We start from the raw sequence: 57671 nt of genomic DNA, 5'->3' as shown, positions 1-57671 counted from the left end.
ACGTGCGGATGGTCATCGCCCTGAACATGTACGACGCGCTGGAACACAGCGGGAACAAGCTGGACATCAAGGGACTGAGCAGCCTGCTGGGTACTCCGATCGTACCGACCATAAGCCGGACAGGAAAAGGCATCGAAGAACTGTTCCACGTCATCATCGGTCTGTATGAAGGAGCCGACTTCATGGGACAGAAAGAAGAAATCCAGAACGAAGCGTTGCGGCAACTACGGGAATGGCACGATGCCTACGTAGAAGACCACAGCTACGGTAGCCACGGAGAAGAAGCCGGTGATATCGCTTCGCAAGCGTTCATCCGCCACATCCACATCAATCACGGACCGGAACTGGAACGCAGCATCGACCTGGTGAAGAAAGAAATCAGCAAGAACAGCAGCATCCGTCAGACCTACTCTACCCGTTTCCTGGCCATCAAACTGCTGGAGAATGACAAGGACATCGAACAGCGGGTCATCGCTTCCCTGCCCAATGCCCGCGATATTCTGGAGCTGCGCGACAAGGAGGCCCAACGCCTGAAAGAATCCATCAACGAAGACAGCGAGCAGGCCATCACCAACGCCAAATACGGCTTTATCTCCGGTGCGTTACAGGAAACTTATACCGACAATCATCAGGACACGGAAATGTTCACCCGCATCGTAGACAGCATCGTCACCCATCGTTTCTGGGGATTCCCCATCTTCTTCATCTTCCTGTACATCATGTTCGAAGGAACCTTCGTCATAGGTGACTACCCGATGCAGGGAATCGAATGGCTGGTGGAGAAACTGGGCGTATTGGCAGAAGCCGCCCTGCCCGACGGACCGGTGAAGGACCTGGTAGTAGACGGCATCATCGGTGGTGTAGGAGGCGTCATCGTCTTCCTGCCGAACATTCTGCTGCTGTATCTGTTTATATCTATCATGGAGGACTCCGGATACATGGCCCGTGCCGCTTTCATCATGGACAAGATTATGCACAAGATGGGACTCCACGGAAAATCCTTCATTCCGCTGATTATGGGCTTCGGTTGCAACGTACCGGCCATCATGGCCTCACGTATCATCGAAAGCCGGAAATCACGGCTAGTCACCATGCTGGTAAACCCGTTGATGTCATGCAGCGCCCGTCTACCCATCTATCTGGTCATGATTGGAGCCTTTTTCCCGGGCAAAGCCAGTCTGATACTGCTGTCCATCTATGCCATCGGTATCCTGCTGGCAGTACTGATGGCCCGTATCTTCGCCCGGTTCATCGTAAAAGGTGATGATACCCCTTTTGTCATGGAACTTCCCCCCTATCGCATGCCGACAGCCAAATCTGTTCTGCGGCACACCTGGGAGAAAGGAGCCCAATACCTGAAGAAAATGGGAGGAATCATCATGATAGCTTCCATCATCATCTGGTTTCTGGGCTACTATCCGAACCACGGAAACTATGAGACCAAGGCCGAACAACAGGAGAACTCCTACATCGGACAGATAGGAAAAGCCATTGAACCGGCCATCGAACCACTTGGCTTCGACTGGAAGATGGGTATCGGTATCCTTTCAGGCATCGGCGCCAAGGAACTGGTGGTAAGTACATTGGGAGTACTCTATACGAATGAGGAAGAAGTAGAGAGTGTCAATCTGGCCGACCGCATTCCGATTACCCCGCTGGTGGCCTACGGATACATGCTGTTCGTACTGATATATTTCCCCTGCATCGCGACCCTGGCCGCTATCAGACAGGAATCGGGTAGCTGGAAATGGGCAGCCTTTGCGGCCGGCTATACCACATTGCTGGCTTGGATAGTAGCACTGATAGTACATCAGGTAGGAAGTTTGTTTATTCATTAAAACCATCGATAACCATGAACGTAGGAATACAAGATATCATCGTGGCATTGATTACGACGGGTTGCCTGCTGTATGCAGGCAGAAACCTGCTCCAGTTCTTCCGGAAAGGCGATAAGCCCCGTTCCGGTTGCGGATGCGGTTGTTCCGGATGTCCCAAAGCCGCAGGAGCAAAAAAAGTTTGTTCCACTCAAGGTAAATGAGTCCCATGGATAACCTATTCAGAATCAGCAAAAACTGTTAAAACAGGCTTTGCTGATTCTTTTTTATCCTCCACTTTTGTTTAAAAAAGCTGCATTTTTTTCGTCTGAAGACTTGCAGAATCAAAAAAAAGCTGTACCTTTGCATCGCAATTGAGAAAAACAGTTGTTAAAAGGAAAAAGGTTCCTTGGATGAGTGGCTTAGTCAGCGGTCTGCAAAACCGTGTACGGCGGTTCGAATCCGCCAGGAACCTCCACCAAAAACAAATGTAACCGAAACGGTTCCTTGGATGAGTGGCTTAGTCAGCGGTCTGCAAAACCGTGTACGGCGGTTCGAATCCGCCAGGAACCTCGAATGTATGCACTCTTAGCTCAGTTGGTAGAGCAACTGACTCTTAATCAGTGGGTCCAGGGTTCGAATCCCTGAGGGTGTACAAATTCGGGAAGTTTGACAATTTATAGGCGAAACGGTTCCTTGGATGAGTGGCTTAGTCAGCGGTCTGCAAAACCGTGTACGGCGGTTCGAATCCGCCAGGAACCTCGAATGTATGCACTCTTAGCTCAGTTGGTAGAGCAACTGACTCTTAATCAGTGGGTCCAGGGTTCGAATCCCTGAGGGTGTACAACGTTGTAAGGCAAAATGCAGAGAAGTTCTGAGAATCAACAGATTTTCAGAACTTTTTTTATTCCCCTACCCGGCCGTATTCGACGGAATACGGCAATAAAGACAGGACTTATTCGTGGGACTTTTTTCGAAGGCAAAAAAGACCACTAAATTGAAAGAAGCATTTACAAACCTCAAAACAAAATGTGAGATTCAATCAAATCAAAATGTGAGTAATTTACATTTATTAGTACAAATCAAAATGTGAGATTTGCAAAATAAGAGATGCCCTAAAAATGGATATTATAAAAACAGCGTTTGAATAGTATTCAATCACTATTCAAACGCTGTTTCTAATTCAATATGTAAATAATGCGAAGCTACGCTCCCAAAATGTCATGTCGGTTTTCTGCATGGTCTCTCCTCATTTTCATTCATTTTTTGTGGAAGAATTGTTTTCTTTCACATCCAATTCTTTTTCAATCCCATTCATACCTTCCTTAAAACTGCGGACACCTTTACCTATGCCTTTCATCAGTTCCGGAATCTTCTTCCCTCCAAAGAATAGAAGAACAATCAGTATGATAAAAATAATTTCTTGTGTACCAATTCCAAACATCATTATTTATGTATTAAGTATTTAACAAACAAATATCCACCGAAAATCTGTATGAGCATTCCCGGAATGCCGATACGGAAATCTTGTGATGCCATATAAAAATCTCCCTTCAACAGCCATTCTCCCAATGTTCCTAATAGCTGATAACCCAATACCACCACGAGCATCAGAAAGACAGATATCTTTTGAAATCTATGTGCCGTATATCCTGCTATTCCTGCAAGCAAGACAGATTTAAGCAGAATAGCCGGCAATGAAGACAATGCAGGCATTCCGAAAAGTACGGAATTGAGCAATGGCGAGGCTATTGCCGTCAACAGACCAACGCGCCAGCCATATTTATAGGCACCTATCAATGTGAAAAGATAGATAGGCAGCCAGGTCAGACCTCCCATATGAACCGTATGGCAAAGCTGGGGGACAATCATATTCCCCAAGGTGAAAAGCGCAGCCGCCAAGTACGTTTTCGCTTGTTTATACCCTAATGAATAGAGTTTAATTACTGCTTCCATAAAATAATAATTTAATCAAGTTCAACCAATTCATATTTCTGACTTCCCATTCCGAGTGATTCGGCATGATCCAGCGTATGCATCCCGTGGCGTGAATCAATACGCTCAATCAGATGAATTTTCCCGTGATCCTCTGATGAACGTACCAAATCGGTACAGGCCCTGTCAAGCGCAACCGGGTCGAGAGAAGCAAGAATACCAATATCGCCCATCTCGGGATCTGCCGGTGAAGAGTCACAATCACAATCTACCGAGAGGTTGTTAGCTACGCTGATATACAAAATATTCCCTCCGCAATGGTCTGCAACCGCTTTGGCGGCTTCTGCCATTGACTCCAGAAAATCATCCTGAGCTGGACTTCCCCAACTTGTAGTACTGGTTCCTGCGGAGTGGATCAGACGTTTGCCATTGGACGAAGCAATGCCGATGGACATGTTCTTTATAGCTCCGCCGAATCCACCCATCGCATGGCCCTTGAAGTGGGACAGGATAATCGTGAAATCGTAGTTGAGATAATTCTTGCCCACAATATCACGGGTAAGGTGTTTGCCCCCGGTTACTGTAAGCTCCGTTTCGCCTTCCGCATCCATAATGTCAACCGTAGCGATGGCCGTAAACCCATGGTCGGCAGCTGCCTTGAGGTGGCTTTCCGTATTGGCACGACCTCCGCCGTAGGCTGTGTTGCACTCCACAATGGTACCGTTTACTTTTTGCACCAGATCCTTGATCAAAGCCGGTTGCAGGAAATTGTGGCCTCCCGGTTCACCCGTCGAGAGTTTTACGGCTACCCGGCCTTTGGCTTCACGTCCGAGAGCTTCATAGATTTTCACCAGATTCTCCGAGGAAATCTCTTTGTAGAAATATACTTTCGGAAGGTTCTCCTCTGTCGCAGGTGTTTCCGGCCGGGCTGGTTCCTGCTCATTTTGTGCCTGGGCACAACCTGATGTGGCAAACAAGATTGCAAACATCATGGTTAAAAAACTACTTTTCATATTGGTAACGTATTAAATGTTTCAAAAGCTTAAATTAAATCCGGCCATAACCGTTGCTCTCGGCATGGGATAGCCGGCATTGATTTCATATTCCTGAGCCAGCAGGTTCTCACCACGCGCCCAAATATCCAACCATTTACATGCGCGGAAAGAGGCACGGAGATTCCATAACACAAAATCCTCGGTCTCGGGTTGGTCGCCAACGGCAGTAAACAAATCGGCTATGTATTGCACTCCGGTGGAGACGTTCCATCGCCCATGTGAGAAATTGGCTCCGGCGTACAGTTTATGCTCGGGGGCAGCAATGACCGGATTTTCCATGTGCAGGAAGCTGTAGTTCCCGTCCACCGACCAGTGGCGGTCGATACGGTACGCCGCCTGCACCTCCACGCCGGTATTTTTGATTGCTCCCGAGTTCTGGTTCAACATACCGCTGCCGTTGGGATTCGGAAGGGTCTGAATAAGATTCTTCCCGTCTATGTAGAAGAGGTTCACGCCGTAGGTCAGCCGCCCCTCCATCAGACGCTGCGAAAAGGCCAGCTCGTAGTTCCACATCGACTCCGGCAGCAAATCGGGGTTCTGCGGCGGGAACATGTACATCTCGCGCAGGATCGGATAACGGAATCCTTTCGAGGCGGAGGCCTTCAGCTCGATGGCGTGCGGGAGATGGAAGGCCAGTCCGGCCTGCGGCATCCACTCCAATCCGATGCGGGAGTGATGGTCTGCACGAAGCCCGACGTTGAAGGTCAGCCAGGAACCGATGTCTTGGCGGAAGTCAATATATCCGGCCAGCTCGTCTTCGTGCTTGTCCACCAGATCGGAAGTCGTACCGGCCTGCTCCCCGCTCACATATTCGTTCCATGCACGGCCTCCATAACGGAACCAGTCGAAGCCCACGGTGATGCGGTTGCCCTTGAAAAACCGCGCACTCTGGTAGAGCGACACGCCCATCATGTCGTCATGCGACAGGAAGCGGTCATCCTGCGGTGTTTCACCCTCGGAGGGGGTATATCCGTCGTTGATCCAGTGGTCGCCCCAGTTGTAGAAGAAGCTGACGGCTCCCGAGGTCTTTTCATACCGGTTCTCCACGGCAAACGAGGTCATGCCTCGTGTGATGCGCTGGTCGCCGTCGAGCAGCGGTGCATCAACCGGGCCGGGATAGGAGGCGTTGAAATGGGTCACATTCACATCGCCCCGCAGATTCCAGTTATCCGTCACTTCATAGCCCAGTTTTGCATAGCCGCCGTACTGCTCGAAGCCCATGTCTGCACGGTGCCCGTCCGTGCGGTTATATGAACCGGAAACGACGCTGGAAAAACGCCCTTTCCGGATGCGGTTGGTCAGCTCCGTTTCGAGTGTATTCCAGGAACCGTACCCGGCGCGAAGGTTCGTCTTTACGCCGTCCTCCTGCATCTTACGCGTTACGATGTTGATGACGCCGCCCATGGCGTTCGAGCCGTAGAGGACCGAAGCCGGCCCCCGCAGAACTTCCACCCGCTCGGCAAGGAATGACTGATAGGCATCGGCTATCGGATGGCCGAAAATGCCGGCATATTGGGGATGGCCGTCAATCATTACCATCAACCGGGCTGTTCCGCCACTCAATCCACGGAGTGAAATACTTCCTGCCGCGCCACCCGACACACCGTAGCCCATCACTCCGCGTGAGGTTACGAACAGGCCGGGAATCTGTTCTGTCAGCACCGGCAGTAGCGAGGGTTGCAAGGCCTGGTCTATTTTGCTGCGGTTCACTACAGACACGGTTTGGGACAGATGTCGGACATCCGTTTCATTACGGGTGCCGGTAACCACAACTTCTCCGATTTCATATACCTTCCCTGTATCAAGGGAGTCCCGTTTTTGTTCCTGAGCCATTCCCGTCTGGACGGTAAGGGCCATCAAAGCAATTGACAAATAAGACTTTCTTATCTTCATTTATAATGTATCTGTTTGTTAATCATTTATTTGTTTATAGAATGCCTCTATCTGGTGAAAACACTCCTCAGGCGTAGCACAATCAAAGCAGCGGGTTTCCAACGGACACCATCTGGTAGCAGTCCGATTGATAATATGCGGGGCTACAACTCCATAACTTATCTTTATATCGGTTTTTGAAAGCAAGTCAAGGGCAGGCCGACTGATGACATCCGCATACACCTCTTTGACCTTTGCCAAAGCCAACAGTGCCGCAGCGGCCTTACCCACGACTTTATCTGCGATGGATGCTTCATACAAGAAGCCCGGATCATCTTGCAACAAATGATACAGATCGATGACACCACGACCATTGAATGTGCAAACTTCACCATTTGCAACGACCAGAGAATGCTTTCCTTCATGCAGTAATTGTATTAAATCGTCCATACGACCTGCTTTCATTTTCTTTTCTCAAAAGTAGTAAATTCGAAAAGGGAGCAAGCTACCCTAAATACCGATTAAATTCCCCGTATCATGGGATTATAGCCTGTAGCGCAGCCAGATTACATCATTCTCCAATCTTTCCACGCTGGTCAGGTGAAGATGCACCGGCAGGCGGTCATCTCCTCCTATTCCATCAAAGACGGCGGTTCCGTTTTTTCGGCCATCTATTCCAGGTGCTACCAGCAGACTGACCTCATCGATCAGTCCGGCCTGCAAGAATCCTCCGTTGATATGACCTCCTCCCAATAGAGCTAAACGCTTGACATGAAATTGTTCATACAGTATATTCATGGCCGTATCCAAATCAATATTTTCATTTCCTACGGCAATCCATGATATTCCCTGTTTACGTAACATCTCCAGATATTCCTTAGAAACTCTTTCGCTGACAATACAAACCAACGGTACATCATCAATACGGTTCGAGTTCCATCGTAAATGTCCTAACGTATCAACAGATACCATATAGGCATCCGATTCTTCTGCAATATATACGGAGGGTTGACCAACTGGTTCATACTCTGTCGGGACGAACGGTTCTTTGGCGGCGTTATAATGTTCCATGGTTACCCGTCCTTCCAATAAAGAGGGGCAATCCAGTTGTTCCAATGCGGTATAATATTCTTCTCCGCTGATTTTGTCTACCATCGAACAGTCAATCCTGCCGTCAATGGAAGCCACCATGTGGCAAATAACATATGGTTTCATTATAAATTCTTTTATTCAATCAAACCTGTATTTTTCAGCCATTCAGCGGTCATCGCATGACAATTGGACGTCTGGGAAGAACGGATCCAAAGGCTCGGGGTCAGGAAATTGCCCTCCGGGATAAGACGTTTGGCATCCGCTTCGACACCACTGATGCCGCTGCTGGCACTGGACACAATCAGCCCGATATTCTTTCCTGCCATCTCGCTTCCGTGGTTGAACAGGAAGGTCTGCAACGGAGCCGCCATATTGCTCCACCAGAGGGGTGCCGCTACAATCACCGTAGCGTAGTTCTCAAGTTCAACGTCCACTGGATCGATAGCCGGATAGGAAGAGACGTCATTCGGATTTTCACGGATGGCGGCAATCAGGGCACTGCCTATGGCATAATTGTTCGCAGCGTAATCCAATCCTTTCTCTGCCGGTTCCACGCGGACAACATCTGCATCTATTTGTGTCAGCAGATCCGTCACAATCGTGTGCGTGTTGTTCGTGAAGCTGTAATAAACGACAAGGATGTCTCCCTCTACAGGATTGGGATTCTCGGGATCATTATTCCCGTTTTCATCATCTTCTCCTCCATTTTCAGGGGTTTCAGTCTGAGGCTGGTCGGTTACAGGCTCATCATCTTCACAAGATGTAAACCCGAAAAATAGCCCTGCTGCCAGCAGAATATAAAATAACTTCTTCATATGTATTTCTTATTTGAATTGATTTATAAGTTTATTTGTAAAACCTGTCAAAAGCCAAACTTTGCTTCTGTATTCAAGTTTATAATCCGGTCAATTTTTCCTGATCCTCCGAATAACGTCCACCAATGATATGGATAGAATCCAAATGAGAACGAATCTCCGTCAATTCCTCTTCCGAGAATGAGACTTCAACAGCGCCGACATTTTCCACAATCCGTTCAATCCGTTTTGATCCTGGAATCGGGACAATCCACGGCTTTTGAGCCAAAAGCCAGGCAAGAGCGACCCGAGCCGGTGTAGTTTGTTTCATTTTGGCCAACTGCTCTACATACTCAGCCAGCGCAACATTCTGTTGCAGGTTCTCGGGACTAAAACGCGGGATGGTACTCCGGTAGTCGGACTTGTCGAAGGTCGTCTGACGATTGAACCGTCCCGTCAGCATGGCCTTGCCCAGCGGGCTGAAAGGTACGAATCCGATACCCAGTTCTTCCAAAGTTGGCAGCAATTCCGCTTCAGGTTTTCTGTACCACATCGAATATTCGCTCTGTACTGCTGTAAGCGGACAGACAGCATGTGCCCGACGGACTGTGGCAGCTGAAGCTTCGGACAATCCCCAATGGAGAACCTTACCCTCTTTGATCAAAGACGAAAGTGTATCGGCAACTTCTTCAATGGGCGTATGCGGATCCACACGGTGTTGATAATACAAATCGATATGGTCTCTTCGCAAACGTCGCAACGAGCCTTCGACAGCACGGCGGATGACTTCCGGTTTGCTCGACAATTCAACGGGACGTGCCGACCCTTCAAAATGGACATTGGCCATATCATATCCGAATTTGGTGGCGATGACCACCTCATTTCGGAAAGGCTCAAGAGCCTCGCCAACAAGTTCCTCATTTTTAAACATGCTATAAACCTCGGCCGTATCGAAAAAAGTGATACCGGCTTCAACAGCCTGGCGTAAGGTGGCAATGGCCTCGTTTTTTTCCGGATAAGGCGGGTAACTCTGTGTAAAGCCCATACAGCCTAATCCGATAGCAGACACTTCCAGTCCGCTTTTTCCTAATATTCTCTTTTTCATATCACTTTATTTTTAGTCCGGGAATCAACGGTGTGGAGTCCACCAGTTCAAGAGACTTGACCATATCGAGCGTTCCCTGTTTGTATTTCTGAAAATGTGGAGTCTGGATATGTTTGCGATATGCTTCTTCATCGGCATAAATCTCCAAAATGGTAACCTTGTTCGGGTTTTCTTTCTCAGCGGTGGCATAGAGTGTTAACACACCCGGCTCCAGCCGCATCGAAGCCTCGATTTCCTCCTTCAGATAGGCATTGTACTCCATCAGACGTGAAGGATCAACCTCGATTTTTGAAAGACGTACAAGTTGTTTAGTTGGATCCACCGCCTCTCGACCAGCATTTTTGATAGCATTCAAAGCTTTCATCGCAGGCGGGAATCCGATGTATGGAAGACACTGGATAACCGCCGCTACAAGTGTTTCCTTGCTAGTGCCAAGCTTTATGTTTCCCAACGTGTGGGATTGAAGTTGCGAATCGGCCTCCAGCGTCGTCAGAATGCAGTAGATGAGTAATTCTCGCGTCTGGACATCCAGACCGTTGCGAGTATAGATATCACCGAAGCAATATTCGGTCAGGAAACGTGCCACATCGGCCCCCATGCCGCCCGGTACATCAGCCATGCGCGTAGCAATCTCATCACCGTAAAGTGGATTCTGAATAGCAAATCCCTTTTCGTAACGGTTTTCTTCTGTAGTGGTGCCCTGGGCTTCAAGAGGTAGAGCGATACCTTTCTCACGGAATACCTCGTTGATTACGCTGAGGGCGTTCAGCGTACGCGGGAATCCAATAAAAGGGGCGCACTGGTAGATGGCCTCTCGCAATTCGACAGGGGTCACACCGACATTCAGAGCGGCGGCTGCATGAGATTTCAACTGTGGCAGCGTCTGCATTACAGAAAGTACGGTACAGGTTATAAGTTCGCGTTGTTTGTTGTCAAGATTACCGACTGTAAAGACTTCACCAAAAATAAATTTCTGGAGTATGTCCATAAACTCAGGGTCTGTACCTTTTCCAGTCAATGCTTCCCCTCCAAACAATGTGGTGTAATTTTCTTTACAGATATCTATTCGATTATTATTCTGTGCCTGCGCCACAGAGGGAAGAATCAGGCAACCCAATACGAAAGCTGTTATAATTCGTTTCATGCTGATAGTTTTTAATTATTACAAACTTCTTCCGAGCCGGTAGGCTTCTTCTCCATATGTTGTATTTCTTATGGAACCGGCAGTCCATACACCAGGAGCTATGACAGACCCCATATCTCTCCAGCCAAGATAATCTGCCAAAGTAGAGTAATGAACTCGCATGGCTTCAGCATCCTTATACGCACTATTGGCGTATGCCATCAGGAAAGCGGTCTTCTTGGGAGCTCCTTTTATTCTCCCGTTAATGGCGTAGAACCTGTCTATGACACTCTTGATCTGCGCAGAGAATCCGAAATAAAACATCGGGGTTACAAATACTACCATATCTGCCTCCAGCAGATGAGGACGTACAATACTGAAATCATCTTTCAGCACACAATCACCGTCCATACCGCAACGGTTGCAAGCCATACAGCCATTGACTTTATGGGCGGCGCAATCAAAACGGAACACAGAATGTCCCTTCTCTTGTGCCCCTGCAATGAAGCGGTCTGCAAGATAATTCGTGTTGTCGTTCCGGCGGGGGCTTCCTGTCAATACTACGATCTTCATTTTATCTTTATTTTCATTAAACAATTCATCGGCTGTTGCTACTGAGGATAACAATACAGTTGCTGCCGCTGAGGCTGAACATTTCAAGAAAACTCGTCTGTCCATATTTTACCAAGATTTATCAACAAATAGAGTTACTGCATTTCCATATAAAATTCTAGACAGTAGAGATACGAGAGACGGATCTTCTGACATCCATACACGCATCCGTTCCAATCCGGCCTTCAATACCCAATCTGGTTGATACGGATAATCTGACCCGTAAAGCAGATGGTCAGGGGTTGTTATGGCCAGCAATGTGCGCACCACTTCGGGAGTTGCAGCACCTGCCAGGTCGTAATAAAGATTCCGGAGGTTGGCTTCCCAGTCGATTTCCTGCATGAATCCTTTTGATACCATCGCCGGATGGACAGCTTTCATACGCGGGATGGCTAGTGGCAGAAAAGAGCCACAGTGGGGAACTACAAACTTCACGTCCGAATAACGGGACAGGACATTCCTTGAGATCATGTTAATGACTGCGCGTGTCGTCTCTGCCGGATATTCATATACAGCCAGTGGAGAGTTTGCATTCTCCTATGGCCAGAGAACATATCCAGAACAATGCGCTGGCAGAGAGCATCTGCCATGCCGATCCGGCAAAAGCATTAACCTCTTCGGCTCCTGAAGAGCGGTATTTTGCATACAGCGTTCCTAAAGCCCAGGAAATACAACCACCTATCAGAATCAGGATACCGTATTCACTGTGAACGGCCGATCCGGTTTCCAGACTCAACTGTTCCATGTAAAGCATCCCTACGCCGATAAATCCGGCCAGCATGCCAAGGACGGTGGTCGGAGTCCGAAAAAATTTTTTCCAGGAAGGGACATCAAGCAGCATGATCCAGATTGCTGTGGACGAGGCGACAATAGCCACCAGACTGCTGCTTACATAGCGTTGGGCCAACATGATGACGGCCATATCCACAAACAGCAGGACAATACCGCTCACTGCTGAACGCCGGATAAGCTGCAGATACAACACTTTTTCCCCACGACACACACATATTGCCAGTAACAGGATCCCCGCAACGGAAAAACGCAGGGCTCCCAGTAAAAAAGTCGGAATCTCACGCAGAGCCACCCCGATGAAGTAATAGGTTGACCCCCATACAAAGTAAATAAGAAAATAGGCGAGGACAACCAACAGTTTCCGTTTGGTAAGAGAAATACGCCCCATGTCAAGTTCCTCCCGCAATCAGACATTGGATGAAATTCTGGAAACGGGCCAATGCCTCTTCCAATACCGCACGCGGGCAGGCAATATTCCAGCGCAGGAATCCTTCGCCTTCCGGTCCGTACATCGTTCCACTGTTAAGCCACAGTCCGGTCTCTTCAAGCAACCGTGTCTGCAACACTTCGGACGACAGCCCCAGAGCGCGGCAGTCTGTCCATACCAGATAGGTGCCTTCGAGCCTCGTAACGGGTATTTGCGGAAAGTGGGTGTGGAAGAATCCGCACAGGTAATCATAGTTCGCTTTCAGATAGTCCAGCAACTGTATAAGCCATTCCTCTCCTTCGTTGTAGGCGGCGATGGTGGCCTCAATGCCGAAGGGGTTGACATCGCATACCTCGTTGATGTTGACGGCGCGGTCTATTCTCCTTCGTATCCTCTCATCACAAGAAATGATATTTGCAATCTGCAATCCTGCAATATTGAAAGATTTGCTCGGCGACAGACAGGTGACGGAGTTTTGCAGGAATTCTTCGCCAATCGAAGCAAAAGGAGTGTAGGTGTGTCCCGGGAAGACCAACTCGCAATGTATCTCGTCCGCGATGACCGTCACGCCGTTCCTGAAGCAGATTTCCCCGATGCGGTGCAACTCTTCGCGGCTCCATACGCGGCCTACCGGATTATGGGGATTGCATAGCAGCAGTAGCTTTACACCCGGCTCGGCGGTCTTTCGCTCCAAATCTTCAAAATCAATATAATAGGTGTTGCCAACGTATCTCAAGGGATTGGCAACAATGCGGCAACCGTTGTTGCGTATGGATGAAAAGAAACAGTTATACACGGGAGTCTGCACGACCACGCCATCCCCCGGTTCTGTCAAAGCCTTGATGACAGCAGAAATGGCAGGGACAACGCCGGATGTATAAATCATCCATTCTTTCCGGATGGACCAGTTATGACGCCGTTCAAACCATCGGGTAACCGCAGTATAGTATTCATCGGGAACATGGACATATCCGAATATGCCGTGTGCCACCCGTTTGGCCAATGCATCGGTGATGGCTGGTGCCGTACGGAAATCCATGTCCGCTACCCAAAGGGGAAGCACGTCTTTACCAACAGGAAAAGAGTCCCATTTATAGGAATTCGTTCCCCGTCGGGGGATAATCTTATCGAAGTCATATTTCATAGTCCGTCTGTATTAGTCGGTGAAACAGGTGCGCTCATCCCTAAGCCGAATCTCACAGTCGGCAGGAGCCTTGATATTCTCATCTATTGTTATCGAACCGTACTCATCTGCCACGATACGTCCCGACATGGGGTTCTTGATATTCGTGATGGCTCCACGAATATCGGCATTCAATGTGCTGTACTCAAAGGCACGGTCACAGTCCGGTCCGAACGTGCAGTTTTCCAGCACCAGGTCGTGGGCATAACAGAGCGGTTGTTCACCGGTGATATGGCAGTTGACTAGACGGAGGTTTTTCGAATGCCAGCCAAGGTATTCGCCGTCAAGCTCTGAATCATAGATGGTCACATTCTCTACCTCCCAGAAGGCATCCTTGGTGGTAATTTTGGCATTGTGAATTTCCACATTCTTCACATATTGGAAAACATACTTGCTGTCACTCTCCAATCCATCCACATAAATGTTATTGCTGAACATGAAGGGATAGGTTCCTCCATGCAATTTAAGGTTCTTGATACGAATACCGTTACAACGCCAGAACACTTCATCTGCATCATTCATTGCAACATTTTCGATATCAATCTCACTCATCTCACGGAACATTTTTGGGGCATCAATCACAGTATCTTTCATCCGCAGATGATCAGAATACCATAATGCCGAACGTCCTCCTACATCAAAATAGCAACGCTCGATTTTGAAACCATGAACGTGCCAGAATGGATAGTTACCTTCAAACCTACATTCAAAAGCTTCAATATTGCTACACTCCTTGATGGCCGATTCTCCGGCGCGGATAATTACATTCTCCAAACGCAAATCATGCGACTCAAACAAAGGGCGTTCGCCCCCAAATTCAGTATCTCTAATAATATTCATATGATTACATATTTTATGGTTGGTTGATATCAAGTGATAATATTTCTCCGATAACCGGCATGCAAACACATGCCTCTACTTCTTCCTTGAGCCGTCGAGCCGTTTTCAGGGGGCATCCCACAAATGCCGCGAAAGCGCATACTTGGAGTGATGCACCGTAACTACATGGCGGGCATTCAGGTCCGATACCACTTGTCCAAGTTGTTCCGGCATGGTGTGGATAAACCTCCAGTCCTCGTTGCACTGGCCGTTTTCAAGAATCGCCCAGTCAATCTTCGGGAATCGACGTCCGATTCGCTTGAAATGGGGCCCGTACCCGCCATCACCGCCCAAATACAGTGTCAGCGAAGGTGATTCAATCAGAAAAGAGCCCCATAAGGTCTTGTTTGACGTAAGTCCGCGACCCGAGAAATGACGGGCCGGGAGACAGTGGATAATCAAACTGTCGTAAGGGATCTGCTCTTCCCAATCCAACTCTACCAACTGCTCCGTACGGTAACCCCAATACTCAAAATGTGCTCCAACACCGAGCGGACAAACGACCCTACCAACCTTTTCACGTAATTCTGTAACAGTCTGGTAGTCGAGATGGTCCCAATGGTCGTGCGTAATAAGCATCAGGTCTATGTCCGGCATATCCTCCGTATGGAAAATGTCCGTCCCGGCAAACGGGCGGTTGACAAACGAGACAGGAGCTGCGGCATGAAATACGGGATCGACCAGAATCCGTTTCCCGTCCACCTGTAGCAGATACGACGAGTGACCAAACCAGACCATCAGATTCCCCGTATCGGGTAATTGGCGGCAATCAGTCTGTACAACGGGAAGGGCTGTTTCAGGACGGAGACCTTTTCGGTCAGCAAAAACAAACTCCCACAATGCCTGCCAGCGGCTCTTCTTGTTGGTCATCACTGGAGTGGACATCTGGTTGCGGAACATCCCGTCCCGATAGTTCGGAGACCTGCGAATTCGTTCCAGCCGATCTCCTGAAGGGTTCCGACCAAATGACGGCTGCGCAAGGAAACAACAGACGCCCAAACAGCACAGCAGAAGGAGTGACAAAATAATCACAAAAGCCATTCTTCTCTTTCTTCTTTTATCCATGTCTCATGTCAATTAATTCAGGTGTTTGATGCCAGCCCCGGAAATGAAATCTGAGGGAGTTTTTCCCTTCAGTCTCTTGAACAGTGTACAGAACTCCCGGTCAGTGGGGAATCCGAGCCGGGCTGCCACCTCCTCGACGCTTTCCGTTCCCCTTTTCAGCAGATACTCGGCACAGGCAATCTGTTTGAATTTCACATAATCTTCAGTATCTTTCCCAGTCTCATGCTTCAGCATGTCGTTGAAATAATCCGGCGAACAACCGAACAATCTGGCGAAATCTTCCGATGACGGGAATCGTTCGTACTGTGCCTTTCCGGTCTGGAAAAAAATCTCCAATTCGCGGTCTGTCCGTTCCAGCATTTCCTGATTCTCATTATGTCGGAGAATAAATTGGCGCCGGTAGAAACGCGACGCATAGTCCAGCAACAGCCGGATTCTCCCGGCAAGAATCGTATAGCAGTATTCATCTACACCCCAATGCAGCTCTTCACCTATCTCATCCATCTCCCTCTCCAGCACGGCCATCTCACGTTGTGACAGATGAAGGCTTTCCCGTGTAGCATATCTGAAAAAAGAATATTCCCGGGAAGATTTTCCTGTTTTCAGCGGGTTATACACCGAGTCATGAAAGCAGAGCAGCCATCCTTCGGATTGTCCGGTCTCAGGCTTCCATATCTCCGGTGTAGCGGTTCTTCCCGGTTGCAGGAAGGTCAGTGTTCCGTCGCTGAAGTCGCATTTCTTGTGTCCGAAAAGAGGCTGACATGGAGTATTCCACGCTCTCAGCCATACGGTAAAGAACCCGAACTGGAGAACCTGCGAAATTTCGGTCGTATCGGACAGGCGAATCATGCTCACCAATGGATTGGGAGTTTTTGCCGAAAAAAGTCGGTTACACCCTGTAATAGTCTTGACTGTCATGCTTTTTATTTATAATAACTCCAATTCGTTTTATTCAACAAGTCCATGCCTGGCAAGCCATGTGTGTATTTCCTCAGAAAGAGAAGGTCCACCGCTATAGGTCACAGACAGAGCTTCGCGAACATCTGCATACGGACATGTCTTGCAGATATTTGAAACGGTTTCTCCCATCATCCCGTTTCCGTGGCTGCAAAACGGGATGATCCGCTTGCCATCGAAATCGTATGACTCGAGAAATGTATAAACAGGCATCGGCAGGATAGCATACCAGTTCGGATAACCAAGCAGTATCGTGTCATACGCCTCCATGTTCTCAATACGTGTGCGTAAAGCCGGACGAGCGTTAGCCAAAAGATCCTGTTCTGCCTGCTCCAGCAAAACACTATAACTGTCGGAATAGGGTTCTTCCATCTCAATCTCCACCAGGTCTGCTCCGATCTGGGACTGGATTTCTTCCGCTATGCCGCGTGTATTTCCGCCTTCGGAGAAATAGACTATCAATGTCCTACCGCCAGTCTGTGCGTATATGTTCTCCGATTGGAATGCCCACCCAAGCAAAACGGACATAATCAATATAAACTGTTTCATTTTCGTATGATTTATTATTCGACATTTCGGGCAAGACGGAAGCCGCGCTTGTAGTCCGTATAATCAGCCGGCACAGCCGAACGGTAGGCACTGCGGACATGTTTGGCATAATCATACCAGCCACCGCCACGCGCTACTCTATTACGGCCGGTTTCAGGACCTGAAGGATTGGGACCAGCAGCATTGGTATAAGCACCGTAATAATCCCAGCACCATTCGCTGACATTGCCGTGCATGTTATACAAGCCCCATGGATTCGGCTCAAACTCATCAACATCCACTGTCTGTCTTCGGTAAGTACCTCCGCCTTCACCCTCAATATATGGGTAACTGCTATACCAGTTGGACTGCTCTACGGTAATGTTGCGTCCCGTGCTGAATGGGGAATCAGTCCCGGCCCGGCAAGCATATTCCCATTCGGCTTCCGTAGGCAGGCGATATCCATTGGCCTCACGGTTCCATGTTACCTCTGTCCCGTCAATGGAATACGCCGGTTCAAGCCCTTCGGACAGGCTCAACGCATTGCAGAAACGTACGGCGTCGTACCATGAAACCATTTCTACCGGACGATTGTCCCCTTGAAAATAACTGGGATTTACTCCTGTGACAGAACGATAATCGGCCTGCGACACCTCATATTTGGCTATCAGATATGGTCCAACTGTAACCTGGTGTTGTACTTCATCATTTTCCCGCCACCGCTCATCTTCAGGACTACCCACTGTAAAGGAACCTCCGTTGATTTGTACAAAATCACCTTGCTCCACAGGCGGGTCGGAAGGCGTTACAGGCGGTTGTTCAGGTTCTTTATCTATGTGCGCTTCACTGCACGCTGAAAGCATCAGCAAACCTGCAGTCAGGATGTATGTTATCTTTTTCATGTTATTCTTCATTTTGATTCTTATTTAATGAAAGAGTTAGGATTATTTCTCCCGTTCCTCCCAATAAGCCGAGCATCTCCTCTCGGGTGGAGACACCGTCCACATGTCCCAGTCGGGTGAAATTCCAGGAGTTCGTATCATAATAGATAACCAGGGAGCTACCCTGATAAAGAATCAAATCACCGGGGCCGGTTGTCGTCTGCCTGTCGTTCCGGGGCAGGGAGAATCCCAGTGAACCGACTTTCTCCATATCTCCATAATCGTTCATTCGGATGCTGAGATCTCCTTGCGCAAGATGCTCTTTCAGTGCATCCGTTGATGAATTGTTTACTAAGGTCGCTGTAAACGAGCGGCCACCCACTGTCAGTTTGATAATGCTATTTTCCATATCAGTTTCTTGATTTTCATTATTCTCTTCTCCATTTGCTTGTTCGTGCTGTTCAGACAGGACCGGATGGTCATTTTCTCCACATGCTGTAATGGATACCATAGCAAAAACCAATGAAAAAATAAATGCTCGTCTCATACTTGTGTGTTTTATCGGTTATACAATCTATCTCTATCCATCAGAGCCAATATCTCTTCCGTGTTCAACGGATTGCCTGTGCCGGCGTATGCTTTGAATTCTTCCACAGTCATATCTATCTCTTTTCCAACCTGACAGAAATGTCGCCAGGTACATTCAATGCCTCAATGCCGTTTCCATCAATATGTCCGATCCTTACCAAATCATTGCTTGAAGACCAGTTCTTGCAGAAAATAGCTAAGTTTCCCCAAGGCACATAGATGGTAATATCCCCCGGTACAGGCGCACAGCCTCGTGTGACCCCTTCAAGTTCCAACTCAGGATCCGAACCATACCAGATAGGGTAACCGACAAACACGAGATCGTAACTGTCGAAATCCTCCATCGAAGTCTTGACTGCAGGAAAATTTCCCTGCTGAATGGCATTCAATTCATCTCTGGCGCGTTCAAGCATGGCATTGTAGTCTGTCTCAAATGCGGTTTCCGGTTCTACTTCGAGAATGTCGCAATCCAGTTGGTCACGAATTTCATTGGCTACACGTTCGGTATTACCACTGCGTGAAGTGAACAATACAAGATATCGCCCGTTACCTCCGGGTATCGGGTCTGTTGGCTCTTCCGGGTCATTGTCATCGGAATTTCCATTCCCGGGATTTTCGGGTTGTTCCGGTGTTTCAGGAACAATTAAGTCGTCATCCGTAGGGCTACACGCTGTCAAGGACAAGAATGTTAAAAACATCAACGGAATCAGGAAGATCTTTTTCATTATGTTTTCCTTTCTAATCATATCTATTTTTTATTAATTGTCTGATACAAAGATAATGAAGGACAGTATGCAGAATGGTATATAAATCCTCGGACAATATACCCCTGTTACGGATTCAATCATACCCGAAATAAATCAGCCCCCATTTTTAGTGGGGGCTGATGACGGTTGCTGTTTATCAAAGTTGAATATCCAATATCCTTTATCGCCATGACTCTTCATAGATACGGACAATATCGGCATCAGTCATCTGAACGCGGTCACTGGTAAACATCACACCCATGACTTCACGCGCATTGCGCATGAACTTTTCCGCTTCATCAAAGGCAATGCCGTAATCGGACATCTTTAAGTCAGCTACGCCGCACGCTTCCTGCAGGTGGGTAAGTGCCGTAATGAAATCTTCTGGCTTATCTGCGTCAGGCATACCCATAACCTGAGCCATGCGGATAAAACGCTCATCGCAGGCATGATTGCGCACAAAATAGGAGAAATAGGCACGACTAATCATAATCAGACCCGCTCCATGAGGCAGGTTGGGATGGTAAGCTGAAAGAGCATGTTCCATACCGTGTTCACTGGTGATTAGCGTAAGGCACATGACTACGCCCGAAAGTGTATTGCCGAAAGCGACATGTGTACGAGCTTCAAGATTGTTGCCGTCTTGGACGGCACGTGGCAGGTATTTGGCCAGATTTTCGATAGCGGTCAGCGCATACATATCGCTCATCAGGTTAGCGCCGTTGGCGATGTAACCCTCGATACTGTGGAACAAGGCGTCGAATCCCTGGAATGCCGTAAAACTGGCCGGGACACTGAGCATCAGTTCGGGATCGACTACCGCAATGCAGGGATAAAGACTCGGGGCACCGATAAAAGCCTTTTCATAGGTATCCTCCTTCGTTATAACTCCGGCACTGTCAGTTTCTGAACCTGTACCAGCCGTTGTCGTAATAGCGACAATTGGCAGCGGCGTATTGGGAATAGGAAGTCCCTTACCAGATCCCACGGCCACATAGTCCCACAAAACGCCGTCATTAGTCGCCATGACAGCGATGGCCTTGGCGCAATCCATGACGCTGCCGCCACCCAGCGCCACCAGGAAATCGCATCCGGCCGCACGCGCAGCCTCGGCCCCGGCATTCACATTGGCAACCGTCGGATTGGGCGAAACGCCGTCAAACACGACGTTCTCCACACCGGCCTTTTTTAGTTGCTCTTCGGTTCGAGCCAGATACCCGTTCGCGCGGGTGGATTTACCGTTGGAAATGATAATGAGTGCCTTTTTACCCGGCATGGGCTGTTCACCCAGTTTGTTCAGCATACCTGCGCCAAACATGACACGGGTAGGAACATACATGTCATAATTCAGATTCGTTTCCATGATTTGTCTCTTTTGAATATTATTATTTCAGTTTATTGTATTCTTCGTCTGTAACAGGCTCCAGCCATTCGTTCGAAGTCTCATCACCTGGAATCTCGAAGGCTAGGTGAGCAAACCAGCCGTCAGCCGCCGCACCGTGCCAGTGCTTTACGTTTGCAGGAATATGAATGACTGTTCCCGGAAGAATCTCAACGGCAGGTTTCCCCTCTTCCTGATACCAACCGCGGCCAGCTATCCCGATAAGCATCTGACCACCGCCACTCTTAGCCCGATGTATATGCCAGTTGTTGCGGCATCCGGGTTCAAAAGTCACATTAGATATGTTTACCTGCTCACGCGAAATGGGGGCCAGATAGCTGTTGCCGATAAAATACTGGGCGTAGGCCGTATTTGGTTCGCCAATGGGGAAAATCATCTCGCGTTGGAAAGCGGACTTGGCATCTGCCGCAGCCGCATCATCCGCCCACACATCCTTGGCCAGACGGAAAGCCGCCCATGCCTTGGGCCATCCTGCATAAAAGCCAATGTGAGTAAGAATCTCGGCAATTTCAATGCGTGTGATTCCATTGTTTTTTGCCGACTGGAGATGATAGGTCAGCGATGAATCGGTGATTCCCTGACTGATGAGCGAAGTGATGGTCACCAGACTTCGGTCGCGCAGTCCAAGCTTGTCCGTACGGTTCCACACTTCTCCGAAAAGTACATCGTCATTCAGTTCCGCAAATTTCGGGGCAAACTCCCCAAGCTGGTCGCGGCCAGCCGTCTGCTTGATTTTTTCCTGTGCCATAATTGTTGTTCCATTAATTGCCAGCGCAACAAGCGCTATGATTATCTTTACTTTCATATGAATTATAATTCATTGTTTTTAGTTCTTTTCTCTACTGCAAAATTATCTGAATATAGGACTGTAGCCGGTATATAATTTACCGATATTTCTACCCGAACATTGGATATAATAGCATTTATGCTTTATACTATTCTGGTATCATCTGCAATCACTTCTATTTTATCCATTTAATATGCCCTTTATCCGTTCTCTCAGTTACGGATAAATGAACCAGCTCGCTTTCAGAAGTTGATCCGTGCCAATGTTTTACGTTAGCCGGAGTCCTTATAACATCTCCTTTTTTAATTAGAATAATTTCCTGTCCTTCTTCCTGATAGTAACCTTCACCATCCAATATCAACAATACTTGTTCGGCATCCGGATGTATATGCCATGTATTCCTACTATTGGGGGCGAAAACCAGATGGTTTATATCAAACTTTGTCTGATGGGCTACATCTGAAATATAGACTTTCCCGGTATAATATTCTGACATAACTTGCTCTCCACATTTAAAGACCATATTACCCGTATCCTTTTCTGTATAAGACTCTTTATAACTCTTTTTCAGGATAAATGGTTCCCCGGGATTTAGAATATGAATACGTTCAGGATTGATAATTCTACCTTCAAGACTACGTGGATCAGCATTAAATGGTTTCATATCAGGCGAATCTACAGTTCCCCAATGGGAAAGAATCAAATTCGCATCAGGATAAGTATTAGCAATCTTTATGGCTCCTTCCAATCTTATATGCCAGGAATCATCAGAAAAATCAAAGAAAATGACGTCAGGAGACGGCAACTCAAGGAACTCTGGTAAAAACCGGGAATCACCCGGAGCCCATATTAACCCATCGGGGGTATTAATAAGGAAACCACAATAATCTTCCATCTTATATTCCCTTAACCTTCGAAATTCTTCCATCTCATTTTGCCATAGATGATAAGCCGGAGTCAGCTTTACACTTACAGGACCTATACGGAATTCATCACCGATACCATGTCCAAAAGATGGCAAACCTTGTTGTCGCATCAAAGTATCTACATAATGTGTACTATGATATTGAAAACAAGCACTTGATAGTCCTGTACATGAAGGTATGCTGTAATGGTCGTTATCACAATGAGTAATGAGTACCGCATCCAGATGTGGAACTTGCTCCGGAGTAATTGGTGCTTGAAATAAAACAGGCATATCAAACCCTTTCAACATGGGATCAATCATAATACAAGTTCCGCGACTATTAATAAAAAATCCCGCATTACCCAACCAGCGGATGACTGTTTCATTTTGAACATTGAATGCCTCTTCCCCAAATGGTTGTACAGCAGAGGGAGTAGCCTGACCTTTCTTATCATAACGAATTCTCGCCTGTGCCCATGCTATCTGAATCTGAACGGATAAAATAATAGCTAAAACAAGTTTACTCTTCATATATATCACTTCTTATAAATATTCATTGGAATCTTTTTTAACTGCAACAAAGTTAAATGTATGAGAAAAATTGAATGGTAGACAATTCTTTGACATATATACCTGAATTACAGATAACGGACAATTCATAAAATAAAACGAAGACCCTCATCAATATGATAAAGAGTCTTCGTTTCAATATCAATAAATAACCATGTGAATTATCATCAGTCATCAGCACGGAACTTGTATGTTTTAGAAGCATTGTTTGTAACCAACTGCACAATGTAAATTCCAGCAGGAATGTTATTAATAACTTTTTCGTCGGTTTGCATTACTTTACTACCATTTACGTTGAATATAGAAACATAATCTATGTTCCCTGAAACAAAGAGTTGACCGGAACGATATTGCAAGCTGGGACTATTGCCCATATTCATACTGACAATTCCAGTTGAGGTATTCTCATAATCAATTTCCTTAAGCCATTCTGAAAGCATAGAATGACAATTTTCAGTCTGTGAAGAACGTATCCACAGGCTTGGAGTCATGAAATTCCCGTCAGGAATAAGGCGTTTTGCATCAGCTTCTACACCGCTGATGCCGCTACTGGCGCTGGATACAATAAGACCAATACGTTTGCCTGCCATCTGAGAACCGTAAGTAAACAAAAATGTCTGCAAAGGTGCAGCCATATTGCTCCACCATAAAGGAGCACCTATAATTATGGTATCATATTCATCAAGATTGTTGATTGAGGTCTTAATTGCCGGATATGAATCCGGATTGGCAGGATCATTTCTAATGGCAGCAATCAACGCACTGCCAAGAGCATAATTGTTTGCAGCATAATCCAACCCTTCTTCTGCAGGTTCTATACGCAAAACATCAGCCTGTATTTGTGTCTGTAAGTCACTGACTATCCAATGAACATTGTTTGTGTAACTGTAATAAACAATCAGTGTTTTTGCCTGTAAAGTACAAACACAGGACATTATAACTAAAAATGATATTAGCTTTTTCATTGAAATGTAGTTTTAATGTGAATTATTTGTAATTATTTTCCCATAGTTTCTTTAACACGAGCCAGCAGGTTGGGAATATCCAACCCTTGCGGACATTTCTCCAGACAGACCCCACAGTTGACACAGGCCGAAGCCGGTGCTCCTCTTTGAATGGGAGACATGGCAATCGTATAGTCCGACATAGCTCGTTTCATATCCTTATGTACCAGATAATTATTGTACACATACGCGAAAATGTATCCGATGGCTACATTATGTGGACAAGGAATACACTGATAACATCCTGTACAGTCAATATGTCCCGGGGTCTCTCGAAATGCACGGATGGTCGCACCCAAAGCCTCCCGTTCATCGGGTGTCAACATGTTGGGCCGTGCTTTGGAAGCATATTTCAAGTTGGCCTCCACATCGGCCATGGAATTCATCCCGCTGACCGCTACACTCACTTCTGGAATATCCCACAGGTAGTCGAGAGCCCATTCCACATCCGGCTTTTCTACTCCGGTAGAACGAAGTGCATCACGCATTGACTGGGGAAGATTGGCCAAAAATCCGGTACGTACAGGCTTCATTACGGCAACACCCATACCGTTCGCTGCCGCGTACTTCGGACCTAATACGCCAGCTTCGTATTCATAATCGAGATAGTTATGTTGAATCAGGCAGAAATCCCAAGCTGATGATGCCTCGACCACCTTTTTAAAAAGCTGGAGGCGGTCATGGAACGAGAATCCCATGAAACGGATTTTTCCGTCAGCCTTTAGTTTCTCCATTTTCTCAATCAGTTTATAAGGAACCACCTTCTCGTTCCAGCCTCGATGCATGATCATGTGGATGTGGTAGAAGTCAATGACATCCGTTCCGATGGCACGGCGCGACTCATCAAAGAACTTCTCAAAATCCTCCGGCCGTTCCATGGCCCACCACGGAGATTTGGAGGTGACATAGACACGGTCACGCCATCCTCCCGCGAGTGCCTTTCCGACAGCCTGTTCACTCTGTCCGTTCAGGTAGACACGCCCAGTATCAATATAGTTTACACCACCTTCAATTGCCCGACGTACCATGGCCACACTTTGGTCAAAATCCACACTTCCGTTTGCTTGCATCGGCAATCGGAGCATACCAAACCCCAATGCGGAAACATCAACTCCGGTACGTCCCATTGGACGATACTGCATCCTTGGATTATAATTCAAAATTTTGCCTGACAATTCTTCTTGAACAACCCTCTTTTCTGCCTCATCAGCCAATACTCTTGGCCCTAACAGAGCACCGGCCGCTAATGTCAGACCTGTCCGCTTGAAAAAATCTCTTCTATCCATAATATATTCATTTTAATCATTCAAACCGATTAACATAGCGGGATTATCCCGTACCAACCTATTGATTTCCCTTGTTGTAAAACCGGCTTTATCCAAATCTTTAATACATTGTTTCATTCCTGCTATTGGGTGAGGCATAACTGACTGGCCTAAATCTGTAGAAATAAAACCTCTATCAGAAGATACACGAACAAGATCTGCGAATGTCCCGGTAGACTGACGTTCATATTGAGGCATTCCGCTATTTTCTCCCCATAGGCATGGCAGATAGCAATATTCGATGTATGCTCCCAAATCAACACACTGACGTATCTGATTGGAAGTCATCATCCAGAAATGGGAATTGGCATGTGTTACTACGAATCGTTTCACACCAATCTCTGACGCTTTTCGTGCCAGAATGATACTTTCCTGCGGCGAACAGTGACCGGTGGCAAAAATAATATCTGCCTCGGCACATATTTCCATGACCCGTATAACTTCAGGTAGGACTTGTCCTGAACGGTCCAGAACAGGAATGCCTTTTTCTTTTCTTCCTTCACATCGATAATGATACTCCGCATCCAGTGTTGGCATCCAAATGCAACGACACAGGCCTCCAGAAGTAGCAACAGCTTTTTCGGCAGCATACGCATTTACACGATCGCCGTGAACACGGTTCATGCATAAACTTCCAAACACTTCAATGTCCGAAATTCCCTGACGTATCAGATAAGCTCGGTCATGGCAACTGAAATCGTTGGATTTATACATAATTGCCCGGTATCCGGCTTTTTGGGCTTCTTGGGCGAAATGCCATTCGTCAACCGACCGCATTCGACTGTCCGGAGCAGCATGAATATGAATATCACATATTCCTTTCAGTATACTGTCGGATTCATTTAGTTCGTAATCCGTCTTGCGTTCCTGCATTATATAATTACCGGCCTTTAAGGGGAGAATTCCAGATAACATTAATGACCCTCCAGCCAGTATCGAATCCTTCAAAAAGGCCCTACGAGACATATCCTTTTCTGTATCCATAAAACTGCATTTTAATGACTTATGCAAAAGTAGCCTGATTCACATAGGAGGGTTGTATACAATTTCCCGATATTTATACCCTAATCATGGATACTGTAATAGAGAAAGTATATATTCAAAATAGAAACATTATATTTGCAACAACGATAATACCTTGCGATATGGAAGAATTAATTAAACTGGATAGCGTCGATAAGTATAACAAGTTGTTCGGGTTGGAAACATTGCATCCTATGGTTGCAGTCGTCGATTTGTCAAAAGCAACCGTATGGCCGGAACATTTTAAAATCAATTATGGAGTATATGCCCTGTTCCTGAAAGATACAAAATGCGGAGATATTACCTATGGCCGTCAGCCTTACGATTATAAGGAAGGAACCATTGTCTGTTTCGCTCCGGGACAGGTTGCTGCGACAGAAATGTTAAAAGGTATCAGACCAACGGCTCATGGTGTGTTATTTCATCCTGATTTTATTTGCGGAACAATGTTGGGACAAGAAATCAAGAAATATTCTTTCTTCTCATACGAGACACGTGAAGCCCTCCATTTGTCTGAAACAGAACGCGAGACTATTATGGATTGTTTCCATAAGATTGAAGCCGAACTGGAGCATAATATCGACAAACACAGCCGTAGATTGATAACGGCCAATATCGGATTATTGCTCGATTATTGTATGCGCTTCTATGAACGTCAATTTACTACTCGTGAGGCATCCAATAAGGATGTGGTTGTTCGGTTTGAACGTCTGCTTGATGAATATTTTGATGGTAAGGCTCCTCAAGAGAATGGTCTGCCAAGCGTAAAATACTTTGCAGACAAGGTCTTTCTTTCACCCAATTATTTTGGAGATATGATCAGCAAGCAGACGGGAAAGACTGTCACAGAATATATTCAGGACAAGCTAATAGGTCGAGCAAAGGAGTTGCTGCTCTCTACATCTAAACCTATGAGCGAGATAGCTTACAGTCTCGGATTCCAATATCCACAACACATGAGCCGTATGTTCAAACGTATAGTAGGAATCACTCCGAATGAATTCAGGATTCAAGGGGCATGATTTATATCCACATGTAATGGAAATATTTATGATATTTTAGATTCAAATTATACTCCAAATTCCAATAATAATCAGTTATCCCTTCCATCAAAGATAAATCCCAATCCTGATTTGCCAGCCGCATTTATTCCTTTTTTCTGGAGAATTTTCTTTATGGCTGACGCCATGAAAATTCACCTGAAAAAGAATGCGGCGGCAAACGGATTGGCATTAAAGGAAAGATTACAGGGATTAACTGCGACCGACGTGACGCATAGCCGTAAATCAAAGGCGCTATCCTTATATTCCATATATGACCTCACGGATACCGTGAAAATCCACCTTCCTCAATAATAAGACATAGCCTGCTTATCAAATCCCGAAACAAGACAGGGATTTCAGCTCCCTCCGATCTGCATAGTCCCGGTGGCTTCGCCATATGGTACATTTCAAGTATTATTTCATTTTCTTGAGCTTGCATCCTATTCTGTTTGTGATATTTAATGATATTTGATGACATCTGAAGACAATGGTTTGCATCAGTCCCTTTCTGCCGTATATCTTTGCTTCGAACTCAAAAAAGTACGATATGGAAATCATCAGTATTGAAGACCGAACTTTTGACAGGATGTTGAAAAGGCTGGAAACCGCAGCACGGATGGCAGAAGATGTCCACAGAAGATTCCGCGAAAAGAAAATGGGAGAATGGCTGGATAATCAGGAAGCCTGCATACTGCTTAACATCACACCACGCACTCTACAGAGTTTACGTGAAAACGGTATGCTGGCTTACAGCCAGATTTGCCATAAAATCTATTACATACCGGAAGACATACAGAAAACATTATCACTGTTATTAAAAAGGAAGGAGGAACAGCCATGAACGAACTGCTGACAGAGGAAAACGCACACGTAGTGTCTTTCTTTCAAAGGCTTGACGATATAGAGGAAAATGTCAGGTCATTATCGTTGAATCGCAAGCCGGTATTGAACGGGGAGTGTTATCTGACGATCAGGAACTGTCGGAAAGGTTGAAAGTAAGCCGCAGAACCTTGCAGACATACCGGAATGAAGGCAGGATTCCTTATGTACAGTTGGGAGGAAAGGTCCTTCCTATACAGGGAAAGTGACGTTGAGCGAATGTTGCAGGAAGGGTATAGGAAAGCCTGGCGACTGCCATAGAAATGTATGATGAATCGGGATGAATACGGTCACTTGCTCCATCAACTATTTCTTGTTATTTGTATTCTTGCCTCGCTGGAGCAGGAAACTCTGTATCTCCGAGGCTAAATAGAATGGTTTTTCATTTTCTTCCATCGAATAATATTTAATCCTGCCTTCCTGCCGGTAACGTGCCAAAGTCCTTTGTGACCCCAAGGAGTTCTGCAAGGCCCACATTATCAAGCAGTTTATCCCCATTCATACATTCTTTCAGACGGTTCATCTAGTCCAGTTTCTTTTCAATGCGGGCAAATCCCTCTACCATTGTTCCTATCAGTTTTTCGAGTATCTCATTATCTATATATGACATAATTCCAATGTTATTAAGTGAATAAATCGATACTCCCGTTGTGCACACTCTAAGAGTATATACTTATAATAGTGAAAAGAGTATGCCTAAATCCAAGATAAAGTCCAACAATTCTATTAATAGCTGATAATCAATAATATAGAATTTACCTGTTTCATATTAGTGTAAACCAAAAGTGTAAACCATATAATACGGATCTGGTAACCGGTTAACACTGCCGACATCTATGACATCTGATGATACCTGACGACATCTGATGACAACATTTTGTATCATATACATATTCAAAATACATTTGTACAAACTCAAAATTCTTTTGGATATGGAAATCATTGGAATTGAAAAGACAACATATGAAAATAGCCTTATGGAAATAGAGAGATTTTTAGATAGAATAAATAATTTTGCAAATGATTATTCTTCTAGAAAATTGAATGAATGGATTGATAACCAGGAAGTTTGTCTTTGGCTGAAAATTTCTCCCAGAACCTTACAACACCTAAGAAATACTAGACAAATTCCTTTCGCTCAAATGGGAAGAAAAATCTATTATAAAAAACAGGATATACTAACATACCTCGAAAAGAATAATCAAAATTATGAATAACGTAATTACTGAAAAAGATGAACGAATAACTGCATTATACCGCAAGTTACAAAATGCCACTCAGAATATCGAATTAATAATAAATGACAAACTCTCAATATTAAATGGTCATAGATATTTAACTGATGCAGAATTAGCAAAGTGTCTCAAAATTTCCCGCAGAACTTTACAAGAATATCGAAACAATGGAATCATTCCATATTATCACATCGGCGGAAAAATATTATACAGAGAATATGACATTGAAGTATTTCTTGAAAACAACAGACAGAAGGCATTTCAGTAAAGTATTCTTGAAATACTTGTTGACGCTCAAAAGAGAATTAATACCTCAGCAGCAATAAAGCTGATAAAAGAAGGTAGTGTTTAATTCAGTGGATTTGAACTTCAAAACAACTTGATAAAAAAGAATACAAATATCTACTTGAAAAGGACTGATTCTTCATACAATATGAATAAGACATAATCTTCAGAAAACAGAACTACATGTAATCCAATGCTTTATGTCTGAATTTGGTACCGGAAGAACTCAGCAACCATAAATCATCCAACAAACTTTAAGATTAACAGATTCAATTTTGTACATCCAAAGGATTATGTTAACTTTGTATTCCATAAAATGATGAGATGCAATTTATTGCATAACCGTGAAATAGGTAACGGACTTATCCGTGTGACTTGAAAAGTATTCTTCTGATTTTCAGATCATAAAGAGTTTGATTGGACTCCCTGAGGGTGTACAACGCTGTAAGGCAAAATGCAGAAAAGTTCTGAGAATCAACAGATTTTCAGAACTTTTTTTATTCCCCCACCCGGCCGTATTCGGCGGAATATATGTTTATCTATTCTATACGGGTAAACCGCATGAAATATCTGTGTCTTTTATAGTTAAATAAGCATGATACTTTGCATCGCACGTAGTAACGAAGCGAAGGCTCTGGGCATCCCGATGGGCGCACCTGCCTATCAGATACGGGAGCAGGTGGAAAAGTATGGAATAGTAGTCTTCTCATCGAACTACACCCTTTACGGAGATATGTCATCACGGGTCATGTCTATCCTTTCCTCGCTGGCACCGGATATCGAGGTTTACTCCATAGACGAAGCATTCGTCAACTTGGATGGAATCGCGGACTATCAGAGTCTGGGAACTAATATCGTCAACAAGGTGTACAAAGGTACCGGTATTCCCGTCAGCCTAGGCATCGCTCCTACCCGTACACTGGCCAAGATGGCCAACAAATTCGCCAAGAAATACCCGGCTTACAAACGTGTCTGCTGCATCGACTCGGACGAAAAGCGGGAGAAAGCCCTGCGTCTGTTCGCTATCGGAGACGTGTGGGGCATCGGCCGCCGGCAGGCCGCAAAGCTGGAGAAAGAAGGTGTAAAGACCGCTTACGACTTCACCCAACTACCCGGCTCATGGGTACGCAAATACATGACGGTGGTCGGCGAACACACCTGGAAGGAACTTCATGGAATCCCCTGCATCACCGAGAACATTACCCCCCGGAAACAAATATGTACCTCACGCAGCTTCGGTCAGATGATTGAGAACATCGAACAGATGGATGAAGCGGTGTCTACCTTCGCATCTACATGCGCTAAGAAACTACGGGAACAGAAAGGATATGCCGTATCGCTCCTGGTCTTCATTCAGACCAACCGTTTTCGGGAAGACCTCCCCCAATACTGGAAAAGCGTATCTGTAAATCTGCCGGTACCGACGGACGATACGCTGGAGATTGTCCATTATGCCCTGTCCGGTTTGCGGAACATCTTTAGAGCGGGATACCAATACAAGAAGGCTGGCGTTATCATCACGGAAATCACCAGTAACGTGCAAGGGAACCTGTTCGACACCGTTGACCGTGACAAAAGAGACCGGCTGATGAGCGCCATTGACTCCATCAACGATAAGCATGGTCACTCCGTCAAGTTGGCCATCCAAGGTCACGGAGCTGGCTGGAAATTGAAGCAGGAGCAGCTATCCAAGCACTATACGACTGACCTTGGGGAGATTATCGAGATAAATTGCAGGTAAAAATATCTGGACCACGATTTATATTGATTCGGACGACTCTTTTAGGTCCATACTGATGTCTTTTTATTTGTGTACTTCCTGTTGTTCATTGCTTCCGGTTATCCGGCTCAAAGCGGCTTGGGTAAATATGACGCTGTAACAGTTGTAAAGGTAGCCGCATCTATCTTGAACTTCAAGGTGAACTCTCCCTTGAGGGCCTCGCAAGGGTTCGGGTTGTCCTCCAGATACAAGTCTATGGCCTCCTTCATGTTCTCCTCAATTTCTCTTATGTCATTACCGACCGTAATAACTGGAGCCCCTTCAATGTAAGCACTGAGATTATCCCCAGCATCTTCAACTATTACTTCAATAACTTTCATATCAAACACCTAGCACTATATTAGCGTCAATATTCAGTTTTTTACTAATTTCACGAGCAACCTTCAATGTTGGCTCACATTTACCAGAAATATAATCACTCAAACGTGAAGGGCTAACACCAATCAATTTGGCCAGTGCCTTTTGGTTAAGCCCCATTTCATACATACGGAGTTTGAGAACATCAACAAGTGTTGGTTCTCCTAACGCAAAATGCTCTTCCGAATAGTCAGCAACAAGGTTAGAAAGCAATTCCAACTCTATGCTATTAGAATCATCGAGAGGTGTTTCATCTGTAACCAGTGGAAGTAACTCTTCAACCCTTTTTACAGCCCAGTCGTATTGAGCTTTTGTTTCTATCTTTGTCATAGCTATGTGGTAATCGGTAACCGCCGATTCGGTTTAATTATAAAACTGAACAATCAGCTATTCTGTCATATTCGGCATGAGTGCCAATGAAACGAATATAAACAAACTTTATGGTGAATTTTATCACTACAATCAGCCTGTAATTATTTCCTTTAATATTGAATACATAATGTTGGTTACCCACATTATCAACACTATTGAAAGTCTTTTTTACGTCTGCAAAGCAAGTCCATTCACTTTTCTTGACTATGGCAGCCCATTCTTGTAAAGTGACCTTTGCATCAGGATACATTTCTGCATATTCCCTTATAGCTTGTTCTGTAAATATTCTCATTAGGTTCACTCAATTATCATATTGCAAAAGTAAGAAGAAAATTCTATTTTCCAAAATTGTATTCTATTATTTATAATCGCATAAAGAAATAGCGATACCCGAAAGCTACCGCCATAGACTAGTCTGGATGGATGTACAACTTTGTGTCGTACATCAGATTCGTGATTCCATCAAATAGGCAGGCTCCAAAAATCAAAAGGAATTCCTGAAGGATTTGAAATGCGTTTATCAGGCTGTAAATAAAGAATCGGCAGATAATGAACGTCTTAAGTCGGAAGAAAAATGAGGCGAACAGTATCCTATCGTCATCAGGTTCTGGCAGGACAATTGGGATAAGCTATCCGAATACTTCCAGTACACTCCGGCTATCCGGTTGGGGTAAATGGAGCAGATATAGCACCCGTCCAGCGGCATTTGTCCGATACCATAAAGCGGTAGAAACGAGATAATACTTCTCCCGAAGCCGGGGATATTCAAGCCAGAAACACTATCTTTGCAAAAAACTAATACTATTACTATACGATATGGAAAAAGTGATTAAACCGGGGAACGTAGACAATGTTTATTTGGCATCCAAACCCAGGTATGAGATTCTTGACGGACTTCGTGGGGTTGCCGCCATGCTGGTGGTTGCCTTCCACCTGTTTGAAACCTATTCAAAAGGCCCTGCCTTTCAGATCATCAACCACGGCTATCTGGCAGTCGATTTCTTCTTCGTGCTTTCAGGCTTCGTCATCGGTTATGCCTACGACGACCGTTGGGACAAGATGTCCACCTGGATGTTCTTCAAGCGCCGGCTCGTACGTTTACATCCGATGGTAATCATGGGAGGATTCATCGGAATGCTCCTGTTCTATTTCGGAGCATCTCCGAGTTTCGCACTCATCGACCAGACCCCCTGGTGGGTGGTCATCCTCATGTTCCTGCTGGGATGTACCATGATACCCGCGGCGGCCAGGCTCGATATCCGCGGATGGGCCGAGACCTACCCCCTCAACGGTCCATGCTGGTCGTTAATGCTCGAATACATCGCGAACATCTTCTACGCGCTCTTCATCCGTAAGCTGGGGAAAATCGCTTTGGGAGCTCTGGTAGGCTGCTTTGCCGTACTCACCGTCACGCTCACCATGAACATGGACCCGTTCGGGCTGTTCCCAGAAGGAAACTATGCGGCCTATACGGTCATCGGAGGATGGGGCATTACCCCCGACCAGCTGTACATCGGTTTCACACGCCTGCTCTACCCCTTCTTTTGCGGCCTGCTCATTTCCAGAATCGGGAAATACATACAGGTTAAACGCGGCTTCTGGTGGTGCTCCTTCCTGATAGCCTGCGTACTGGTCATGCCCCGCGTAGGAGGTACGGACCCGGACAACTTCTGGATGAACGGAATCTACGAAGCCGTATGCATCCTGATAGTCTTTCCGCTGGTCGTTTCCATGGGAGCCGGAAGCCGAATCAGCGGAAAGAAATCCGTCGCCATCTGTAAGTTCCTGGGAGAAATCTCCTACCCCATCTACATCACCCATTATCCGCTGGTATACATGCAGATGTCTTGGGCGGCTCGTCATCCGGACGCTCCACAAGGACAACACGTGATGGTTGCGGTATCGATGTTCATACTCGCCGTACTGATGGCATACGCTACCCTCAAGCTCTACGACGAGCCGGTACGCGAATGGCTGAAGAAACGGCTACTGATGCCTCACAAGAAATAAGTCAGCGTTTGGTCACGGTTATCATGAACGTGACGGCAACGATTGCGATGACAATCCCGATCACGATATTGGCCGTAAGCGGCTCGCCGAACATGAGCGTGCCGACCAGGATAGCCGTGATAGGCTCGAATACCCCCAGGACCGACGCTTTCGTGGCACCGATGTTCCGGGAGGCGACGGCCAATGTAGCGGTCGAAACAACCGTAGGCAACAGGGCCAGCCCCAACAGGTTAAACCAGTCCGTACCCGTCGTGATGCACGAGGTAAGCTCCGTACCGGAATACAGGATTTTACCCAGGAAGACGAAGGTTCCCACCACAAGGGTACAACAGGTCAGCAACGAATTCGATATGGAGGCAATGGCCTTGCTCCGGTTGATGATGACGATGAAAAGGGCATAGACCAAGGCCGAGCCTAACGAAAGGAGGACACCGAGAGGATTGAGGGCCTGGGCCCCATCCCCTTGCGTCATGATAAGTACCCCGCCGAAAGTGGCCGCAATGGCGAGCCACACCGGCCACGAGGGCACCACCTTCAGGAACACCATGATGATGGCCACCAGAACCGGATACAGGAAGACGAGGGTCGTGGCAAGCCCGGAAGCGATGTAATGGTACGCTTCGAAAAGGAACAGGCTGCTTGCGGTGTAAAGCAATCCCAGAACAAGCAGGATGCCCGCCTGCTTCCCTGAAATCCTGAAACGCTGCTTCCGGATTACCAGAAACGCGGCCAGCATCAGGACCGCAAAGAAATAGCGGAAAAACAATATCGACTCGATTGCACCTCCGTTCTTCATCAACGGAACGGCAAACAACGGATTCAACCCATAAGTTATGCCGGTGATAATTCCCGCCGGATAACCGATCAGGGCATTCTTGCTAAGCTTTTTCATTTTGTCGTATAAAAATAAAATTTCTGGAGGCGGTCCGGATGGTACAGAGAGGCTTCCTTTCCCCATGCCGGACAGGCCCTATCGGGGCGCAAAATTAATCATTATCTACCAAACCTGGACTTCTCTCCCGCACATTATCCGCACATGCAATCAACTATCAGGAAATCCCTGCGACGAAGATTCCCTTCCGGCATGCCTCCTTCCCTTTCCTCCGCTCCCCAAGGCCGGCATCAACCCCATCAAAAGACAAGAAGCTGCTTGAATTTCCTTGAACAAAATCCAAACAACTTCTAAAACCGGAATATTTTCCTCGGGCTATGGCTTTACCCCCGTTGATGACACAACAGGGATGCATTCAGACAAACATCCCGGCCGATGCTTTCGCGGGAGAGCGTACGGAAAAATGTCAACCTATCACCACTTCTCCGTCGGCCGTCACCTGGTTGTCCCAGGCATTGATGGAACCACCCTCTACCGTGATACCCTGCTGGCTGACTTTCAGAGTAAGCTTGCTGAATTTACCGCTTGACAAATCCGATTGAGAAGCGCTCAGCTGGTCCAACAATTCACTTAAGGTCAGCGATTTCGTATTTTCTCCGACGGTAATGTTCATCACAATGCCCGTAGTAGCCTGCGGCACCAGATAAAAGGAAGCAGCGGTCTCCTTGGACACATATTCACCCGTATCCTCCTTTACACCGACGATTTTCCCTTGCATCATATCCACCACACAGGTAGTCTTTGCCTGGAGACGGATAGAAAACGATTTCATGTCTTCGTCCGTATAGCTGTTTCCAGGAGTAAAATTCAAGTCCAGGCGATGCAAGGCGTGGTTAAACACCAGATTCACCGCTTCCGAAGTACCGGCGGTAACGGTCTGGGCAGATGCCAATAACAGGTCCGCTTCCGAAGCGGTCAACGGATTGAATTCGAAAGTTCCGCTCCGTGTCACTGCCTGTGACGGATAGCAGGCAGCCAAGGCTACTTTGGCAGAGCTGCCTTCCAGCCCCAGGCTTCCCCACGTCAGGATTCCCGAGCCATATTCATAGTTCACCGATGTCCGGTTCTCGTCCTCGTCTGCGATAAAAAGCGACATCCGGTCTCCTTGAGAGAAGTTTCCGCTCCCATCATCCGTATATTGAGGAGCACGTGTCCGTGAAGCGATACTTGCCACAATCTTGATGGCATCATCCGGAGCAGCCGGAGCTTCCGGAACCGAATTCCGGCAAGAGGTTGTCATCAGCGATACAGCCAAGAGCATGTAAAAATAATTCTTCTTCATTGTCTATGTAATTGATTATTCATTATTCATTGTTTCTTCAGGAAAAGCTTTTTGCCAGATATCGCGCCGCAAGTCCACCAGTGTAAGCGAAGTGAACTCAGCTCTGGCCGTAGGCTTGGTACCGTCCGTATAATCCTGCTGGACCAGGTAAGCGAACTCCTTACCCTGGTGTTCCGGGACGTCCGACAGGAGGTATTCCACTTTATAGCGTCTGAGCGATCCATGGTTCGGCTCATCCTCACCGTAATTGTTGTCGCAGAAGTAGACATTCGAAACGATTCCTTCCGCATCGAACTCGGCTCCCCAGATCACCATGGAGTGTCTTTTGGTATTCGGTCCGGCAAAGTTAAAGGCCGTAAAACAAATGGCCCGGTTCTTCCGGAAAGCGTCCTTTATCCAACGGTTGAAATTGTCCTTGGAAGTGTCTCTCGTTTCGGTTGCGATGGTGTCATCTTCCGAGAACACCCTGCTGAAGAAACCGTGGAATTCCGGCAGGCGGCAATAAATCAGATTCTTGTCGTTTCCGTTGATGAACCAGTTCACACCCCCCGTATCCCAACTTCCCTGATTGCCGAAAGAGGACTTGAAGAAATTGAATACCTCGCTATGCTGCTGGTTTTCGGGCGTCATCCGCGTATATTTCTCCGGCCGTTTCAGGTCGCCGTATTCAGGACCGTATTTCTTGTCGTAGGCCGCAATGTACTCCCGGTTCTGGTCCATCCACCAGTGTATCAGGTTCGAAGCGGCCGCGGCCCAGCACATGTTCCCGTCTCCCTGATACTTGAACGTCTTGTTGCAATCAAACCATCCGCACCCTTCCTTCCACGTAAGGTATTGGTTCTCGTACGGCAACGGGATAGACATGTTCTCGTACGAGTAACGGAACCAGATTCCATCCTCCACCTCTTTCTGCCACGACGGTATGGAAGGAACATTCTCCTTTCCGGGGAAAGCCGGCGATTTGATACCGTACACCCAGCGTGTCTGGTTGCTGAACTCCAGATCGGCCTCACTCCCTTCCTCCTTCTTCAGCGTCAGGTTGAGTGTAGTCTGCATCCCTTCGTTGAATCGTTCGGCACTGTTGTCGAACTTATAGGGCACCGATTTTCCTCCGCTGGTCAGCCGCAACAGCCCTTCCTCTCCGCGGAAAGCCTCGGTAGCCTGCGGAAGAATGATGATGCTGTACGAAGCGCTTCCCTGCCTGTAAGGCTTCAACCAGACGAAGCCGGAATCGCCCAAACCACCCCCGTACAAACCTCCGTCTGCAGGCAGATGAAAGATTGGGAATCAGAATTTTCCCGTTTCCTAAGGACCGTGATTTTTTCATTCCGGAGCATTTCCATACACCTCTTATTATTAAATCACCTGCCGGTATACCCAGACATCCCCTCGCGCAAGGTCATCTTCCCCCCGGAAAACGGGCCTCCGCAACCGAATAAAACGGGGTTGTTTGCAAATCCTGGTAAAATCCATATATTTGCATCAGACAAGACAGGCTGCTTACGACCTGGCACCCCCGGAAGCCCGATAGCTTCGCCACCCATTGTATCGCCACGTCCGGCCTTGTCGAATTTTGGAAACATCATTTACCGTTTATGACACCTCCTGCCATCGAACAATCCACCCCTGAAGAACGACGGGCTTTCGTAGTCGAAGCCTGGAAATGTCTGCACGATTGCGAGTCCTGCGGCAAGTGCCGTATCCTGAAAGGGAAAGACCCCGAAACGCTTTATGCCGACTACATCGAGGGCCTGCGCTCCTACATGGACATCACGCTAGACCTCAGGAACAAGAGCTATTAAGCATCAACCGGATTTCTGTTCCGTGAACCGCCGACACGCTTTTCAATAATAACTACAAGTCATCCGTGTCACCCGGAACTGAGTGACACGGAAGCTAAAGCCACAACTACAACCTCTCATTCCAATTTGATGACAAGTTTTCTTCCAAAAATTAGTTTTATTCTCATAAATTGCATAGATTTGCATCTATAACATTCATTATAATGAAGATTAATACCCGAATACACATATAATCATCACTATAATGATATATAAGTATGAGGAATATGGCAGATTTTTATGAATACTCTACTCCCGAGATTGTAAGGCTATTAGGTGCCCGGTTCAAAGAATACAGAATACGTTGCAATCTTACTCAGAAAGATGTCTCCGAGCAATCGGGCATTGGGCTTACCACCATCCACAAATTCGAGAATGGTACAGCAGGCAATATTTCATTGTCCACATTTATCGTGTTGCTGAAAGTGGTCGGACAGATCAACATGATAGACCATCTTCTTCCAGAGTTGCCTGAATCTCCATACCTGATGCGTAAAGACGATAAAAAGGCACAGCGCGTAAGACACTCTAAATGATACGAACATGGTACAGTCGTTGAAAGCAATGCTTTGGGGCGAAGAAATAGGCCGTTTGGCCTGGGACGCCAAACGCAGGTTGTCCTACTTCATGTATAACCCCGCCTTTTTGAAGAAAGGTCTGAATATTTCTCCATTGACGGCTCCTGCAGATGGGGTAAGAGGACTTATGCCTGTTTGGGGAGAAGATGCCAAAATCTATCAGAAATTACCGGCCTTTGTAGCCGATTCATTACCTGATGCCTGGGGTAATCAGTTGTTTGATTTGTGGCGCCAGCAGAGCCACCTGTCCAATGCGGACATTACTCCCCTCGACAAGCTTTCATTCATAGGGAAGCGTGGCATGGGAGCCCTGGAATTTTTACCGGAGGTTTCACGGGGACGTAAGGCCGAGAAAATAGACATCAAGTCTTTGGCCAGTCTGGCAGAACGCATATTCACAGAAAGGGAAAATGCACGGATTCTGCCCGAAGAATCCATTACCATGCAATCTTTGCTTACGGTCGGTACTTCTGCCGGTGGCCGTCAGCCCAAAGCCATTGTAGCTATCAACCGAAAGAGTGGAGAGATACATAGCGGGCAGATTTCCGGCTTGGACGATTTCGATTACTGTCTGATTAAATTCGGCAATTCACAATACAGTTCGGCAGAGTTGGAGATGGCCTATTACGAACTGGCCACTAGGGCTGGAATTAATATGATGCCTTCTGAACTCTATGAGGTAGATGGGAACAATCATTTCATGCCCCAACGTTTCGACCGCAAGGATGGAAAGAAGATTCATACCCAGACGCTGGCTGCCATCAGTCCCGAAGCCGACAGTTACGAACAACTGATGACCGTGTGCCGGAAACTCCATCTGCCCGAAGCCGATTGCTCTGAGGTGTTCCGCCGGATGGTATTCAATATCTTGGCCAACAATACGGACGACCACAATAAGAATTTTTCATTTATCATGAGTGAAGATGGCTCCTGGCGCCTGTCCCCCGCATACGATATCACTTATATCTTCGACAACGGCGGTTTTTTACCCGATGAAGATCATTGCATGTATATTAGGGCCAAACTCCGGAACATCACACGGGATGATGTAATCCAGTTCGCTAAAGACCATGGCATACGCCGGCCTGATGCAATGATACGTGAAGTAGCGAACAGCCTGAAACAATTCCGCATAGTCGCTACAAAATACGGTGTTGCCGAGCAATGGACAGGACGGATTGAAACCACCATAGCCAATCATTTGAGGTCCTGGGGCGAGTTGGAAGAAGTCACAAATACATCTGAAATAACCATCAACGGACATATCGTAAAGAACATCCGTATGGAGCAAGCCTTTAAAGGAAATTTCCATTTACTGGCCGAAATAGACGGTCATGAACGAAAGTTCGTTATAGGTAAAAACAAGGAAGAGTTTTCACTCATAGAATCGATGGGAATCGCAAATCTGCCACCAGAACAACTCAAGGATATGGTTGAGAAATATTTTGGTCTATAATTTGGGGTAGTGAATGACAAGTTATAAAAATTCAACGGTGTAACCCACATGAATGAAACGATCATTACCAACTGGAACCAGACGGTCGGCCCCGATGCCATCGCATTCCATCCAGGAAACTTCTGCATATTCAGCCATACATTCCAGCAAGCCCCATACGCTTCCGAAGTTATTCCATGACCTTTTCGAATATAAAATACTCATCATGGAAATCACTCCCTCCGGAAGGTCTGGATGGGTCCCTGTGCGCCTCATTGAAGAATTCCACAATCTTGAAACCGCATTTGTTTACATAGAAATGTATGTTGCGTTTCTCAAAATAAGGCGTAATCAGACGCCAGACCTTGGTATCAGGATATCTCTTCTCCAGACTCTGCCAGATCCGAAGTCCAAGTCCACGTCCGTGTTTGTCAGGATACACATAAAACAGCTCCAGCCAACTGATACCTGTTTGAGAATCAATCTTGACAACGACTCCTCCCACCTTCTCTCCGTCAGCATATACCGCCAGCGTTTCACATTGAGGGTCGTATAAGGAATGGCCTATATCATCATCCGGAATAATCTCTTCTTGCCCTACCTGATTTCCAAATGTTTCAATGACGGCAATAGAGAAAATCCCTTTCACGTCTGCCCGGAACCGGGCGTATTCCTGCTCATCCAGCTTGTTGAATGTAATGTTCGCCATATCTCTCTTACATTTATGATTTAATGTTGACAATTTCTACTCCTTAAAATCCCGCGGCATCTTTCCCTGTTGAGCTCGGACCAATTGCTTCTCGGCTTTCGTAGACAAAGTTTCTGGGCGCATATATTGTTGCTGCCATCAATGAATTTGCCAAAAGTCATCGTCATTCCGTCCGCGAAGCGAATAATTATCTGATACGCTTTTGCTACAATCTCCTCCATGTTACATGCAATTTAATTCACTGATACTCAATGCGCTATCTAAAGACACATTACTCTACTGATTATTCTCCCACACAAAGGCACTCAGCAGTTTATCCATTTGCGACATGGCATAGAGTGGACAGATTTGTACGTGACGTACTGCATTATTATCCTTGACATCTTGATACTCAAAGCTTCCATAGTTCTCCATTGAGCATCTAAGGGCATTGTCCAAATGCTTTTCGATGCAGTATGTGTACATCTTTGATTATCAATAGTATAGCGCTCTAAAAGGTACAACCAGTAGGTTGGCAAGTATCTGAGAATGTGTAAGTTAGTGATTTTTAGCACCATTCTCGGCTTGTACCTCCATTTTGGAAAGTAAAAGTAAGTGTAATTTCTTGAATATCAAAATGTGCGGTACAAAAACTTGTGAAAAATGCCGTTTTTTGATAAGAAAAGGTACAAAAATGGCTCTGAAACCGAGAGCCACATTATGATTATTTTGCAAAGTACTCAGTCTTCAACCAATAGGCATAAATCGGGTCCTGAAACGAGATTTCATCGGCTTTATTATCCAATATATCATTCTTGATAAGGGCTGCCTTTGAGCGTGATATTGAAGTCGTTGAAGATATTTGATAGCGATGCATCACTTCAGTTGAACTGAGGGCCTTTTCTCCGGCTATAAGGTTAATATTGTTTAGTTGCTGTGTGGTCAGTGTTTCGGTGATTGTTACAAACAACAGCCTTATGTGGCAGCGGTCGCTATTTCTTAAGATTGTCCGAGTAGTAATATTTTGAACAGAAAAAGAAGTATTATTTCTTTTATTGTTCAAAATATTACTATATTTGCAGTATGGACAGGCAATTAAATGAAATAGGAACCATTCCAGTAACGACTTCAATCATTGAATCGTTATATCCAGAACTTAAGTCTGCTGACAAGAAAGTAACCTGGCTCGAAAAGCAAGGGATTATCATCAGATTGAAGCGAGGACTTTATGTGATCAACCCCGAATATTCAGGAAAGACCCTATCGAGTGAGTTGATAGCCAATCATCTCTATACACCTTCGTATATTTCAATGTCTACTGCACTACGATATTATGGACTTATCCCCGAGGCTGTATATGTTCATCAATCAATGACGGTAAAGCATTCGCGTAGCTTTCAAACTCCGGTCGGCTGTTATGACTACAAACATATCTCAAAAATAGCATTTCCAATAGGAGTAAGGAGTATGTATAAGGATAATTATGCTTTTCTTATTGCATCACCGGAAAAGGCTTTGTGTGATTTGATTGCCAATTCCTCGCAGGTCAATCTTCGCTATATGAAAGATGTGGAAACATATCTTGAACAGGATATTCGTATGGATATGGATGAGTTCAATAAGATGGATAAAACCATATTCGAAGACTACATAAAAGTTGGCAAAAAGGCCGATTCAATTTCGACACTTTTAAAATTCTTAAGACGATGAAAAATGAAATATTCGACAATATGCTCTCCCGTTATGATTTAACAACAGAGCAACAGAAGAGAAACGCTATGTTTGAAGTGAACCAACAAGTGATACTTGCTGGCTTGTATGCCGGAGGCTTTTTTGAGTCGGCGGCTTTCTATGGTGGAACTTGCTTGAGAATCTTTCATGGCTTACAGCGTTTCAGTGAGGATATGGATTTTTCATTGCTTACGCAAGATGATAAGTTCGATTTTACGAAATACTTTCCTGCTATCGTTAATGCTTTTACAATGGTAGGCCGTGAGGTTGAAATAAAGAAAAAAGACAAGAGGAATTTCGGAAAGGTCGAATCGGCATTTCTTAAAGATAATACCGATGTGTATGATGTGACTTTCCAAACAGAGAAATCTATAAAGATAAAGATAGAAGTAGATACTTGCCCACCGTTGAACTTCAAGACGGAACAGAAGCTATTGCTTCAGCCATATTCATTTATGACCCGTTGTTTTACACTTCCCGACTTGTTTGCAGGCAAGATGCACGCCTTAGTATATCGTGCGTGGAAGAACAGAGTAAAAGGTCGTGATTGGTACGACTTTGAATGGTATGTACGCCATAATATTCCACTTGATTTTGCTCATCTGGCAGAACGATGCAAGCAGTTCAACAATGAGAATATCACTCCAGAGTTATTCAAGGAGAAACTCATTGAGCGTCTCTCTTCAGCTGATATAAAACAAGTGAAAGAAGATGTATTGCCTTTCGTGCGCAATCCAAAAGAACTTGATATTTGGTCAAATGATTATTTCGTGCAGTTGGCCGGGATGGTAAGAATAGAATAATACAACATTAAGCTTTCTCCAAGAAATAACTACTAAAGTATTTATAGCTTTAGTAAGCCTGCACCTTTTCTTATTGGCGAAGTCAATCCAAGTAAGGTTATACTTATTCATAGTCTTATTATTTTGCAAAGAACTCAGTCTTCGACCAATAGGCATAAATCGGGTCTTGGAACGAGATTTCACCGGCTTTATTATCCAATATATCATTCTTGATAAGGACTGCCTTTGAACGGAATATTGAGGTTGTTGAAGAGATTTGATAGCGATGCATCACTTCGGTCGAGCTGATGGCCTTTTCGCCGGCAATAAGAGCTTTGAAATAGTTCAATTGCTGTGTGTGGTCAGTGTTTCGGTGATTGTTACAAACAACAGACCTATGTGACAGCGGTCGCTATTTTTCAAGATTACCTAAGTAGTAATATTCTGTACAGAAAAGGAAGTATTATTTCTTTTTCTGTTCAAATTATTGCTTTCTTTCTATAAATAATATATTGTTTGTTATCTGTAAAATATCAGCCTTATGAATAATATAATAGCATTTAATATCTCCAACGCCCAATAATATGACCAAAGCAGATTTCAACAGGAATAAATTCAAAAATTTATCTCCGTAACACATCATAAAATAAAGTAAAACTACTATATTTGCATATTATATGATATATTGAGCTATGACAAAAAGTACAATGGGTACCAAGTTGCCAAGAAAGCTGGAGCAGAAGATGCAGATAGTAGGAGAACAGATCAGGCTGGCCAGATTACGCAGAAATCTCAGTATTGCCCAAGTTGCCGAACGTGCCACCTGTTCACCTCTTACGGTTTCACGTATAGAGAAAGGTGTACCGACAGTGGCAATAGGTATTTATCTCAGGGTGCTTTATGCGCTTCAACTAGATGATGATATCCTTCTGCTTGCAAAAGAAGATACAATGGGGAAGGCCTTGCAGGATTTGAGTCTTAAGAAACGAGAAAGAGCATCCAAAAAAGAATAAGGTATGAAAAGAGTTTATGTATTTGCAGATTTTGATTGGCTGAAAGCACCAAGGTTGATTGGAGAGATGAGTTACGAATCCCTTCGTGGCTTTGCTAGCTGGTGCTGCAAAAGTTGAATTAGGTAAAAATGAAATAAAATATTTTTAAGAGTATTCAAAATTTTATTTAGGGTATTAATAATATCGAGAGTATGAATTATACAGCTTGGAGTGAACTTATATACAAATATTATTTTGAAAGACACTCAGATGCTAGAGTTGTACTTCATATTACTTTGCAAGATCTTGTTGATTTTGCAAAAGAAGAAAATGTGGAGATTGCAAAAGGTCGATATGCCTCTGAATTTAAGGACGATTTTATCAAAAGGGATTTTGTTTGTAAATTTTGGATTAATATAAAAGATAGGTGCCCTAGTATAGAGGATTTTAAAGAAAAACTATTAGCTCTTAAACATATGGCAAAGGAAGAACATAATTATAAATATCTTCTTCCTATTATTGCTATTTTAATTATGCCAATTTGTGAAAACGATGCGCTTGAATTGCATGGGAATGATTATTATGGCCATCTTTTACCATTTCTATTTAGTAATGGGTTCATAAATAAAAAAGCAAATAATGATGGGAATCTTTTGCAAGATATTGCTTTAGATGAAATTTGGAATTGCATTAATAAGTGGGCTGAGTCAGAATCTCTAGCTTTTAAATCAAGCCAAGTTGTTTCGGGTAATGGAAGGAGACATTATGTACGGTCCCTGATGAAAGAGAGTCTGCTATCACCGTCTCACCTTCAAAAATTTTGTATCATATTTGAAAAAGGAGGTCTTGCCCCTAAAGTTAACATTGAAAATGATAGATTGTTATCAGCCTTTCGTACGAATTATCAATACATTGGATTATCAATTGGAAGATATAATCAGCTAGTAGGTAAAGAGTTCAAAGAGTATCTTATATCTGTTCTACGTAAAGAATACGATCATTGGGATGGTACAACGAAAATAAAAGAGAGGGATCCCAATACGGGAAGAATAAAGATTAAATCAGATAACACGTATTATCCTCTATTATTAATGATGGATTTTGATGTAAATTCTCGAGTAGTAAAATTTGGATTTCATCTATATTGTCCTGATATTGATGATATGGATGATATGCATTTTATTGCGGATAATTCAGAAGTAGATTTACCTTTAATTTATATCAAAAGTGATGGATATGCTAATCGTCCATTTTATATTGAAAATAATATAGTCAATAGAATTTTTAAGGATAGAAATGGTGTATATGAGATACATGAAGAGAATTTAGAAACAATTAAAGGTCGATTCGTTGTTTCTGATTACTATCTTCTCAGAGTCTATCAAAATAAATATATTGCAACGAATGAATTTATCAAGGGTAAGTTTTACTTTATTGTTGTAAGAAAAGATGTAATAGAATTATTTACGGAATGGCTCAAAGGAAATTCCGCTGAATTTGTTTCTGATTGTATATTAGGCGGTAACTATTGTCTGTATAGGATAAATTGCGCTATTATGGAAATGCCACAGCGTAATAATTTGCGTTTTAATTCAGATTTGAAATGCAAATCCGTGAATAATATCGAAGTAAAGACGGCAGAAAATCAGGAGGTTATATTATTATCTAATTTATTCCCTGCACATTTTGAAATTTCAGGTGTTGATGTAGCAAAAGATAAAATATATGCAGTTTCTGTGAATAGTGAAAATAGGTACTCACAAGAGTTGATTTATGATCAGAAGAAAAGTGTCTGGATATTATCTGTAAGTATAAATACAGAGTTTGTACTATATTGTAATGAAAGTCGTATACCTTATGGACATACATATAAATTTTCAGATTTTATTCTTCCGAAAAGTTTTAAAGAAGTAAAATTGGATAAATGGGGCAAAACAAATGGAAAACTATTTTCATTGGGACTAACACTCCCTGATGAAGTTGCTAATAAGAATTTGATTAACTGGTCTTTGTTAAAGGAGCAAATGGAAGATGCTCCGATAAAGACTATTGTAAATAATACATATAAAGAAACAGATTATCTTCTCTATGCAATTACATCGGCTTCTTATCAAACAGATAGTTGGCTGATGAATATGAAATGGATTAAATCCATTCGGGACCGTATTGTTTCAGAATTGGAAGATAAAGGGAAAGAATCTCAACCTGATAGATTTGCACTAAAAAATTTGCTTGCAGATTATTTCCGAATGGGATATATAAATTATGCATATACAGAAAATGGATTGTGTATAACGGCAAATCACCCTACTTTAATATTACTTGTCCCAGAATATAAGAGAGAGATTTTGCCAGGCGCAGATGGAAGGAATATTGTACGTCGCAAATGTATTGAAAGGAAATATAAATGCCTGTTGTCTGGTGGTAGAACCATATCCCTTATTAAAGAGATAGAAAGGTATCAATTACAATATCAATATGAATTAGAAATAAAATGTGAGGACAATAGTTTGATGCCTCAAACCATTTATCTTTATGCGGAGGAAAGAGATTCGTTTAAAAAGTTAGCAGAGAAGTTAAATCTTAAGTATCAAGATAATATCTATTCTAATGCATTGCTTGAAACATTGCCCTCAGTTGAAGAGTATATTGAAGAAATAACTTCTAATGGTGTAGAAAGAGATTTGTTTATGGTTAAAAGCTTTCGTGCAATAGATTATAAAAGAATGGCTGAATTGTATCCTGAAAAATTGAAATTGGGTAGGTATCTGTCTAATGCGGAGATAGATAAAAGAAACTTTGACAAAAATAAGGATTTTGTAATTTTCTTTCCGGGTACTAAAGATGAAGTTTCTGTATTGATTCATGATGGGCAAATGAAAGAAGTTGATAAATACTGGGGACATTTTATCGGAATGAGGTATGCAGATGCGAAAGTTCTTATTTATGATAAAGAACGGGCACAAATTAGTATGCCTCAACAGTTAAGATTACCTTTACTTTATGCTAGAGCATTGACAATGTTGACAGGACAAACTCCTGAGTCAACTTTGGGTAGTCGGGCTTATAATATTGGCGTAAATCCTTGTACAGATGCAAGTGCAAGTAGTCCGGATACAATCTTAAAAAAATTAGGACAAATTTAAATTATGATGTATTATGGCAAAATATCTTATTGATCCAATATATGCGTATAAGGAGATAAAGGATAATTTTATCCTTTATGTAAAGACCGCATTTGGAACACGATATAAAAGTATTGAAGAAGAACGTGAAGAGTTATTACGAACAGATCAAGTTGCGGCTCGTGAGCCTTGGATAGAACCATTACCTGCTTATAAGAATGTTGAATTGGATAATGGTGAAAAGCTGCGTATTTCATCGTTAAGAAAGCAGGATCTCCCAACGATGAATCAAGAGTCATCTTCTATATTTAAGGAATTTATTCTTAAAGGATTAATAAAAGGGGATTACCCGATATATCAGCATCAAGCAGAAATGTTGCGTAAAGCATTGGAAGGAAAAAATTGTGTTATCACCTCTGGTACCGGTTCCGGTAAAACAGAATCGTTCTTACTACCTATGCTTGCGAGCATTATTCAAGAAGCGGAGAATGAATGGAAACAGCCTGTTGCATATACTCCAAACCGATGGTGGAATGCGAATGATGGCAATCCGTTGCTTATGCAGGATATATTTGAATTCCCGCAAGGAGCAGAACAAGGAACTCCCGGATATTTAGCATCTTCTGCTATGCAGCGTCCTAATGAAAAACGAGATGCGGCTGTCAGAGCCCTTATAATATATCCTATGAATGCATTGGTAGAAGATCAAATGACTCGTCTGCGTGATGCTTTGGATAATGATGAAGTACAAAAGTGGATGACAGAGCGTTTGCACGGAAATCGCATCTTTTTTGGACGTTATAATGGTGCTACGCCAACGCCTGGTTATCCAAAGTTTGGAGAAACAGATAGGAATCGTCGAATCTATCAAAGTTTGTTGTCTTCTATGAATGCATTAGACAAAATGACAGACGATACATTAAAACTTCTTGATTCTAATTTATCTGAAGAACAACAAAGAAAAAATAAAAAGAAATATGAGGTAAGACGCACCATTTCACAAATGATATGTGGCAAGGATGGCATTGCTTCATCAGAAATGCGTTCACGATTCGACATGCAACAGACACCTCCCGATATTCTGATTACCAATTATTCTATGTTGGCAATGATGTTGATGCGAGAGGTGGACAATCCAATTATAGAAAAGACTCGACAGTGGTTGGCAAAAAGTTCATCACATATTTTTCATCTTGTTATTGATGAGTTGCATTTAAATCGTGGTACTTCAGGTACAGAAACCGCCTATCTTATTCGCTTGTTGCTTAATCGACTCGGTCTATCACCAGATAGCCCTCAGTTAAGAATTCTTGCGTCTTCAGCATCTCTTGAAGTCACTGGCACAAAGAGAAATGAAAGTTTGAAATTTTTAAAGGACTTCTTTGGAACCGAGTTTACTGCAGATAATGTTGTTGAAGGGCATTATATGCAAACTGTACAAAGTTATAACAGTGTTCTTCCAACAGAGCCATTTGTTAGAATTTATGATTTGTTTTACGAGAACCCCTCGTGTTTTGAAGAGTATCAGACTAAGGCTGAAATTAAAAATCGTGTAGATGAGGTTTGTTCTAACGTAGCTTTATCATTAGCAACCTATGCACATTGTGAATTACCTGATACTGATGGATTGGCACAGTTGCTCCATGTCTTTGCATCCGATGAATTGTCCATAGCTAAACGTTTGTCAGACACCTTTGATTTAAAAGAACTGGGGCATAACAGGGCCATTCCATTTTCTAAAGGGAAAGGTGAACCAGAATCTGCAAATGCGTTAGGACGGTATTTTGTAGACTATCTTTTTGGTAATATGAAGGATGAATCTGTGAAGGCCGCCGAAGGTTTAGTAATAATTCGGGGGTTATATGATATATTTGATAAGGTAGATTGTGGACCTATGCAGCGTTTTCGTTTCCATTTATTCTATCGAAACATAGATGGATTATGGGCTACGCTTGAGAAGTATGATGAGGAGAAAGGGAGGCCGGTAGGTAAGCTTCATGCCCATTCTTATGAGATAGATGGAGACAAGCGTGTGTTGGAGTTGCTTTACTGCGAACAATGTGGTACATTGTTTTATGGAGGCAAACGACATGCTTATAGAGAACAAGGTATGTGGAAGACAGATATATTGCCGACTAGTTCTAATCTAGAAGATTTACCTGAGCGACAGAGCCAGGTTATGGTAGAGAAACGAAATTATCACGAATTTGCAATTTTCTATCCAGTACCGTCAAGTATTCGTGATGTTGATAGAATGTTACAAGAAGTCGGTGTCGGTTTACAACATAAAATAAGTTTTAATGAAAATCGAGAAAACTTAAGTTGTCACTGGCAACTTGCTTTCTTGGATGAAAAAACGGGACACGTTACTATCGCTCAAGATGGAGAACAACATTCCGGCATCAGAGGCTTTTTATATACTGTGGAAGCTTTGGATGGAGAACAAAATATTGATGCAGCTATCAAAGCTCCTGCATTACCTTGCCATTGTCCACATTGCGCTACAGACAGATTTGGAAGGTCATTCCGCTCACCTCTTAGAGGATTCCGAACTGGTTTCAATAAAGTCACTCAGTTATATGCTCGCGAATTGTTCTACCAGTTGCCTACTGCACATAATCGTAAGCTTGTGACATTTGCTGATAGTCGTCAAGATGCTGCTGTTGTAGCTAATAGCATTGAGCGTAATCAATATACAGATTTAATGCGCGATATCATTGTAGAAGAATGTACACTTGATCCAAGTATAGATTATGAAGCAAAACGAAATTATCTTGATGAACTTTTGACTGATAAGAATGAGGCTAAAACAACACTTGATAATCCTAATGCAACATCACGCGAGATACGTAGTGCTCAACGTACACTTAATACCATAGACGACGAGATTGCCGAGGTAAAAAACATTTTGGAAAAAACTATTCCTGTAGAACAATTAATAAATACGAATAATTGCATTGATTCGCCTATTTATAAAGCTTTTAGAGAATTATATACAAATCCTGCTGGTTGCAACTCTGCGAATCAGCATTTTGAGGAAACACCGACCGCTAGTCCGGTAATGTGGTATGAGATAGATAACAATGCATCTCCATTGTTGAAACAAGATGTTAATAGAAAAGTTGGAAGTGCCATTATTCAAAATGTTATGCATGTGCTATTCGGACGTTTGCATTATAATGCTGAAAGTGCTGGTATTGGATGGGTTACTGTACCAAGGGATGAAAATAGGATTCATGGTATACTTACTAATTCAGGTTTAGCTGATATTTCATCGGATGTATTTATGGAAATAGTCAATTCTGTTATTCGATTAATTGGTAATTCATACCGATATACAAATAACCCTTATGATATATTTCCTACAGACAGTGATGCGAATTTTCAAAATTTGAAAGCGAAATCTCCTATTAGAAGGTATATTTATTCGTGTTGTGATAAGTATCGAATACCATATGTAAGACAGAATGGAAGGCAAACAAAGGTTCCCAACATACTGGGGCAAGCTGTTCTGGATTATCTTGCCTTAACAGGCAATCAACAAATGTTTTTGCAACCTCATGCATTATTGATTCGTGGAGTTTTGCCAAATGAAATTGGTTATATTTGCCCTAAGTGTGGTCGTGTACATCTAAATAGATCGGCAAGAATTTGTACCGGTTGTTTTCAACATTTGGATGAAATACATACCATTACTATTGATGAACTGCGCAGGCAAACGGACTTAATGATTAATATTGTTAAACATCGTCCTGCTTGTAGATTACATAGTGAGGAACTTTCAGGGCAGACCGATAATCAAAGTGAACGTCAGATGGAATTTCGCGATATTGTAAGAATCGATCAAAATTCTGCTCATGCAGAATACATAGAAAAAGTTCGTTCTATTGATGTCTTGAGTGTAACCACTACCATGGAGGTTGGGGTTGATATCGGTCCATTACAGGGTGTTATGTTAACAAATATGCCTCCTCAGCGATTTAATTATCAACAAAGAGTAGGACGAGGAGGTCGTCGAGGACAGGCTTACTCTATGATTTTGACCCTATGTCGAGGTCGCAGTCATGATGAACATTATTTTCTAAACCCTCATCAGATAACTGGTGATCAACCTCCTACTCCTTTTTTGTCGATGAATCAGTTAGAGATTCTGCAAAGGTTATATGCAAAGGAAGTGTTGTATTATGCGTTCAAGTCTTATTCCGATGAGTCTAATGTCCGCTTAGATGGCAACACTCATGGCGAATTTGGTACACGGCAAGGATGGATAGATAATGTAGGGGCCATAAAAGATTATGTGCAAAGTTGGTTATGTAATACAACAAATTTAGATAAGCTGTACCATATAGCCACTTTGTTAACCAATGACAAGAATCTTGTTTCAAAGTTAGTTCAATATGTATCTGATATTACTAATAAAAATTGCTTGATAATGCAAATGGATCGAACTGTAACAGACCAATCTATTGTTGCTGATATGCTTGCGGAATGTTTGGCTGAAGGTGGTGTATTGCCAATGTATGGAATGCCGACACGAGATCGACTCTTATATCATAGTTTGCAATATACTGAAGGAAATGTGGTAAAAGAAGAAATTGCTTCAGTTTCACGTCCAATAGATCAAGCTATTACAGCCTTTGCCCCTGGCGCTTCTATCACAAAGGATAAACATATTCTTACATCTATTGGTTTTTCTCAATCATCAATAGTGTATGGAATAGGAATCAATGGTCAAGGGTGTATCAAGACAAAAGGTAATGCAAATGCTCCTATATTTCCTTTAAGGATGACATTATGGGAATGTAGCAATCCTAGCTGCAAGTGTATTGTAACAGACAATCGTAATCCAAATACTCAAGGTGTAGTCTGCGATTACTGCATGTCACCAATGACTTCCAAAACGATTTGTACACCTGCATCATTTATTACAAGTCTTTCGAAAGGTTTTGATCAAAAAGATGATTCTGAAATTATAGTAAAGCGTAATGGTATTTGCATGGAGAATTCAGAACGTCCTATAGTTAAAGTCTTTGATGATATGAATGTCTCTCTTTCGTTATTTAGAAACGGTAAAACGTGGCGAATAAGTGATAAGGAAATTGAAGGTCGTGAATGTAGTGTAAGCTATAATTTGAACGGAACTAGGATTCGGTCTTTGGCAAAACAATGGATTGCAAATCCCATTTATAATGGTACGGATAGTCCCAATATATTAAATGACAATGTAACGCTATTACCTCCTGATGACAAAGATGTTAAAACATATATTACACCATTGGGTAATAGGTTGGAAACGATTCATTTGGCAGCACAAAAAATAACGAATGTGATAACATTGTCTCCTGCAAATAGGGTGGAAGGATTGATTCTTGAACCTTTCCATTGTGTTAATAATAGATTGGATTTTAGAACACAAGGGGTAAGAGCTGCATATTATACTTTATCATTCCTCATCCAGAGAGCAATAGCATCAAAACTTGATATAGACCCAACCGAAATAGACGTTGTTGAGGTTCTTTCAAAGACAGGAAATTTGGGTGAAGTGTGTCTTGCTGATGAAAAGATAAACGGTTCAGGTTTTGTCGCTGATTTCTGTTTGAATTTCCTTGATTATAGAGACAGAATACTGAATGGAATGGATTTGTATTTTAAGCAGATGTTAAGCGATGAACATATTAAAGAATGTGATTCTTCATGTTATAAATGTTTGAAATCTTATAAAAACATGCCTTATCATGGTTTACTTGATTGGCGTTTGGGTATTGCTCTGTTTCGTGTAATGTGTGATAATAATTATAAGGCAGGTGCAGATGGTAAATTCAATACACCAGAATTAAAGGGCTGGTCTGAGTTGGCAGAGACATTATTGAAGTCGCTAAATGAAGGATTTTATAGTACTAATCCATATCAAATAGCTAAAACAAATAATGGGATACCATATATGTATGATACAGAAGGGAAAAGGAAGCCAGTTTTTGCTTCGCATCCGCTATGGGAGGGTGTTGCAGAGACCCAAATACTTGCTGATGCAGTTTTTGAAGCATCTCTTATTTGTAATGCAAAATGGGATAGTTCAAATGTTATAACAATTGACACATTTAATTTGCTTCGGAGAATAAGTAATTGTTACGAATATATTCAAATACAACAAAATATCTGATATGAGATTTATCAAGATACCACATATTGATGATACTTGGGACAAAGTTCATATTAAGACTTTGTCTCCAAGCTCTTTCTCATGGATTTGTAATGGATGTGCATATCAGGTTCTTCTTCAAAAGGTATTATATACATTAGGTGATAATACTTATTTTTTGCCTCCTCACAAAAATACGATTCTTGGAACAATCATACATAAAATTTATGAATTAGCCTCAAAAGGCACATTATCTACTCCAAGAGAAATGATGGAAATATGGGAGCAACTTGTTAATGAGCAGAAAAAAAACTAATTGAAAGTTATCCTACTTTATTAAATCCTAAAATTAATGATTACGATAAAAGAAATAAAGCTATAAGATATGCAATTACTATACACGAGAAAAAAACAGATTTTTTATTAGAATCTACAAATATCAAGATAGTTTCGGAAAAGCCAATTGTTTGTGAGGATATAGGACTCTCAGGAGTTGTAGACAAGATGATAATTGATTCTGGAAATATCGATATTATCGATTACAAGTCTGGTCGGGTGGTAGATGAAGATGGTAATCTGAAGTTGGAATATATTGTTCAATTGCATCTTTATGCTGCTATGTGTGTACATCTGTCCTTAGGAAATATACGGTCATTGAAACTAATAGATATTGAAGGACAGCTTTTTGATATAGTTTATGATGAGGAATTAAGCAAAGCTCTTGTAAAAGACGTTGCAGAAAGAATTGTTAAATTAAACAATGCAATAAATGCACGTCAATTTGAAGATTTAATAAAACCGGATAAAGATAGGTGTGGCTATTGCTCTTGCAGGCATATTTGTAATTATATGATTCAATCGGACGAATTGATATACAGAACAATATGTGGTTATGTTAAGAGGATCTCTAGTTCAAATATGTATATTTTACAAAATGGGGATATCACATATTATATTTCTGGAATTGGTGTGTATCCAATTGATGATTATTATGGTTATATTGGGAAAAAATTGGTATTTATTAATGTGATCCGTACTTCTTCATTAGCAAATAATTACACCTATAAAGTAACTGAAAATACATTAGTTTATGAATTATAACACAATAAATATAAAAAAAGAAAGAATACCTATTATTTCTTTTTTTTCAGGTGGGGGATTTATGGATATGGGTTTTATAAGTGCTGGGTTTGATGTCGTATTTGCAAATGAATATGATAAAGTGTTTGCACAACTGCATGATGAAGGCTTATTTTCATGGGCAAAAGCTCATAAGGAAAGATTCTGTCCAATTAGTACAACTGAATCTTTAACAGATTTATCTCCTAAAGCTATAATTGATATGGCTTTTCCCAATGGTGTTCCAAATTTATGGGGTATAATTGGAGGACCTCCTTGTCAAGATTTTACAATGAATGGAAATGGAAAAGGCTTTAATGGTGAACGTGGGAAAATGACGCAAGTTTTCTATAATAGAATACGTAAGATGAAACCTTCGTTCTTTGTTATGGAAAATGTGGTAGGATTACTTATGCGCAAAGAGCAGAAAAGAATACTAGATACTTTATTGTTAAATAGTATTTGTGATGATTATTATATTGATAGACAAATATTGAATGCGCTTTATTACGGAGTACCTCAATATAGAAAAAGGGTGTTCATAATTGGAATTCGTAAAGACTGCTTCACTCCATTGGTTACACGTACACCATCTATTGATAATGTAACATCAATAGATTTTCCTTGGCCAAAAGCTAAATTTCCAAATGCAGAAAAAGAATATGACTGGCCTTCAATGATTCCTTATGGCACAATAAATGTGATAAAGCCAGAAAGCATACCATACGAACTCTGTGTCCAAAGCTGTTTAGATAATGCGGTAAATATGCCTAATGGAATAGAATATTTTGAACTTATTAAAAATTCAGAAAAGAGAAAGGAAATTTACGAAGGGGATACAAAACGCAGATCATTTAAAAGATTACATCGTTATCGTTATAGTCCAACAACATGTTTTGGTAATAATGAAATCTTTCTTCATCCATATAATAATAGGAGATTATCTGTTCGTGAAGCATTAAGAATACAAGGTGTAGATGATAAATATTGTTTTGGTCCTGGACGACTTTCAGCAAAGTTCAAAATTATTAGCAATGGCGTTCCTACTCCTTTAGCGAAGGTCGTAGCAAACTCGCTATATGATTTTTTATATGATTTACAGAGAAATAAATAGTCTAGCTTAGATACTATTTGTTGCATAAAAAATATTATTAGGAGATTCAAAAACTCTCCTAATAATATTTTTTAATAGTTATATTTTTAGCTCCTTTAACGGCAACCCATAATTATATTGTCTGAAAAATCCTTTATGGATAAGTTTCAGACCAAGGGTCTGATAATACTTGTAGTCATCATCCTCGGTGCAGAGATATTTGTAACCATAGCGCGGGGCGTACTCCTTGAAAAAGCGGGCAAGGTCTTTCAGGTTTTCCTGCTGGTTTCGTTTGAAGTTGCTGCGTACAATGATAATGCTCCAGTCGGGGATGCTGCCAACACCACAACTGTATTCCCAGAAACGGATGTATAAATCCATTTCGCCTACATGGACAGAAATACAAATACCGTTGGCGTTGTGCATAACGGAACAACAGTTTCTGTAACCGAATCTCTCGCACAAATAGAGATTGAAATCGTAAATAAAATCGGAATAGTTCATAATTTGAATTTTGGTGGTTAATAAAAATTTGATTATAGACTGAAACCTCGCTTGCGTTTCGGTTTCTTTTTCTTCTTTTTAAGCCGGTTGGCCTGTATCGCTTCCTCTGTATCATAATCCGTAGGAGAGGGTGTGAACAATCCCAGACTGATGCCGGAATGATTCTCCTGCTGGTATTCATGACGAGGTTCCTCGCGTATGGTTTCTGCCTGTACCTGACGCAGGTTCATTGTAGCAGAAAGAGCGTTATACCTCAGCTCCTGGTCGATGTTCAGGAAACTGAACTGGCGATCAATCTTGGAACCACTAAAGGTCAGTTGGTTGCATGTGAACTTTACACCTTGCATCTCTCCGGTCGTGCGACTTAGCTTCCATTGCGTATCAATTCCGTATCTCCACAAGGCCAGTCGCAGTTCGCTCCAGCTTCGGGCGTTCGGAACCTCTCGTTTCAAGGCATGATAGATAAAATACTTTACCTTGTCGTGATGACGCAACCGCATGAAATTGACATGCTCTTTCCCTTCGGCAAAATGCAAACGGTAACGGGCTGTCAGCATCTTGCAGACCTTTTCGTTCCGGTAGCGGTCGTTCTTGTCACTGATGGTGCGCCCGTCATTATCCACCCGGTTGTAAACGATGTGACAATGCGGATGATCACGGTCGGTATGCCGGGCGATGATGAACTGCGTGTTCTCAATTCCCATCAGCTTCATATAGTCGTGAGCGATTTTTAGCATTAGTCCATCATCGTCACGGATGCGGTGGAAAAATCGGAGTATGCTGTTACATCAAACGAGCTGAAGAATCAGTTCGATATACCCATTCAGTTGTTTTTATACTGCATTGGATATCAATAAATTACGGAATGCCCTATATCGGCTTTCGCTTCAAAATCGGAGCATGCTGTTACACTTGTGTAAAGTAAGCATTCAGTAAACCCCGTCAAATTCCAGCCTTGATTCTTCGTATTTTTGTGTCCATAACCAATATTGTGCAAATATGAAGAATATGACATTAGACCAATTCAAGCGGACATACGAAGA

The 57671-nt window shown here is 43.5% G+C and carries 55 protein-coding genes, 5 tRNA genes and 6 pseudogenes (1 of these 66 running past the window's edge); 27 read left to right on the top strand and 39 right to left on the bottom strand.

The features are described 5' to 3' along the window. From feoB to C510_RS0113815, 7 genes are all read left to right on the top strand, one after another. Positions 1-1838, top strand: partial view of a ferrous iron transport protein B gene (gene feoB / locus C510_RS0113845; RefSeq protein ID WP_018711876.1) — the 3' portion only. The gene continues 646 nt to the left of window position 1, outside the view; the window shows 1838 of its 2484 coding nt (coding positions 647-2484); its start codon lies off the left edge, out of view; it ends in the stop codon at positions 1836-1838. 14 nt (positions 1839-1852) lie between these two features. Beyond that, positions 1853-2038: a FeoB-associated Cys-rich membrane protein gene (locus C510_RS17245; RefSeq protein ID WP_022339695.1), complete on the top strand. Its 186-nt coding sequence runs from the start codon at positions 1853-1855 to the stop codon at positions 2036-2038. Between the two features lie 179 nt (positions 2039-2217). Then, positions 2218-2292 (top strand) — tRNA-Cys (locus C510_RS0113835). 23 nt (positions 2293-2315) lie between these two features. Then, positions 2316-2387, top strand: a tRNA-Cys gene (locus tag C510_RS0113830). A gap of 9 nt (positions 2388-2396) precedes the next feature. Continuing rightward, a tRNA-Lys gene (locus tag C510_RS0113825) sits at positions 2397-2469 on the top strand. Positions 2470-2504: 35 nt separating this feature from the next. Further along, positions 2505-2576, top strand: a tRNA-Cys gene (locus C510_RS0113820). Positions 2577-2585: 9 nt separating this feature from the next. Beyond that, a tRNA-Lys gene (locus tag C510_RS0113815) sits at positions 2586-2658 on the top strand. A 411-nt stretch (positions 2659-3069) separates the two neighbouring features. Here the strand turns inward: C510_RS0113815 and C510_RS0113810 are convergent. From C510_RS0113810 to C510_RS16610, 26 genes and pseudogenes are all read right to left on the bottom strand, one after another. Further along, entirely contained in the window at positions 3070-3261 is a 192-nt protein-coding gene (locus C510_RS0113810) for a Sec-independent protein translocase subunit TatA/TatB (protein ID WP_018711874.1), read from the bottom strand. Then, entirely contained in the window at positions 3261-3770 is a 510-nt protein-coding gene (locus C510_RS0113805; protein WP_018711873.1) for a hypothetical protein, read from the bottom strand. The genes C510_RS0113810 and C510_RS0113805 overlap by 1 nt, the downstream gene beginning before the upstream one ends. 11 nt (positions 3771-3781) lie before the next feature. Beyond that, positions 3782-4762, bottom strand: coding sequence for a DUF362 domain-containing protein (locus tag C510_RS0113800; protein ID WP_025892875.1), 981 nt, complete (start codon positions 4760-4762; stop codon positions 3782-3784). 21 nt (positions 4763-4783) lie between these two features. Continuing rightward, positions 4784-6637, bottom strand: a complete 1854-nt coding sequence (locus tag C510_RS0113795) for a TonB-dependent receptor (protein ID WP_244870482.1) — start codon at positions 6635-6637, stop codon at positions 4784-4786. Positions 6638-6715: 78 nt separating this feature from the next. Then, on the bottom strand, positions 6716-7126 hold the full coding sequence (locus tag C510_RS0113790; RefSeq protein WP_025892873.1) for a DUF1893 domain-containing protein: 411 nt from the start codon (positions 7124-7126) through the stop codon (positions 6716-6718). A gap of 93 nt (positions 7127-7219) precedes the next feature. Then, on the bottom strand, positions 7220-7891 hold the full coding sequence (locus tag C510_RS0113785) for a dihydrofolate reductase family protein (RefSeq protein ID WP_025892872.1): 672 nt from the start codon (positions 7889-7891) through the stop codon (positions 7220-7222). A gap of 11 nt (positions 7892-7902) precedes the next feature. Continuing rightward, positions 7903-8583 carry a flavodoxin gene (locus C510_RS0113780; RefSeq protein ID WP_018711868.1) on the bottom strand — a complete coding sequence of 227 codons (681 nt, stop codon included), beginning with the start codon at positions 8581-8583 and terminating at the stop codon, positions 7903-7905. Positions 8584-8662: 79 nt separating this feature from the next. Further along, positions 8663-9667, bottom strand: a complete 1005-nt coding sequence (locus tag C510_RS0113775; protein ID WP_018711867.1) for an aldo/keto reductase — start codon at positions 9665-9667, stop codon at positions 8663-8665. Between the two features lies 1 nt (position 9668). Next, positions 9669-10811, bottom strand: a complete 1143-nt coding sequence (locus tag C510_RS0113770; RefSeq protein ID WP_018711866.1) for a carboxymuconolactone decarboxylase family protein — start codon at positions 10809-10811, stop codon at positions 9669-9671. Positions 10812-10829: 18 nt separating this feature from the next. After that, positions 10830-11363 (bottom strand): flavodoxin family protein, encoded by a 534-nt coding sequence (locus tag C510_RS0113765; protein WP_018711865.1) that lies wholly within the window; start codon positions 11361-11363, stop codon positions 10830-10832. A 108-nt stretch (positions 11364-11471) separates the two neighbouring features. Further along, the gene (locus C510_RS16640) at positions 11472-11873 is read right to left on the bottom strand and encodes an amidohydrolase family protein (protein WP_018711864.1); all 402 of its coding nucleotides are present in this window, start codon (positions 11871-11873) and stop codon (positions 11472-11474) included. A gap of 61 nt (positions 11874-11934) precedes the next feature. After that, positions 11935-12582, bottom strand: a pseudogene (locus C510_RS16635) (EamA family transporter); the annotation flags it as partial. Position 12583: 1 nt separating this feature from the next. Then, positions 12584-13765, bottom strand: coding sequence for a MalY/PatB family protein (locus tag C510_RS0113750; RefSeq protein ID WP_018711862.1), 1182 nt, complete (start codon positions 13763-13765; stop codon positions 12584-12586). A 12-nt stretch (positions 13766-13777) separates the two neighbouring features. Next, positions 13778-14644: a DUF3737 family protein gene (locus C510_RS0113745; protein ID WP_018711861.1), complete on the bottom strand. Its 867-nt coding sequence runs from the start codon at positions 14642-14644 to the stop codon at positions 13778-13780. Between the two features lie 105 nt (positions 14645-14749). Then, entirely contained in the window at positions 14750-15748 is a 999-nt protein-coding gene (locus C510_RS16630; protein WP_244870480.1) for an MBL fold metallo-hydrolase, read from the bottom strand. A 12-nt stretch (positions 15749-15760) separates the two neighbouring features. Then, positions 15761-16666 carry a helix-turn-helix domain-containing protein gene (locus tag C510_RS0113735; RefSeq protein ID WP_081621849.1) on the bottom strand — a complete coding sequence of 302 codons (906 nt, stop codon included), beginning with the start codon at positions 16664-16666 and terminating at the stop codon, positions 15761-15763. A gap of 30 nt (positions 16667-16696) precedes the next feature. Next, positions 16697-17254 (bottom strand): flavodoxin, encoded by a 558-nt coding sequence (locus C510_RS16625; RefSeq protein ID WP_051086651.1) that lies wholly within the window; start codon positions 17252-17254, stop codon positions 16697-16699. Between the two features lie 14 nt (positions 17255-17268). Further along, on the bottom strand, positions 17269-18135 hold the full coding sequence (locus C510_RS0113725; RefSeq protein WP_026320234.1) for a formylglycine-generating enzyme family protein: 867 nt from the start codon (positions 18133-18135) through the stop codon (positions 17269-17271). Between the two features lies 1 nt (position 18136). After that, positions 18137-18661: a cyclophilin-like fold protein gene (locus tag C510_RS0113720; protein WP_018711858.1), complete on the bottom strand. Its 525-nt coding sequence runs from the start codon at positions 18659-18661 to the stop codon at positions 18137-18139. 115 nt (positions 18662-18776) lie between these two features. Next, entirely contained in the window at positions 18777-19427 is a 651-nt protein-coding gene (locus C510_RS0113710; protein WP_018711856.1) for a flavodoxin, read from the bottom strand. 202 nt (positions 19428-19629) lie between these two features. Next, a complete protein-coding gene (locus tag C510_RS0113705) occupies positions 19630-20811 on the bottom strand; it encodes an iron-containing alcohol dehydrogenase (protein WP_018711855.1) in 1182 nt (393 codons plus the stop codon). A 22-nt stretch (positions 20812-20833) separates the two neighbouring features. After that, positions 20834-21655 carry a carboxymuconolactone decarboxylase family protein gene (locus C510_RS0113700; RefSeq protein ID WP_162160992.1) on the bottom strand — a complete coding sequence of 274 codons (822 nt, stop codon included), beginning with the start codon at positions 21653-21655 and terminating at the stop codon, positions 20834-20836. Positions 21656-21812: 157 nt separating this feature from the next. Beyond that, positions 21813-23075, bottom strand: coding sequence for an MBL fold metallo-hydrolase (locus tag C510_RS16940; RefSeq protein ID WP_018711853.1), 1263 nt, complete (start codon positions 23073-23075; stop codon positions 21813-21815). 206 nt (positions 23076-23281) lie between these two features. Then, positions 23282-24079, bottom strand: coding sequence for a flavodoxin (locus C510_RS16615; protein WP_025892864.1), 798 nt, complete (start codon positions 24077-24079; stop codon positions 23282-23284). A gap of 32 nt (positions 24080-24111) precedes the next feature. After that, the gene (locus C510_RS0113685) at positions 24112-25404 is read right to left on the bottom strand and encodes an aldo/keto reductase (protein WP_051086649.1); all 1293 of its coding nucleotides are present in this window, start codon (positions 25402-25404) and stop codon (positions 24112-24114) included. A 12-nt stretch (positions 25405-25416) separates the two neighbouring features. Beyond that, positions 25417-26427 (bottom strand): DUF6282 family protein, encoded by a 1011-nt coding sequence (locus tag C510_RS16610; protein WP_018711850.1) that lies wholly within the window; start codon positions 26425-26427, stop codon positions 25417-25419. A gap of 161 nt (positions 26428-26588) precedes the next feature. On the opposite strand from C510_RS16610, the gene C510_RS0113675 reads away from it, so the two are divergent. From C510_RS0113675 to C510_RS16605, 3 genes and pseudogenes are all read left to right on the top strand, one after another. Further along, a complete protein-coding gene (locus C510_RS0113675) occupies positions 26589-27488 on the top strand; it encodes a helix-turn-helix domain-containing protein (protein ID WP_018711849.1) in 900 nt (299 codons plus the stop codon). A gap of 568 nt (positions 27489-28056) precedes the next feature. Further along, positions 28057-28350, top strand: a complete 294-nt coding sequence (locus C510_RS0113660) for a MerR family transcriptional regulator (protein WP_025892861.1) — start codon at positions 28057-28059, stop codon at positions 28348-28350. Beyond that, positions 28347-28649, top strand: a pseudogene (locus tag C510_RS16605) (helix-turn-helix domain-containing protein). Before C510_RS0113660 ends, C510_RS16605 begins: the two are co-directional and overlap by 4 nt. Positions 28650-28694: 45 nt before the next feature. On the opposite strand, the pseudogene C510_RS17795 reads toward C510_RS16605, so the two are convergent. Further along, positions 28695-28911 (bottom strand): annotated as a pseudogene (locus C510_RS17795) (MerR family transcriptional regulator). A 409-nt stretch (positions 28912-29320) separates the two neighbouring features. Here C510_RS17795 and C510_RS0113645 point away from each other — a divergent pair. The 3 genes from C510_RS0113645 (at position 29321) to C510_RS16595 (ending at position 31649) form a co-directional block, all read left to right on the top strand. Continuing rightward, on the top strand, positions 29321-29605 hold the full coding sequence (locus C510_RS0113645) for a helix-turn-helix domain-containing protein (RefSeq protein WP_025892858.1): 285 nt from the start codon (positions 29321-29323) through the stop codon (positions 29603-29605). After that, entirely contained in the window at positions 29598-29891 is a 294-nt protein-coding gene (locus C510_RS0113640; protein ID WP_018711844.1) for a helix-turn-helix domain-containing protein, read from the top strand. Before C510_RS0113645 ends, C510_RS0113640 begins: the two co-directional genes overlap by 8 nt. Before the next feature lie 612 nt (positions 29892-30503). Beyond that, the gene (locus C510_RS16595; protein ID WP_018711843.1) at positions 30504-31649 is read left to right on the top strand and encodes a Y-family DNA polymerase; all 1146 of its coding nucleotides are present in this window, start codon (positions 30504-30506) and stop codon (positions 31647-31649) included. Positions 31650-31718: 69 nt separating this feature from the next. Here the strand turns inward: C510_RS16595 and C510_RS16590 are convergent. From C510_RS16590 to C510_RS0113620, 3 genes and pseudogenes are all read right to left on the bottom strand, one after another. Continuing rightward, positions 31719-32008: pseudogene (locus tag C510_RS16590) on the bottom strand (antitoxin HicB); the annotation flags it as partial. Between the two features lies 1 nt (position 32009). After that, positions 32010-32375, bottom strand: a complete 366-nt coding sequence (locus C510_RS0113625) for a helix-turn-helix domain-containing protein (protein WP_018711842.1) — start codon at positions 32373-32375, stop codon at positions 32010-32012. Between the two features lie 37 nt (positions 32376-32412). Beyond that, a complete protein-coding gene (locus C510_RS0113620) occupies positions 32413-32709 on the bottom strand; it encodes a type II toxin-antitoxin system HigB family toxin (protein ID WP_018711841.1) in 297 nt (98 codons plus the stop codon). 133 nt (positions 32710-32842) lie between these two features. On the opposite strand from C510_RS0113620, the pseudogene C510_RS17790 reads away from it, so the two are divergent. Further along, positions 32843-33082 (top strand): annotated as a pseudogene (locus tag C510_RS17790) (transposase); the annotation flags it as partial. 151 nt (positions 33083-33233) lie between these two features. After that, positions 33234-34427, top strand: a complete 1194-nt coding sequence (locus C510_RS0113615) for an acyltransferase family protein (protein WP_018711840.1) — start codon at positions 33234-33236, stop codon at positions 34425-34427. A gap of 1 nt (position 34428) precedes the next feature. Here C510_RS0113615 and C510_RS0113610 read toward each other — a convergent pair whose 3' ends face one another. The 4 genes from C510_RS0113610 to C510_RS0113595 form a co-directional block, all read right to left on the bottom strand. After that, positions 34429-35319, bottom strand: coding sequence for an EamA family transporter (locus C510_RS0113610; protein WP_018711839.1), 891 nt, complete (start codon positions 35317-35319; stop codon positions 34429-34431). A gap of 406 nt (positions 35320-35725) precedes the next feature. Continuing rightward, a complete protein-coding gene (locus C510_RS0113605; RefSeq protein WP_018711838.1) occupies positions 35726-36601 on the bottom strand; it encodes a fimbrillin family protein in 876 nt (291 codons plus the stop codon). 15 nt (positions 36602-36616) lie between these two features. Further along, positions 36617-37840, bottom strand: coding sequence for an IdeS/Mac family cysteine endopeptidase (locus C510_RS0113600; RefSeq protein WP_025892854.1), 1224 nt, complete (start codon positions 37838-37840; stop codon positions 36617-36619). 122 nt (positions 37841-37962) lie between these two features. Further along, complete coding sequence (locus C510_RS0113595) at positions 37963-38184, bottom strand: hypothetical protein (RefSeq protein ID WP_154651989.1); 222 nt, start codon at positions 38182-38184, stop codon at positions 37963-37965. A 12-nt stretch (positions 38185-38196) separates the two neighbouring features. On the opposite strand from C510_RS0113595, the gene C510_RS0113590 reads away from it, so the two are divergent. The 4 genes from C510_RS0113590 (at position 38197) to C510_RS17835 (ending at position 40656) form a co-directional block, all read left to right on the top strand. Next, on the top strand, positions 38197-38403 hold the full coding sequence (locus C510_RS0113590) for a hypothetical protein (RefSeq protein WP_018711835.1): 207 nt from the start codon (positions 38197-38199) through the stop codon (positions 38401-38403). A gap of 266 nt (positions 38404-38669) precedes the next feature. Continuing rightward, positions 38670-38978, top strand: a complete 309-nt coding sequence (locus C510_RS0113585; RefSeq protein ID WP_022339291.1) for a helix-turn-helix domain-containing protein — start codon at positions 38670-38672, stop codon at positions 38976-38978. Positions 38979-38985: 7 nt separating this feature from the next. After that, the gene (locus C510_RS0113580) at positions 38986-40476 is read left to right on the top strand and encodes a type II toxin-antitoxin system HipA family toxin (protein WP_018711833.1); all 1491 of its coding nucleotides are present in this window, start codon (positions 38986-38988) and stop codon (positions 40474-40476) included. A gap of 48 nt (positions 40477-40524) precedes the next feature. Next, entirely contained in the window at positions 40525-40656 is a 132-nt protein-coding gene (locus C510_RS17835; RefSeq protein WP_261976303.1) for a hypothetical protein, read from the top strand. Here C510_RS17835 and C510_RS0113570 read toward each other — a convergent pair. Both C510_RS0113570 and C510_RS16580 read right to left on the bottom strand, forming a co-directional pair. Further along, the gene (locus C510_RS0113570) at positions 40646-41164 is read right to left on the bottom strand and encodes a GNAT family N-acetyltransferase (RefSeq protein ID WP_018711831.1); all 519 of its coding nucleotides are present in this window, start codon (positions 41162-41164) and stop codon (positions 40646-40648) included. The two genes, C510_RS17835 and C510_RS0113570, sit on opposite strands and share 11 nt — an antisense overlap. A gap of 703 nt (positions 41165-41867) precedes the next feature. Further along, on the bottom strand, positions 41868-42206 hold the full coding sequence (locus C510_RS16580; protein ID WP_040366301.1) for a hypothetical protein: 339 nt from the start codon (positions 42204-42206) through the stop codon (positions 41868-41870). A gap of 20 nt (positions 42207-42226) precedes the next feature. Here C510_RS16580 and C510_RS0113550 point away from each other — a divergent pair, with 20 nt between their 5' ends. Further along, on the top strand, positions 42227-42853 hold the full coding sequence (locus C510_RS0113550; RefSeq protein ID WP_018711827.1) for a type IV toxin-antitoxin system AbiEi family antitoxin domain-containing protein: 627 nt from the start codon (positions 42227-42229) through the stop codon (positions 42851-42853). Next, entirely contained in the window at positions 42850-43677 is an 828-nt protein-coding gene (locus C510_RS0113545; protein WP_025892850.1) for a nucleotidyl transferase AbiEii/AbiGii toxin family protein, read from the top strand. Before C510_RS0113550 ends, C510_RS0113545 begins: the two co-directional genes overlap by 4 nt. A gap of 118 nt (positions 43678-43795) precedes the next feature. Here the strand turns inward: C510_RS0113545 and C510_RS17525 are convergent, their stop codons facing one another. After that, a complete protein-coding gene (locus C510_RS17525; RefSeq protein WP_018711825.1) occupies positions 43796-44005 on the bottom strand; it encodes a hypothetical protein in 210 nt (69 codons plus the stop codon). A 343-nt stretch (positions 44006-44348) separates the two neighbouring features. On the opposite strand from C510_RS17525, the gene C510_RS0113535 reads away from it, so the two are divergent. The 6 genes from C510_RS0113535 (at position 44349) to C510_RS0113510 (ending at position 56145) form a co-directional block, all read left to right on the top strand. Then, on the top strand, positions 44349-44669 hold the full coding sequence (locus C510_RS0113535) for a helix-turn-helix domain-containing protein (protein WP_025892849.1): 321 nt from the start codon (positions 44349-44351) through the stop codon (positions 44667-44669). 191 nt (positions 44670-44860) lie between these two features. Next, positions 44861-47794 carry a hypothetical protein gene (locus C510_RS0113530; RefSeq protein WP_025892848.1) on the top strand — a complete coding sequence of 978 codons (2934 nt, stop codon included), beginning with the start codon at positions 44861-44863 and terminating at the stop codon, positions 47792-47794. Between the two features lie 13 nt (positions 47795-47807). Then, positions 47808-53933: a DEAD/DEAH box helicase gene (locus C510_RS0113525; protein WP_018711823.1), complete on the top strand. Its 6126-nt coding sequence runs from the start codon at positions 47808-47810 to the stop codon at positions 53931-53933. Between the two features lies 1 nt (position 53934). Further along, positions 53935-54228, top strand: coding sequence for a hypothetical protein (locus tag C510_RS0113520; RefSeq protein WP_018711822.1), 294 nt, complete (start codon positions 53935-53937; stop codon positions 54226-54228). Further along, positions 54228-55013: a PD-(D/E)XK nuclease family protein gene (locus tag C510_RS0113515; protein ID WP_081621848.1), complete on the top strand. Its 786-nt coding sequence runs from the start codon at positions 54228-54230 to the stop codon at positions 55011-55013. Before C510_RS0113520 ends, C510_RS0113515 begins: the two co-directional genes overlap by 1 nt. Further along, the gene (locus C510_RS0113510) at positions 55003-56145 is read left to right on the top strand and encodes a DNA cytosine methyltransferase (RefSeq protein ID WP_018711820.1); all 1143 of its coding nucleotides are present in this window, start codon (positions 55003-55005) and stop codon (positions 56143-56145) included. Before C510_RS0113515 ends, C510_RS0113510 begins: the two co-directional genes overlap by 11 nt. Positions 56146-56223: 78 nt before the next feature. On the opposite strand, the gene C510_RS16575 is transcribed toward C510_RS0113510, so the two are convergent. Together C510_RS16575 and C510_RS16570 are read right to left on the bottom strand one after the other, a co-directional pair. Further along, positions 56224-56628, bottom strand: coding sequence for a hypothetical protein (locus C510_RS16575; protein WP_025892845.1), 405 nt, complete (start codon positions 56626-56628; stop codon positions 56224-56226). 32 nt (positions 56629-56660) lie between these two features. Next, positions 56661-57386: pseudogene (locus C510_RS16570) on the bottom strand (relaxase/mobilization nuclease domain-containing protein); the annotation flags it as partial. Positions 57387-57671 lie beyond the last annotated feature (285 nt).

Origin of the sequence: Phocaeicola barnesiae DSM 18169 = JCM 13652 (genome assembly GCF_000374585.1) — a bacterium.
Lineage (GTDB): Bacteria > Bacteroidota > Bacteroidia > Bacteroidales > Bacteroidaceae > Phocaeicola > Phocaeicola barnesiae.
The sequence above is the reverse complement of the archived record's forward strand: the minus strand, read 5'-3'. Positions and strand labels throughout refer to the sequence as shown.

Coding starts and splice junctions, on each gene's coding strand:
- C510_RS17245 (WP_022339695.1), top strand. CDS start 1,853: ATGAACGTAGGAATACAAGATATCATCGTGGCATTGATTACGACGGGT.
- C510_RS0113810 (WP_018711874.1), bottom strand. CDS start 3,261: ATGATGTTTGGAATTGGTACACAAGAAATTATTTTTATCATACTGATT.
- C510_RS0113805 (WP_018711873.1), bottom strand. CDS start 3,770: ATGGAAGCAGTAATTAAACTCTATTCATTAGGGTATAAACAAGCGAAA.
- C510_RS0113800 (WP_025892875.1), bottom strand. CDS start 4,762: ATGAAAAGTAGTTTTTTAACCATGATGTTTGCAATCTTGTTTGCCACA.
- C510_RS0113795 (WP_244870482.1), bottom strand. CDS start 6,637: ATGGCTCAGGAACAAAAACGGGACTCCCTTGATACAGGGAAGGTATAT.
- C510_RS0113790 (WP_025892873.1), bottom strand. CDS start 7,126: ATGGACGATTTAATACAATTACTGCATGAAGGAAAGCATTCTCTGGTC.
- C510_RS0113785 (WP_025892872.1), bottom strand. CDS start 7,891: ATGAAACCATATGTTATTTGCCACATGGTGGCTTCCATTGACGGCAGG.
- C510_RS0113780 (WP_018711868.1), bottom strand. CDS start 8,583: ATGAAGAAGTTATTTTATATTCTGCTGGCAGCAGGGCTATTTTTCGGG.
- C510_RS0113775 (WP_018711867.1), bottom strand. CDS start 9,667: ATGAAAAAGAGAATATTAGGAAAAAGCGGACTGGAAGTGTCTGCTATC.
- C510_RS0113770 (WP_018711866.1), bottom strand. CDS start 10,811: ATGAAACGAATTATAACAGCTTTCGTATTGGGTTGCCTGATTCTTCCC.
- C510_RS0113765 (WP_018711865.1), bottom strand. CDS start 11,363: ATGAAGATCGTAGTATTGACAGGAAGCCCCCGCCGGAACGACAACACG.
- C510_RS16640 (WP_018711864.1), bottom strand. CDS start 11,873: ATGATCTCAAGGAATGTCCTGTCCCGTTATTCGGACGTGAAGTTTGTA.
- C510_RS0113750 (WP_018711862.1), bottom strand. CDS start 13,765: ATGAAATATGACTTCGATAAGATTATCCCCCGACGGGGAACGAATTCC.
- C510_RS0113745 (WP_018711861.1), bottom strand. CDS start 14,644: ATGAATATTATTAGAGATACTGAATTTGGGGGCGAACGCCCTTTGTTT.
- C510_RS16630 (WP_244870480.1), bottom strand. CDS start 15,748: ATGGATAAAAGAAGAAAGAGAAGAATGGCTTTTGTGATTATTTTGTCA.
- C510_RS0113735 (WP_081621849.1), bottom strand. CDS start 16,666: ATGACAGTCAAGACTATTACAGGGTGTAACCGACTTTTTTCGGCAAAA.
- C510_RS16625 (WP_051086651.1), bottom strand. CDS start 17,254: ATGAAACAGTTTATATTGATTATGTCCGTTTTGCTTGGGTGGGCATTC.
- C510_RS0113725 (WP_026320234.1), bottom strand. CDS start 18,135: ATGAAAAAGATAACATACATCCTGACTGCAGGTTTGCTGATGCTTTCA.
- C510_RS0113720 (WP_018711858.1), bottom strand. CDS start 18,661: ATGAGACGAGCATTTATTTTTTCATTGGTTTTTGCTATGGTATCCATT.
- C510_RS0113710 (WP_018711856.1), bottom strand. CDS start 19,427: ATGAAAAAGATCTTCCTGATTCCGTTGATGTTTTTAACATTCTTGTCC.
- C510_RS0113705 (WP_018711855.1), bottom strand. CDS start 20,811: ATGGAAACGAATCTGAATTATGACATGTATGTTCCTACCCGTGTCATG.
- C510_RS0113700 (WP_162160992.1), bottom strand. CDS start 21,655: ATGAAAGTAAAGATAATCATAGCGCTTGTTGCGCTGGCAATTAATGGA.
- C510_RS16940 (WP_018711853.1), bottom strand. CDS start 23,075: ATGAAGAGTAAACTTGTTTTAGCTATTATTTTATCCGTTCAGATTCAG.
- C510_RS16615 (WP_025892864.1), bottom strand. CDS start 24,079: ATGAAAAAGCTAATATCATTTTTAGTTATAATGTCCTGTGTTTGTACT.
- C510_RS0113685 (WP_051086649.1), bottom strand. CDS start 25,404: ATGGATAGAAGAGATTTTTTCAAGCGGACAGGTCTGACATTAGCGGCC.
- C510_RS16610 (WP_018711850.1), bottom strand. CDS start 26,427: ATGGATACAGAAAAGGATATGTCTCGTAGGGCCTTTTTGAAGGATTCG.
- C510_RS0113675 (WP_018711849.1), top strand. CDS start 26,589: ATGGAAGAATTAATTAAACTGGATAGCGTCGATAAGTATAACAAGTTG.
- C510_RS0113660 (WP_025892861.1), top strand. CDS start 28,057: ATGGAAATCATCAGTATTGAAGACCGAACTTTTGACAGGATGTTGAAA.
- C510_RS0113645 (WP_025892858.1), top strand. CDS start 29,321: ATGGAAATCATTGGAATTGAAAAGACAACATATGAAAATAGCCTTATG.
- C510_RS0113640 (WP_018711844.1), top strand. CDS start 29,598: ATGAATAACGTAATTACTGAAAAAGATGAACGAATAACTGCATTATAC.
- C510_RS16595 (WP_018711843.1), top strand. CDS start 30,504: ATGATACTTTGCATCGCACGTAGTAACGAAGCGAAGGCTCTGGGCATC.
- C510_RS0113625 (WP_018711842.1), bottom strand. CDS start 32,375: ATGACAAAGATAGAAACAAAAGCTCAATACGACTGGGCTGTAAAAAGG.
- C510_RS0113620 (WP_018711841.1), bottom strand. CDS start 32,709: ATGAGAATATTTACAGAACAAGCTATAAGGGAATATGCAGAAATGTAT.
- C510_RS0113615 (WP_018711840.1), top strand. CDS start 33,234: ATGGAAAAAGTGATTAAACCGGGGAACGTAGACAATGTTTATTTGGCA.
- C510_RS0113610 (WP_018711839.1), bottom strand. CDS start 35,319: ATGAAAAAGCTTAGCAAGAATGCCCTGATCGGTTATCCGGCGGGAATT.
- C510_RS0113605 (WP_018711838.1), bottom strand. CDS start 36,601: ATGAAGAAGAATTATTTTTACATGCTCTTGGCTGTATCGCTGATGACA.
- C510_RS0113595 (WP_154651989.1), bottom strand. CDS start 38,184: ATGTTTCCAAAATTCGACAAGGCCGGACGTGGCGATACAATGGGTGGC.
- C510_RS0113590 (WP_018711835.1), top strand. CDS start 38,197: ATGACACCTCCTGCCATCGAACAATCCACCCCTGAAGAACGACGGGCT.
- C510_RS0113585 (WP_022339291.1), top strand. CDS start 38,670: ATGGCAGATTTTTATGAATACTCTACTCCCGAGATTGTAAGGCTATTA.
- C510_RS0113580 (WP_018711833.1), top strand. CDS start 38,986: ATGGTACAGTCGTTGAAAGCAATGCTTTGGGGCGAAGAAATAGGCCGT.
- C510_RS17835 (WP_261976303.1), top strand. CDS start 40,525: ATGAATGAAACGATCATTACCAACTGGAACCAGACGGTCGGCCCCGAT.
- C510_RS0113570 (WP_018711831.1), bottom strand. CDS start 41,164: ATGGCGAACATTACATTCAACAAGCTGGATGAGCAGGAATACGCCCGG.
- C510_RS0113550 (WP_018711827.1), top strand. CDS start 42,227: ATGGACAGGCAATTAAATGAAATAGGAACCATTCCAGTAACGACTTCA.
- C510_RS0113545 (WP_025892850.1), top strand. CDS start 42,850: ATGAAAAATGAAATATTCGACAATATGCTCTCCCGTTATGATTTAACA.
- C510_RS0113535 (WP_025892849.1), top strand. CDS start 44,349: ATGACAAAAAGTACAATGGGTACCAAGTTGCCAAGAAAGCTGGAGCAG.
- C510_RS0113530 (WP_025892848.1), top strand. CDS start 44,861: ATGAATTATACAGCTTGGAGTGAACTTATATACAAATATTATTTTGAA.
- C510_RS0113525 (WP_018711823.1), top strand. CDS start 47,808: ATGGCAAAATATCTTATTGATCCAATATATGCGTATAAGGAGATAAAG.
- C510_RS0113520 (WP_018711822.1), top strand. CDS start 53,935: ATGAGATTTATCAAGATACCACATATTGATGATACTTGGGACAAAGTT.
- C510_RS0113510 (WP_018711820.1), top strand. CDS start 55,003: ATGAATTATAACACAATAAATATAAAAAAAGAAAGAATACCTATTATT.
- C510_RS16575 (WP_025892845.1), bottom strand. CDS start 56,628: ATGAACTATTCCGATTTTATTTACGATTTCAATCTCTATTTGTGCGAG.